General features: G+C 38.4%; 58 protein-coding genes (1 of these 58 only partly in view). 13 read left to right on the top strand and 45 right to left on the bottom strand.

The annotated features are described in order from the left end of the window. Nucleotides 1-101: 101 nt before the first annotated feature. From ushA (ACGEDC_RS20360) to ushA (ACGEDC_RS20370), 3 genes are all read right to left on the bottom strand, one after another. Complete coding sequence (gene ushA / locus ACGEDC_RS20360) at nt 102-1,778, bottom strand: bifunctional UDP-sugar hydrolase/5'-nucleotidase UshA (protein WP_394498435.1); 1,677 nt, start codon at nt 1,776-1,778, stop codon at nt 102-104. Nucleotides 1,779-2,186: 408 nt separating this feature from the next. Continuing rightward, nucleotides 2,187-2,867, bottom strand: coding sequence for an alpha/beta hydrolase (locus ACGEDC_RS20365; protein WP_055023280.1), 681 nt, complete (start codon nt 2,865-2,867; stop codon nt 2,187-2,189). A gap of 152 nt (nt 2,868-3,019) precedes the next feature. Then, nucleotides 3,020-4,732, bottom strand: coding sequence for a bifunctional UDP-sugar hydrolase/5'-nucleotidase UshA (gene ushA, locus ACGEDC_RS20370; RefSeq protein ID WP_055023281.1), 1,713 nt, complete (start codon nt 4,730-4,732; stop codon nt 3,020-3,022). Between the two features lie 477 nt (nt 4,733-5,209). Between ushA (ACGEDC_RS20370) and ACGEDC_RS20375 the strand changes: the two genes are divergently transcribed. After that, complete coding sequence (locus tag ACGEDC_RS20375; protein ID WP_394495427.1) at nt 5,210-6,238, top strand: glutathione S-transferase family protein; 1,029 nt, start codon at nt 5,210-5,212, stop codon at nt 6,236-6,238. 149 nt (nt 6,239-6,387) lie between these two features. Here ACGEDC_RS20375 and ACGEDC_RS20380 read toward each other — a convergent pair whose 3' ends face one another. The 3 genes from ACGEDC_RS20380 to ACGEDC_RS20390 form a co-directional block, all read right to left on the bottom strand. Further along, entirely contained in the window at nt 6,388-6,615 is a 228-nt protein-coding gene (locus tag ACGEDC_RS20380; RefSeq protein WP_394495429.1) for a DUF3389 family protein, read from the bottom strand. Nucleotides 6,616-6,734: 119 nt separating this feature from the next. Next, nucleotides 6,735-7,217, bottom strand: a complete 483-nt coding sequence (locus tag ACGEDC_RS20385) for an FKBP-type peptidyl-prolyl cis-trans isomerase (RefSeq protein WP_055023284.1) — start codon at nt 7,215-7,217, stop codon at nt 6,735-6,737. Between the two features lie 207 nt (nt 7,218-7,424). After that, a complete protein-coding gene (locus ACGEDC_RS20390; RefSeq protein WP_055023285.1) occupies nt 7,425-8,642 on the bottom strand; it encodes a lytic murein transglycosylase in 1,218 nt (405 codons plus the stop codon). 218 nt (nt 8,643-8,860) lie between these two features. On the opposite strand from ACGEDC_RS20390, the gene ACGEDC_RS20395 reads away from it, so the two are divergent. After that, nucleotides 8,861-9,220 (top strand): DUF2750 domain-containing protein, encoded by a 360-nt coding sequence (locus tag ACGEDC_RS20395; RefSeq protein ID WP_055023286.1) that lies wholly within the window; start codon nt 8,861-8,863, stop codon nt 9,218-9,220. Between the two features lie 105 nt (nt 9,221-9,325). Then, entirely contained in the window at nt 9,326-9,967 is a 642-nt protein-coding gene (locus ACGEDC_RS20400; protein WP_244899683.1) for a hypothetical protein, read from the top strand. 126 nt (nt 9,968-10,093) lie between these two features. On the opposite strand, the gene ACGEDC_RS20405 is transcribed toward ACGEDC_RS20400, so the two are convergent. Beyond that, a complete protein-coding gene (locus tag ACGEDC_RS20405) occupies nt 10,094-11,035 on the bottom strand; it encodes a chemotaxis protein CheV (RefSeq protein ID WP_394495433.1) in 942 nt (313 codons plus the stop codon). 245 nt (nt 11,036-11,280) lie between these two features. Here ACGEDC_RS20405 and ACGEDC_RS20410 point away from each other — a divergent pair, with 245 nt between their 5' ends. The 4 genes from ACGEDC_RS20410 to ACGEDC_RS20425 all read left to right on the top strand — a co-directional run bounded on the left by ACGEDC_RS20410 (nt 11,281) and on the right by ACGEDC_RS20425 (nt 14,027). Continuing rightward, nucleotides 11,281-11,820, top strand: a complete 540-nt coding sequence (locus ACGEDC_RS20410) for a lipocalin family protein (RefSeq protein ID WP_394495435.1) — start codon at nt 11,281-11,283, stop codon at nt 11,818-11,820. 101 nt (nt 11,821-11,921) lie between these two features. After that, complete coding sequence (locus tag ACGEDC_RS20415; RefSeq protein ID WP_055023290.1) at nt 11,922-12,470, top strand: LON peptidase substrate-binding domain-containing protein; 549 nt, start codon at nt 11,922-11,924, stop codon at nt 12,468-12,470. Nucleotides 12,471-12,658: 188 nt separating this feature from the next. Then, a complete protein-coding gene (locus ACGEDC_RS20420; RefSeq protein WP_080915916.1) occupies nt 12,659-13,339 on the top strand; it encodes a sigma-70 family RNA polymerase sigma factor in 681 nt (226 codons plus the stop codon). Beyond that, nucleotides 13,332-14,027: a ChrR family anti-sigma-E factor gene (locus ACGEDC_RS20425; protein WP_394495439.1), complete on the top strand. Its 696-nt coding sequence runs from the start codon at nt 13,332-13,334 to the stop codon at nt 14,025-14,027. The genes ACGEDC_RS20420 and ACGEDC_RS20425 overlap by 8 nt, the downstream gene beginning before the upstream one ends. A gap of 1,025 nt (nt 14,028-15,052) precedes the next feature. Here ACGEDC_RS20425 and ACGEDC_RS20430 read toward each other — a convergent pair. Continuing rightward, nucleotides 15,053-15,256, bottom strand: coding sequence for a hypothetical protein (locus ACGEDC_RS20430; protein WP_394495441.1), 204 nt, complete (start codon nt 15,254-15,256; stop codon nt 15,053-15,055). 104 nt (nt 15,257-15,360) lie between these two features. Beyond that, a complete protein-coding gene (locus ACGEDC_RS20435; protein ID WP_394495443.1) occupies nt 15,361-16,035 on the bottom strand; it encodes a pyridoxal-phosphate dependent enzyme in 675 nt (224 codons plus the stop codon). Between the two features lie 278 nt (nt 16,036-16,313). On the opposite strand from ACGEDC_RS20435, the gene ACGEDC_RS20440 reads away from it, so the two are divergent. Next, on the top strand, nt 16,314-16,727 hold the full coding sequence (locus tag ACGEDC_RS20440) for a YccF domain-containing protein (protein WP_055023294.1): 414 nt from the start codon (nt 16,314-16,316) through the stop codon (nt 16,725-16,727). Nucleotides 16,728-16,845: 118 nt separating this feature from the next. Here ACGEDC_RS20440 and ACGEDC_RS20445 read toward each other — a convergent pair whose 3' ends face one another. The 4 genes from ACGEDC_RS20445 to ACGEDC_RS20460 all read right to left on the bottom strand — a co-directional run bounded on the left by ACGEDC_RS20445 (nt 16,846) and on the right by ACGEDC_RS20460 (nt 19,785). Further along, nucleotides 16,846-17,160 (bottom strand): hypothetical protein, encoded by a 315-nt coding sequence (locus ACGEDC_RS20445; protein ID WP_372036877.1) that lies wholly within the window; start codon nt 17,158-17,160, stop codon nt 16,846-16,848. A 10-nt stretch (nt 17,161-17,170) separates the two neighbouring features. Then, on the bottom strand, nt 17,171-17,635 hold the full coding sequence (locus ACGEDC_RS20450; protein WP_055023296.1) for an EVE domain-containing protein: 465 nt from the start codon (nt 17,633-17,635) through the stop codon (nt 17,171-17,173). 54 nt (nt 17,636-17,689) lie between these two features. After that, complete coding sequence (locus tag ACGEDC_RS20455) at nt 17,690-18,601, bottom strand: sulfurtransferase (protein WP_394495447.1); 912 nt, start codon at nt 18,599-18,601, stop codon at nt 17,690-17,692. 269 nt (nt 18,602-18,870) lie between these two features. Next, nucleotides 18,871-19,785: a LysR family transcriptional regulator gene (locus ACGEDC_RS20460; RefSeq protein WP_065107891.1), complete on the bottom strand. Its 915-nt coding sequence runs from the start codon at nt 19,783-19,785 to the stop codon at nt 18,871-18,873. Nucleotides 19,786-20,060: 275 nt separating this feature from the next. Between ACGEDC_RS20460 and ACGEDC_RS20465 the strand changes: the two genes are divergently transcribed. Together ACGEDC_RS20465 and hppD are read left to right on the top strand one after the other, a co-directional pair. After that, nucleotides 20,061-21,221: a homogentisate 1,2-dioxygenase gene (locus ACGEDC_RS20465; RefSeq protein WP_055023299.1), complete on the top strand. Its 1,161-nt coding sequence runs from the start codon at nt 20,061-20,063 to the stop codon at nt 21,219-21,221. 75 nt (nt 21,222-21,296) lie between these two features. Further along, the gene (gene hppD / locus ACGEDC_RS20470; RefSeq protein WP_055023300.1) at nt 21,297-22,337 is read left to right on the top strand and encodes a 4-hydroxyphenylpyruvate dioxygenase; all 1,041 of its coding nucleotides are present in this window, start codon (nt 21,297-21,299) and stop codon (nt 22,335-22,337) included. A 202-nt stretch (nt 22,338-22,539) separates the two neighbouring features. Here hppD and ACGEDC_RS20475 read toward each other — a convergent pair whose 3' ends face one another. From ACGEDC_RS20475 to ACGEDC_RS20585, 23 genes are all read right to left on the bottom strand, one after another. After that, nucleotides 22,540-23,238, bottom strand: a complete 699-nt coding sequence (locus ACGEDC_RS20475) for an RluA family pseudouridine synthase (RefSeq protein ID WP_394495450.1) — start codon at nt 23,236-23,238, stop codon at nt 22,540-22,542. A gap of 151 nt (nt 23,239-23,389) precedes the next feature. After that, nucleotides 23,390-26,299, bottom strand: a complete 2,910-nt coding sequence (locus ACGEDC_RS20480; protein WP_394495452.1) for an ExeM/NucH family extracellular endonuclease — start codon at nt 26,297-26,299, stop codon at nt 23,390-23,392. A gap of 303 nt (nt 26,300-26,602) precedes the next feature. Continuing rightward, nucleotides 26,603-27,490: a UTP--glucose-1-phosphate uridylyltransferase GalU gene (gene galU, locus ACGEDC_RS20485; protein ID WP_055023303.1), complete on the bottom strand. Its 888-nt coding sequence runs from the start codon at nt 27,488-27,490 to the stop codon at nt 26,603-26,605. A gap of 262 nt (nt 27,491-27,752) precedes the next feature. After that, nucleotides 27,753-28,469, bottom strand: coding sequence for an O-antigen ligase family protein (locus tag ACGEDC_RS20490; protein WP_394495455.1), 717 nt, complete (start codon nt 28,467-28,469; stop codon nt 27,753-27,755). A 382-nt stretch (nt 28,470-28,851) separates the two neighbouring features. After that, nucleotides 28,852-29,481 carry a hypothetical protein gene (locus ACGEDC_RS20495; RefSeq protein ID WP_394495457.1) on the bottom strand — a complete coding sequence of 210 codons (630 nt, stop codon included), beginning with the start codon at nt 29,479-29,481 and terminating at the stop codon, nt 28,852-28,854. Nucleotides 29,482-29,570: 89 nt separating this feature from the next. Beyond that, complete coding sequence (locus tag ACGEDC_RS20500; RefSeq protein WP_394495459.1) at nt 29,571-30,302, bottom strand: tyrosine-protein phosphatase; 732 nt, start codon at nt 30,300-30,302, stop codon at nt 29,571-29,573. Then, complete coding sequence (locus ACGEDC_RS20505; RefSeq protein WP_394495461.1) at nt 30,299-30,934, bottom strand: CpsD/CapB family tyrosine-protein kinase; 636 nt, start codon at nt 30,932-30,934, stop codon at nt 30,299-30,301. Before ACGEDC_RS20505 ends, ACGEDC_RS20500 begins: the two co-directional genes overlap by 4 nt. Beyond that, nucleotides 30,934-32,514, bottom strand: coding sequence for a GumC family protein (locus ACGEDC_RS20510; protein ID WP_394495463.1), 1,581 nt, complete (start codon nt 32,512-32,514; stop codon nt 30,934-30,936). The genes ACGEDC_RS20505 and ACGEDC_RS20510 overlap by 1 nt, the downstream gene beginning before the upstream one ends. Then, nucleotides 32,514-33,035: a polysaccharide biosynthesis/export family protein gene (locus ACGEDC_RS20515; RefSeq protein ID WP_055023307.1), complete on the bottom strand. Its 522-nt coding sequence runs from the start codon at nt 33,033-33,035 to the stop codon at nt 32,514-32,516. The genes ACGEDC_RS20510 and ACGEDC_RS20515 overlap by 1 nt, the downstream gene beginning before the upstream one ends. 11 nt (nt 33,036-33,046) lie before the next feature. Further along, entirely contained in the window at nt 33,047-33,592 is a 546-nt protein-coding gene (locus ACGEDC_RS20520; RefSeq protein WP_394495466.1) for an outer membrane beta-barrel protein, read from the bottom strand. After that, nucleotides 33,589-34,245: an outer membrane beta-barrel protein gene (locus ACGEDC_RS20525; RefSeq protein WP_394495468.1), complete on the bottom strand. Its 657-nt coding sequence runs from the start codon at nt 34,243-34,245 to the stop codon at nt 33,589-33,591. The genes ACGEDC_RS20520 and ACGEDC_RS20525 overlap by 4 nt, the downstream gene beginning before the upstream one ends. A gap of 41 nt (nt 34,246-34,286) precedes the next feature. Beyond that, a complete protein-coding gene (locus tag ACGEDC_RS20530) occupies nt 34,287-35,687 on the bottom strand; it encodes an undecaprenyl-phosphate glucose phosphotransferase (RefSeq protein WP_080915927.1) in 1,401 nt (466 codons plus the stop codon). A 10-nt stretch (nt 35,688-35,697) separates the two neighbouring features. Then, nucleotides 35,698-36,831, bottom strand: coding sequence for an O-antigen ligase family protein (locus ACGEDC_RS20535; protein WP_394495471.1), 1,134 nt, complete (start codon nt 36,829-36,831; stop codon nt 35,698-35,700). A 100-nt stretch (nt 36,832-36,931) separates the two neighbouring features. After that, nucleotides 36,932-37,618, bottom strand: a complete 687-nt coding sequence (locus tag ACGEDC_RS20540; protein ID WP_394495473.1) for a heparin lyase I family protein — start codon at nt 37,616-37,618, stop codon at nt 36,932-36,934. 37 nt (nt 37,619-37,655) lie between these two features. Then, the gene (locus ACGEDC_RS20545; RefSeq protein WP_055023312.1) at nt 37,656-38,387 is read right to left on the bottom strand and encodes a WecB/TagA/CpsF family glycosyltransferase; all 732 of its coding nucleotides are present in this window, start codon (nt 38,385-38,387) and stop codon (nt 37,656-37,658) included. Continuing rightward, nucleotides 38,384-39,262 (bottom strand): glycosyltransferase, encoded by an 879-nt coding sequence (locus ACGEDC_RS20550; protein ID WP_394495476.1) that lies wholly within the window; start codon nt 39,260-39,262, stop codon nt 38,384-38,386. The genes ACGEDC_RS20545 and ACGEDC_RS20550 overlap by 4 nt, the downstream gene beginning before the upstream one ends. A 231-nt stretch (nt 39,263-39,493) precedes the next feature. Continuing rightward, a complete protein-coding gene (locus ACGEDC_RS20555) occupies nt 39,494-40,387 on the bottom strand; it encodes a glycosyltransferase family 2 protein (protein ID WP_394495478.1) in 894 nt (297 codons plus the stop codon). Next, complete coding sequence (locus ACGEDC_RS20560; RefSeq protein WP_394498437.1) at nt 40,384-41,199, bottom strand: glycosyltransferase; 816 nt, start codon at nt 41,197-41,199, stop codon at nt 40,384-40,386. Before ACGEDC_RS20560 ends, ACGEDC_RS20555 begins: the two co-directional genes overlap by 4 nt. Then, the gene (locus tag ACGEDC_RS20565; protein WP_394495480.1) at nt 41,124-41,528 is read right to left on the bottom strand and encodes a hypothetical protein; all 405 of its coding nucleotides are present in this window, start codon (nt 41,526-41,528) and stop codon (nt 41,124-41,126) included. Before ACGEDC_RS20565 ends, ACGEDC_RS20560 begins: the two co-directional genes overlap by 76 nt. Then, nucleotides 41,515-42,930 carry an oligosaccharide flippase family protein gene (locus tag ACGEDC_RS20570; protein ID WP_394495482.1) on the bottom strand — a complete coding sequence of 472 codons (1,416 nt, stop codon included), beginning with the start codon at nt 42,928-42,930 and terminating at the stop codon, nt 41,515-41,517. The genes ACGEDC_RS20565 and ACGEDC_RS20570 overlap by 14 nt, the downstream gene beginning before the upstream one ends. A gap of 17 nt (nt 42,931-42,947) precedes the next feature. Beyond that, nucleotides 42,948-43,862 (bottom strand): polysaccharide pyruvyl transferase family protein, encoded by a 915-nt coding sequence (locus tag ACGEDC_RS20575; protein ID WP_080915934.1) that lies wholly within the window; start codon nt 43,860-43,862, stop codon nt 42,948-42,950. Next, on the bottom strand, nt 43,859-44,824 hold the full coding sequence (locus tag ACGEDC_RS20580) for a glycosyltransferase family 2 protein (RefSeq protein ID WP_394495484.1): 966 nt from the start codon (nt 44,822-44,824) through the stop codon (nt 43,859-43,861). The genes ACGEDC_RS20575 and ACGEDC_RS20580 overlap by 4 nt, the downstream gene beginning before the upstream one ends. 327 nt (nt 44,825-45,151) lie before the next feature. Continuing rightward, nucleotides 45,152-45,847 (bottom strand): acyltransferase family protein, encoded by a 696-nt coding sequence (locus tag ACGEDC_RS20585; protein WP_394495486.1) that lies wholly within the window; start codon nt 45,845-45,847, stop codon nt 45,152-45,154. Nucleotides 45,848-47,056: 1,209 nt separating this feature from the next. Here ACGEDC_RS20585 and ACGEDC_RS20590 point away from each other — a divergent pair. The 3 genes from ACGEDC_RS20590 (at nt 47,057) to ACGEDC_RS20600 (ending at nt 50,192) form a co-directional block, all read left to right on the top strand. Beyond that, entirely contained in the window at nt 47,057-47,656 is a 600-nt protein-coding gene (locus ACGEDC_RS20590; protein WP_394495488.1) for a transglutaminase-like cysteine peptidase, read from the top strand. 106 nt (nt 47,657-47,762) lie between these two features. Next, the gene (locus ACGEDC_RS20595) at nt 47,763-49,727 is read left to right on the top strand and encodes an EAL domain-containing protein (RefSeq protein WP_394498439.1); all 1,965 of its coding nucleotides are present in this window, start codon (nt 47,763-47,765) and stop codon (nt 49,725-49,727) included. A gap of 21 nt (nt 49,728-49,748) precedes the next feature. After that, complete coding sequence (locus tag ACGEDC_RS20600; protein WP_055023322.1) at nt 49,749-50,192, top strand: hypothetical protein; 444 nt, start codon at nt 49,749-49,751, stop codon at nt 50,190-50,192. Between the two features lie 77 nt (nt 50,193-50,269). On the opposite strand, the gene ACGEDC_RS20605 is transcribed toward ACGEDC_RS20600, so the two are convergent. The 9 genes from ACGEDC_RS20605 to speE form a co-directional block, all read right to left on the bottom strand. Next, the gene (locus tag ACGEDC_RS20605; protein ID WP_055023323.1) at nt 50,270-51,148 is read right to left on the bottom strand and encodes a RimK/LysX family protein; all 879 of its coding nucleotides are present in this window, start codon (nt 51,146-51,148) and stop codon (nt 50,270-50,272) included. Between the two features lie 40 nt (nt 51,149-51,188). Continuing rightward, entirely contained in the window at nt 51,189-51,539 is a 351-nt protein-coding gene (locus ACGEDC_RS20610) for a DUF3802 family protein (RefSeq protein ID WP_055023324.1), read from the bottom strand. A gap of 53 nt (nt 51,540-51,592) precedes the next feature. Beyond that, nucleotides 51,593-52,183, bottom strand: coding sequence for a YceI family protein (locus ACGEDC_RS20615; RefSeq protein WP_080915940.1), 591 nt, complete (start codon nt 52,181-52,183; stop codon nt 51,593-51,595). A gap of 90 nt (nt 52,184-52,273) precedes the next feature. Beyond that, nucleotides 52,274-52,723 carry a YaiI/YqxD family protein gene (locus tag ACGEDC_RS20620; RefSeq protein ID WP_055023326.1) on the bottom strand — a complete coding sequence of 150 codons (450 nt, stop codon included), beginning with the start codon at nt 52,721-52,723 and terminating at the stop codon, nt 52,274-52,276. 53 nt (nt 52,724-52,776) lie between these two features. Beyond that, nucleotides 52,777-53,415 carry a pyridoxamine 5'-phosphate oxidase gene (gene pdxH / locus ACGEDC_RS20625; protein ID WP_065107867.1) on the bottom strand — a complete coding sequence of 213 codons (639 nt, stop codon included), beginning with the start codon at nt 53,413-53,415 and terminating at the stop codon, nt 52,777-52,779. Nucleotides 53,416-53,649: 234 nt separating this feature from the next. Continuing rightward, entirely contained in the window at nt 53,650-54,582 is a 933-nt protein-coding gene (gene speB, locus ACGEDC_RS20630) for an agmatinase (RefSeq protein WP_394495493.1), read from the bottom strand. Between the two features lie 31 nt (nt 54,583-54,613). Beyond that, on the bottom strand, nt 54,614-55,543 hold the full coding sequence (locus tag ACGEDC_RS20635; RefSeq protein WP_055023329.1) for an adenosylmethionine decarboxylase: 930 nt from the start codon (nt 55,541-55,543) through the stop codon (nt 54,614-54,616). A gap of 51 nt (nt 55,544-55,594) precedes the next feature. Beyond that, complete coding sequence (gene speA, locus ACGEDC_RS20640) at nt 55,595-57,508, bottom strand: biosynthetic arginine decarboxylase (RefSeq protein ID WP_055023330.1); 1,914 nt, start codon at nt 57,506-57,508, stop codon at nt 55,595-55,597. A gap of 27 nt (nt 57,509-57,535) precedes the next feature. Next, on the bottom strand, nt 57,536-57,671 hold the 3' end of the coding sequence (speE, locus tag ACGEDC_RS20645) for a polyamine aminopropyltransferase (protein ID WP_394495496.1). The gene runs 743 nt beyond the window's last position; only the last 136 of its 879 coding nucleotides appear in the window; its start codon lies beyond the right edge, outside the window; its stop codon occupies nt 57,536-57,538.

The raw sequence follows: 57,671 nt of genomic DNA on the forward strand, positions 1-57,671 counted from the left end.
TTATTTAATAAAAAAAGGCAACCTTACAGTTGCCTTTAACTATATTGAGTATTGGAGCGTCACTTTACAGCCATCAATAGTGGCTTAACTAAAGGTGAGTATTAATAAATACTGCACCCTAAACTGCTCTTAGACTGAACAAACTTAACTTCACCATTTGGCTCATAATCTTCAATATTAATTTGCTGTTGCGTCTTAATATAATCATAAAGCTCAATAGCATCCACGTAGCCTGCTTCTAAAATATTAATCTTAGGATAGTTATCACCGCCTGCGGCGCTAAAGCTTGGGATCGAAAAGGTATAAGTTTCGTTAATATCAAAAGGCTTGTTGTTTATGCTATGGATATCAACATCTTGATCGCGACATTTCACTGTCATATCAATACCATAAAACTGTGCATAAGCGCCGCTAGTACGCGTATTAGACGCTACTTTTGATAAGTATTTAACCAGCTTTTCACCAGTCATTTCAGCAAAACCTATGGTATTTGAAAAAGGTTGTACCGTTAATACATCACGATATGCGACCTCGCCTGCTTGAATGGATGCCCTTACACCACCTGAATTCATAATGCCAAAATCAGCACGCACTTTTTCACTGTGCACTTTTGCAATCAAACGACCAAGGTTGGTTTGCTGCGAGCGTACAACTTTACGCTCACCTTGCAATAAACCATTGACGCGACCAATAACAACATCGAGTTCAGCACTGCCTTTATCTTGGTAAGGTTTAAGCACAGCTTCAACTTCCGCGTTTCGTTCAATTGGCTCAGCAACTGGCCAAGCTAATTTTTTACCAAAAGCCATACGCTTAAGGTTAATAGGAATTAATTGATAGTCGACTAAATAAAGTTTGCCATTAATGTATTCAAAATCTGCACGGCCTACATAACGCCCCCATTCGTGAGCTTGCATTATATACGTGCCATTTTGCTTATCTGGGCGACATGAGTCCCCCGGCATAAAGCGTTTATCATACTCACTGTTGCGACCACTCATACACACAGGGTTTTGGGAGTGTCCACCGATAATCGCATCAAGCATGCCTTCTTCAAGCTCACGAGCCATAGTGACATCACCTGGTGCATTACTACCAAACTCGCCATTTTCATAATGGCCCATGTGCGTTGCAGCAAACACAAGATCGACTTTTTCATTTACCTTTATTTGTGGAATAAGCTGCTTCATTTCTGCAATAGGATTAGTGAAGGTCAGCGTTTCGGTATGTAAAGGATTGGTCAACTTGGGGGTATCATCTGTCGTCAGACCCACAACCGCAATATTCAAATCCCCCAAGGTAAACATCTTGTAAGGCTCAAAATAGCGCTCTTGAGTATCTTTATGATAAATATTTGCCGCTAACATTGGAAAGTTAGCCAGCTTTGCTTGCTCATCTAAAACAGATAAAGGGTTATCAAATTCATGGTTACCAACGGCCATGGCATCGTAACCAATCATGTTCATACCAATAAAATCAGGTACTGCTTTTTGTAAATCAGATTCTGGTACACCGGTGTTAATATCACCGCCTGATAACACCAGTGTATGACCACCTTGCGCAGCCACTTCTTTACGAATACCGTCAATCACAGTAAATCGCGCAGCCATTCCTGCTTCGCCCGCTTTATTGTGCCAAAAGCGTCCGTGATTATCATTGGTATGTAGCACAGTAAATTTAGTACAGTTGTTATCGTCACATTGTGGCCGTTGTTCACAGCCCGATAAAGCCACCAACCCACTCGTGGCAATAAGTAACGGCAGTATTGTCTTACTCATTTTGGTTTTCAAAGCGGAAGCCAAAAACGTCGGAATCGTTTTTTTCATTATTTTATCCGTAAAGAGTCAGGTCTTTAGCACTATAAAGCGCAATCATTTAAACCTTGGTATTAACAGTAAACGTATATTGATTACAAAATTCGCAGAATATAATAACAAATTACCATCAATTCATGTCAGTTTTTTTAAATCAAAACCTTAAATAACAGATATTTAGTTATATATTTTGAAGTGGATTATCTTTATTTAAGAACAACAATTAAAGTGACTATTACCCATTAAAAATAAAAAAAGCTTAAGCTAGCCAACTTATTTAAGTCGCTTCACTTAAGCCTTTTATTTAACGCTGTTTATTACTCTAACTGATACTTCCGCTATAACAGAGGCATTATCTTTTTACTGAAACAACTAGTTAATTAATCGCCCTGTGATCCATTGGCCGATTTCAGTTAATTGTTCAGGAATAACACTGTGCGGCATAGGGAACGTTTTCCAAGTCGACGCATAACCGGCTTTATTTAAGGCATCATAGGCCATCTTACCTGCAAACAAAGGGACGACCTCATCTTGCTCACCATGGTGTTGTAATAAAGGGGTTTGGCTATTTGATGGATGTAAACCTTCAGGTAACGCCTCGCCAGCAGGCAAATAACAAGACAGCGCCATAATGCCAGCTAATGTATGCTCAAAACGCAAACCAGTAAATAAACTCATCACGCCACCTTGGCTAAAGCCAGCCAAAACAATATTTTCAGCAGCAATACCCGACTCAATTTGTTCATTAATCAGCGCTTTAACCGATTTTTCTGATGCTAATACACCGTTAATATCTGCACGGTCATGTAAGTCCATACTTTTAATGTCATACCATGAGCGCATGATGTAACCACCGTTAATGGTTACGGGTTGTTCCGGAGCATGAGGAAAAACAAATCGAATACTGTGATCTTGTGGTAACCCTAATAAAGGCACCACTGGTGCAAAGCCAGCTCCCGAATCACCTAAGCCATGTAACCAAATGACACAAGCAGTGGCTGCAGTAGTAGGTTCAACTGTAATACGTTCAAGTGCAGTAGTTGCAGACGACATGATTTATTCCCTTTTAATTTTTTGCGGCTATCTTAACTTAAACAATCTAGTCCGTTAACCGCTAACTTAAGAATGAAAAACAAAAAAGGTAGCCTAAGCTACCTTTTTGATTAACTGCGTTTCTTTAAATAAAGGGCTGCTATCAACACCTATTATTCAGCACAGCTTTTAACTAGCGTACCATCACGGTAAAAGTTTAATTGACCTTCTACTGGCGCATAATCTTCTGCTGATATCTCAGGATTAGCGACAAAGTACTCACGGAATACTGCAGCATCGGTTAACTGAGTATCAATGTAGTTAGGGTGTTGATTGATGATTGGGTAATCATCACCACCAGCAGCACTGAAATGAATCACAGAGAATGTATAGTTTTCTTGTTCATCAAATGCACGGCCACCTAATGAAGCGATATCAACAGTACCTTCTGTACATTGAACATCCATAGCAACATTGTTCAATTGTGGGTAACCACCACCAGTTTTAACTGCTACGTTAGCTAAGTAATCTTTTACTTCACTGCCTGTCATTGTCACGTAAGCGACAAAGTTACCAAATGGTTGTACAGTTAATACGTCACGGTAAGAGATATCACCTTCAGCAATTGATGCGCGAATACCACCTGAGTTCATTACACCAAAATCAGCTGTAACATTGAAGTTATTCGTCACAAATTCTGAGTAAGCCGTAGTGAGTAAGTTACCTAAGTTAGTTTGCTCAACACGCACCACTTCACGGTCGCCTTCTAACTTACCGTCAGTGTATGAAATCACGACATCAAGTAACTCTTGGCCACGTTCTTGATATGGTTTTAGCATATCGTAAACCGTTTGATCTTTTTCGATTTCTTCAGTGATAAAGACTAACTCACCGTTATCATCTTCTTCTTTCAAGTTAATTGGTATCAATGAGTAGTTGGCTAACGTTAGCTCACCGTCCATATATTCAAAGTCAGCGCGGCCTACGTATTTACCCCACTCATGCGCTTGCATGATGTAAGTGCCGTTTTGCTGATCAGGTTTACATTCATCACCTGGTGCAAAATCTGCGTACTCATCCCCTTCCATACATACTGGATTTTGAGAGTGACCACCGATAATCGCATGCAACTGCCCTTCTTCTACTGAGCGAGCTAGCATCACATCGCCTGGTGCCTCTGTACCGTGGTTGCCATCAGCATAGTGACCCATGTGTGTTACAGCGAACACCATGTCGACTTCTTCGTTAGCTTCAATTTCAGCTAAGACTTTTGGCAGCTCAACTTGAGGATCTGTGAACGTTAAATCTTCAACGTTTTCAGGATTCACAATTTTAGGCGTATCTACAGTCGTAAAACCGATAATCGCAACTTTAAGGCCATTGATATCGAATACACGGTAAGGTTCAAAGTAACGCTCATCCGCATTTTTATCGTAAATGTTAGCCGCAAGCATTGGGAAGTTTGCTAAAGTAGATTGCATATCCAAAGTACTTAACGGGTTATCAAACTCATGGTTGCCGACCGCCATTGCGTCATAACCGAGTAAGTTCATCCCTACAAAGTCAGGAATCGCTTCTTGCATATCAGACTCTGGTACACCAGTGTTGATGTCACCACCTGATAATAAAATCGTTTCATCACCACGGCCTTCTACCTCTGCACGAATTTGGTCAATCACCGTTTTACGTGCTGCCATGCCATATTCGCCGTCGCTGTTTTCCCAAAAGCGACCATGGTTGTCGTTGGTATGAATAACCGTAAAGCTAGTACAAGCATCACCCGCTGCTTCACATGCTGTTTGGTCTTTATCGTCGTCGCTACTACAACCTGATAAGGCAGCAATCACTGCTGTTGCCACTAATCCTTTGTATAACGTGTTTTTCATGATCTAACCCCTAATCAATATATTGTTATATTTACGAGCTACCCAGCTCTGATTGAATGGTATCAAACACTGACAAAGTAATATGTCATCCACATGACAAAACGTGACATTTAACTCAATAATAACAATATCTTACAAAGGGCATTACATCGAACTTAGCAACAATAACAATGCCGTAAATAAAAACCAGTTCCGAATTAAGAACATTGAAAAAACAAACCCGATAAACTGCTAATTTCATGAAGGTTTATACAAAACATCTGCTTGGTTCAATTATGCATAAACAAAAACGCACGCTCCAATGACCAATTAAACGTCAAAATTAGCAGATTGACATTTCAGTAAATTACGATAGCAATGGAACCGATTAACTTAACCCTTCTACAAAATCGATAGATAGGGTTATATTTTTGCGCTTATGCTCTACTTAATCGACCATTATACTCAATGATTCACTATCAATCTTAGGTGCGTAATATGGGGTTACTACAAAACGGTCAATGGGTCGATCAATGGTATGAAACTAAAGAAAATGGTGGAACATTTGTCAGAGAAGACGCCCAACTTAGAAACTGGATCACTCAAGATGGTTCGGCTGGCCCCACTGGTAAAGCTGGGTTTAAAGCGGAATCAAATCGTTACCATTTATACGTATCCCTTGCCTGTCCGTGGGCTCATCGCACCTTAATTTTTCTGCAATTAAAACAATTGACAGATCATATCAGCGTTTCAGTGGTCGAGCCTCACATGCTCAGTAACGGATGGGAGTTTAGTGGCAAAAACCAATCACCTGAGGCAAAAAGCATTAGCGGCGCAGCTTCTGACCCATTAATGCAAAAAGACTATTTATATCAAGTTTATCAAGAAGCTAAGCCCAATTATAACGGGCGTGTCACAGTGCCGCTGCTTTGGGATAAAAAACATAAAACCATTGTCAGTAATGAATCGTCTGAAATTATTCGTATGTTTAACAGTGCGTTTGATTTGATAACTGGCAATCAAGAAGATTATTACCCGCAGCGGTTACGTAGTGAAATCGATACTATTAATGAACTGGTTTATCACAAGATTAACAATGGCGTTTATCGAGCAGGTTTTGCCACGACACAGCAAGCGTATCATGATGCCGTGTTCCCGCTGTTTGATGCTTTAGACACGTTAGAGAAACGCCTTACGACACAACGCTATTTGACTGGTTCAACAATCACCGAAGCCGACTGGCGACTATTCACCACCTTGATCCGTTTTGATAGTGTCTATGTCGGTCATTTTAAAACCAATTTGCGTACTATTGAATCCTACCCACAATTATCAGGCTATTTACGAGACTTATACCAACAACCTGGTATTGCAGCAACCGTCAATCAAGAACATATAAAGCAGCACTATTACTATAGCCACCAGCATATTAATCCCACCCAAGTTGTGCCAGCAGGGCCTATCATTGACTATATGACGCCACATTTTCGTGATGAGTTAAATAATACGCTAGAAAATAAGCGATAAAAAATACAGCAACTCAGTTGCTGCTTATGGTTTTTTCTCGTCGATTAAATGATTAAAAACCACTTATTCAGAAACAATAGATTCAGGGATTTTTATTCAAGGGATTTTATTCAAGAGCTATATTCAGAAGCCATTTATTCAGGAGCCATTTATTCAGGAGCTATGCCCAGAACCTCAATGGCTTCGTAAAACTGCTGATTATTATCAAGCTGTATACTCCAGCGCACAGCGCCAGCATCAGCGATAATAAGTAAACGTTCAGCAATGCATTTGATGTCATCAACCATAGCGGTCAATACGACCTTGCTGACATTTAAACGACATTGTATTTCAAGTGGGGTGACGACTAATTTACCTTGTGAAAACTCAATAATCATTTATACAATCCAATCTCTACCAGCAAAATACTGGAAATAAAAATCCCAAGTGATTAACTCACTTGGGATTGGCATTAATGCTCTATTAAAGCATTAGCTCGGCGTTGATATTGTGTAGATTAGTGCTGATGACCGCCTTCACCATGTGAATGGCCATGAGCAATCTCTTCATCAGTGGCTTCACGGATATCAACCACTTCAATGTCAAAAGTTAATTCACGGCCTGATAGAGGATGATTGGTATCAATCGTCGCCATAAACTTACCCACTTTAACAACTGTGACTTGGCGTTGACCTTGCTCAGTGTTTACAATCGCAGGCATGCCCGCTTTCCAGACTTTCGCACCTTGTAAATGCTTAACCGACACTCGCTGCTCAGCCGATTCCATACGTTCTCCATAGGTATCTGCTGCAGGCGGTGTCACGCTGAATTTAGCGCCAGCTTCTTTGCCAGCAATGGCATCTTCAATACCCGGCATCATGTTGTCATGGCCATGTAAATAAGCGATTGGCGAACCACCTTCGTTGGTTTCAATTACTTCGCCTTGTTCATCGCGTAATGTGTAGTTAAAGCGCACTACCATATTATCTTGAGCTGTCATCGAATATCCTTAATTCACTTCGATTTCAATAGTTGCCGCAGCTTAACAAATCGACTAACAAGCTGCCAGCAAAAAGCCGATGTTAATCGGCTTTGGTAGTGATTTAGCGATTATCTGGTAATCAAACAACACGACTCATGACTTTTTGATACCTATCTTGCTTATCGCTCACTTCGCTGCGTTACTGACCGTTACATGGACTCTGGGTTATTGGTTACCAATATCCATTCCCAATGCGGCAAAGGTTTTCTCATCAGGAAAACCATCAGCAATTAAATTTTTGCTGCGCTGAAATGCCTGTACACCAGCAATTGAATTACGCCCCAGCACACCGTCTGGTTTACCCACATCAAAACCAAGTTCATTTAATTTGGCTTGCATTACTTTAATATCACTACGATTGAACATACCATGCTCTGGCGCACTAACATGTAAAGGGGCAGCGCCATTGATACGATCTGCCAAATGACCGACTGCAATGGCATAAAACTCTGAACGATTCCAACGCATAATCACATCAAAATTGTCATACCCTAAAAACGCAGGCCCTGTATGACCAGATGGAACATACAAAGAGGCTTTCATGTCAGGAGTTGATAACGGCTTGCCGCTAGTTTGGGTGATATTCAATGCAGCCCACTGGGTTAAAGGCTGTGAGTGTTTTCGGCCAAGATATTGATAATCATAATTCTCGGGCAAGGTCACTTCTCGACCCCAGCGCTCGTTGGCTTTCCAACCTAATTGCTGTAAAAAATTCGCCGCTGACGTTAGTGCATCTGCGGTGCTGTTCCATAAATCTACTTTGCCATCGCCATCACCGTCTACAGCATATTTGGCATAGTTTGTCGGCATAAATTGGGTATGCCCCATAGCGCCAGCCCATGATCCAACCATGGTCGCATCGTCAAAGTTATACTTTTCTTTTAACTTTAATGCTTGCATTAATTCATTAGTAAAGTAGTCACTACGTCGAGGATCGCACGCTAATGTTGCTAGCGAATTGAGCACCGACATTTTACCTTTATAGCCGCCAAAGTTAGTTTCTAACCCCCAGAACGAAATAATGTATTGCCCAGGAACACCATACTCTTTAGTTAACTTGTTAAGTAATTCACGGTTTTCAGCCAGTAACCGACGACCTTCTTTTACACGCCAATCAGTTACGCGTTTATTAAAGTAATTACCAAAGGTTTGGCTAAATTCTGGTTGCTGGTTATCAAGCTCAATAACACGAGGAATAAACTTCAGGTTAGCCACGCTAGTATTGATAGTTTGCTCAGACAAACCCTCACTGCGTGCTGTTACTTTGAGTTTATCGACACATTGGGAAAAATCGTCAACAGCTGCAATAGATTGAAGACTAACAAAACAGCTAGAAAAGAATAACGCTGACTTTAAAACGGAAGAATACTGTGAACTCACCATAAATGAATACTTCTACAAATAATGACTGTCCACATCGTGACTGATAGCGATACAGGAAACAAGAGCCTATACGGCTTAAATATCGAAATTATGTGTTTATCTGGTTAATTAAGCTTCATGTTTCATCAGCTTTTGTCACATTAGATTAATAGTGTTTTGTATTGAATAGAGTTACCGTATAATCGACACGTTAATTGAATTCATCAAAGAGACTAATCATGATTGAACAAACCCCTGCTGTTGCAAGCTTTATTGAGAACGTTAAAGAACACCAAGTCCTTTGGGGCTTAGCCGATGAAACGGGCGAAGGTTGGGTTGTCTGTGACTCTTCTGAATTTGAAGAAACTGATGTGATGCCATTATGGTCAACTGAAGCACAAGCTGCTGGCCACTGTACTGAAGAATGGGCAGACTATAAAGCGGTACAAATCAGTTTAAATGAGTTTTTAGAGTATTGGGTTGGTGACTTAAATGAAGACGGCGTATTAGTCGGTATTGATTGGGTTGCTAACGAAGATTGTGTAGAAGTTGACCCTATCGTCCTTGCTAAAGAGCTTGTAGACGTAGAAGCGGAATAAGCACTGCGCTGTTAACAGCCACATAATACAAAGCTGCTAGATGTCATCGCAAACCTGTGATGCTTGGCAGCTTTTTTATATAACGTCATGTCATATAGGCCAGTAGTGAATCATTTACCTCCTTTAGTCGACATTCCTTTTGATCTCAGACATCAATGTTGGTTTTGTGCAGAGCCATGCAATGATGTGTTCAGCTATTATGCAAAACCAAGCACGCCACATCCTTCGCTAACGCTACCCGCATGCACTGAATGCAGTCGGCTTGCTAAAAAGCACCTCTTAACGTCGATCTGGGATTGCCGTGATGCCGTTAAAGACGATTTAATGAAGATTTACCACAAAGACTTGGCCATTGGTATTAATTGGACTGAAGAAGAGCTTGCAGAATCTGGGTTTGACTGCCGTATTTTATCAGGCTTTAAAGAAAGTGCGTGGATGATGTATCAAATAGCCAAAGGACGCATCAACGCCAAAGGTTGGCCGTTAGTACTTAATGGTATTGATATTGAGCAAGGCTACCAACCCCAGTTTGAATTTGACGGACTTAGTTTTAATTCATTAAATAAAGCCATTACTCATTACTGCGACACACTGTCATTGAATAAGCATTTACTTTGCGAACTCCTCAACATTGTCGGCAAAGAGAAATTTGCTTACGCTATCAGGTTATGCCGCATGAACATTGGTATTACCCGTGAGCATCAAAAGCTATTGTTACAACAAGTTAAAGAAGAGTTTGAACAATAATCTTGCTTGAATCCAGTGGCAAAAATAAAGGCTAATCAACTATGATTAGCCTTTATTTTTTAATAGTTTGCGTTTTAAATCGTTAACTCTCTCATTGTTACTTTAATTATCTAATTCCGATAATCATTAACCCAATAAGGTCTTTAATCGTTTTTGCACAACATCAACCAATAAATCAGGTTGGAATTTTGAAATAAACTCATCACAGCCCACTTTTTCAACCATTGCATGGTTAAAGCTACCACTTAGAGAAGTGTTTAAAGTGATATATAAGGCGCTCATTTTCTCATCAGCGCGAATTTCTGAGGTAAGCTTATAACCGTCCATTTCAGGCATTTCCGCATCAGTTATCATCATCAAAAACTCAGTAGTGACATCAATGCCTTCTGCAGTTAACTTTTGTAAATAGTGTAACGCTTGCAAGCCATCCGACGCTTCAATAATTTCAATACCTAACTGACTTAATGTGTCTCTGACTTGTTTTCTTGCCGTAGAGGAGTCATCAACAATAAGCACTTTTTTACCCGGCATATGCTCTGCAAGTTGTTCATCTAATACGCCATCTGACAAACTAATATCGTAATCAATAATTTCAGCAAGCACCTTTTCGACATCAATAATAGACACCAATCGCTCAACATCATTCTCGGTTAGCTTGGTTATTGCAGTGAGGTAGTTGTTCGCGCCCGCTGACTTTGGCGGCGGCATAATGTCGCTCCAGGTCATGTTAACGATATGCTCAACTTTGCCTACTAAAAAGCCCTGCACACTGCGATTATATTCAGTAATAATTAGGTTACAATCTTCAGATACAGACATCGGGCTAAACCCAATCGCTCCTCGCAGATTTATCACAGGTATCGACATACCACGTATGTTGGCTACGCCACTAATATTGCTGTTACTACCTGGTAAGGCACTGAGTGCTGGTAACTTAACAACTTCTTTGACTTTAAAGACATTAATAGCGAATAATTGAGTTGCGCTTATTTTGAACAGTAGTAATTCCAACCGGTTCTCACCCACTAGCTGGGTGCGTTGATCTACAGTATCAAGAACTTTCTTCATTATTATTTCTCAGTTAACTCAACATCGGCTTCACGTAAATTATAAAATGATTTACATCAAAAAACTGCTGAGTTCATCGTAATTACTCAGTGTTTTGCAGAAAAACTTACCAATTTGCATGTAAATTAAACAATCACATTTTGAATAAGATCTTATCGGCCAAAATCGACGTATCATTAGTTTAAATTACTGAAGTCTTTGGCTGACATCAGAAAAAGCCCCCTTGCTACAGACATAAAGGAAATATGATGCGTAAACAATTCATTAAAACTATCGCCTCTGCTGTATTACTTTTATCTACCAGTGCTTGCACCATGCTCGACACTAAAGTTGACGTTGTGGATGATTTTCAGCTAACCAATTACTTAGGTACATGGCACGAAATAGCGAGACTCGACCACTCCTTTGAGCGAGGTATGAGCCAAGTCACCGCTAATTACAGTGTAGAAGGCGACAAAGTCATAGTGATCAATAAAGGGTACTTAACAGACGCACAAAAATGGAAAGAAGCAGAAGGTAAAGCCTACTTCATTGAATCTGACAAAATAGGTCGCTTAAAAGTCTCTTTCTTCGGCCCGTTTTATGGTGCATATCAAATCCACGATTTAGTTAAAGACGAAAACGGAGACTATCAAGCATCATTAGTCATTGGTCCCAATAACGAATATGCTTGGATTTTAGCCCGTGACACCGTGATTTCTGATGATGTTAAGCAACGTTTTGTGTCCAAAATGCGCACATTGGGCATTAACGAACAAGACCTTATATGGGTAAGCCAAAACTAACCAATAAATAATGATCATAGTGTTATTCGTATGCGTATATATAGTTGATTTAAAAATAAACCTCACTCGACAAATAACACTTTCATCATATAGGTGCTGTTATGATACTACCTTTGTTTCCGCTTTCGATTTGCTTACTACCTCAGGGGTTTACGCAACTTAGAATTTTTGAACAACGCTACAAACGTCTAGTGACTGAGTCATTAAAGTCTGGCGAAGGTTTTGGACTGTGCATGCTAAACAGCAAAAACGAACTGATGCCAATCGGTACTTGGGTACACATTATTGATTTTGAAACGTTAGATGATGGTTTACTCGGGATCAGTATCCAAGGACAGCAGCGATTCAAAATCAATGATTTCAACATCGAAGATGATGGCCTTAAACGTGGCAACGTAAGCCTGTTACCTGATTGGCCAAATTCTGACATCGTGCCCAATCAGAAGTTCTTAAGCGAAACCTTGCAGCAAATACTTGAACAATACCCAGCTCAGCTGTCCCATTACAATAAACAAGATTTCGATAACATGTCCTGGGTATGCCAGCGTTGGTTAGAAATAATGCCGATTACCGCTGAAGAAAAATATCAATGCATTAATAGTCATAACCATAAAATGACCGAAGAATTACTTACAAGCATCATTAAGTAACCCAAGCTAATACCACAAACACTGACGTTATACTCTTTCTAGAAATTTTTTGATCCATTCCTGCCGTCTCACGTAATGGTAAATAACAAGTGCATGATTGATTGGTAAAACAAATGCTAATACAGCTAATACAAAACCTTTCGTCATTTATGTACATCACCAACGTCAGAATATGCGAGCGAAAATAAATGGAAAATTTTCAATCACAAACTGTTCAAAGTCGTTATGATAAAGGCATGTTATCTAAAAATAATAATGCCATGACGACAAATGATTCCAGTGACAATAACGCAATTGATAATCAAGCCAGCAACGATGAAGCCAAGTACCTTGCAGATTTGATGATGCAAGTGGCCAACCAGCGTAGTAAAGCTGCTTTCGCCAAGTTATTTGCTCATTTTTCTCCCAAAATTCGTGCCTTTGGGGTTCAGCGTTTAAGCCAACAAGGTTTAGCAATGGATCTCGTTCAAGAAACCATGACACGAGTGTGGACCAAAGCGCATTTATACAACGCCGATAAAGCCGCTGTGAGTACCTGGGTGTTTACCGTTATGCGAAATCAATGCTTCGACATGCTTCGTAAAGTACAAAATAATCGTGAAGATGCATACGGTGATGACATTTGGCCACTATTTGAATCTGATGAAAGTGATGAAACCGATAACGACTTCAAATTATCAGCCACATTACTAAAACACGTCGATGACTTACCTCCGTTGCAAAAGCAAGTGGTTCAAGGCATCTACATGCAAGAATTAACGCAGCAAGAGCTCGCTGACAAATTAAAAGTGCCCATTGGTACAGTCAAATCAAGATTACGTTTAGGTTTAGAAAAGTTAAAAGGCTTCATGGAGAAACATTATGATTAAGTACCACCCAAATCAGGAATTGTTATCGCTCCATGCGAAGGGTCAATTACCGTTATCTTTATCTATCGCGGTATCAGCACATTGTGAGCTGTGCCCCCAATGCACTGAGCAATTAATGGCGTTAACTTTAAAAGCCTCAGACGAGAGCTTTTCACTCGCACCGATGTCCTCTATCGACAATGATAGTTCTGATTTAGACGCAGACTTAGATGCCCTACTCGCTGACATGATGCAAGATGACGTACTTGAAGCAAAAGAAGTTGAAGCAAGTAATCAAACTCATGTTGCTAGCCATGTTAACGTATCGATTAAAGGACATGAATACACCTTACCTCGAGCATTTAGCCAGCAAATTAACAACAACTGGCAAGGTATCGGTAAGGTCAACCGGATACGATTAGACACAGGTGAAAAGCAAGTGAGAGCGAGCCTGCTGCACATTGCTGAAAATGGTGAAATCCCACAGCACAGCCACAAAGGTCAAGAGCTAACCTTGTTACTCGCTGGTGAATTTAGTGATGAGTACAATACCTATACAGCCGGTGATTTTATCATGCTCGATTCTGAGCATGAACATAGTCCTAAAACCATTGATGGTTGTTTATGTTATACCGTCGTCGATGCACCTTTATACTTTACTAAAGGTATCAGTAAATTGCTCAATCCAATCGGTGAACTAATTTACTAAATAGCCTATCAAAATGTTCATAAACAGCCTGTATTTCAGGCTGTTCTATTTTGATAATTAGCGAATTAATACTAGGTAATCAGCTTTAAAGTAGGCTTCTTAATAACAATGCTCAAACCTTATGTTTAAACGATCGTAAACTCGATACGAAATGACATAATTGAGGGATACCATTTAACAAAATAGCGAAGTTAACCACTCATTAGCACACTGAATTAGTGTAACTTTATCAACACCCTTTCAGTTTTAGCTTGGTTTTTATACGACAAAAAGACGTATCGCTCACCTTTTAGTCTTAAACTGTTCTATTTTGTAAAATATGTATTGCTATATTAAAAATATACGCATATTATCCACAATGTTATTAAGTTAACTTGTATTTAACTGTTTACCCTTCTGTTATTCATAACTGCACTCGTAAACCCACACTACAAGTCACGCCTTTTGGTTAAACATTGTCATTTGTTTGTCATATGCCTGTGTTCAACTAGACAAAGCAAGTAAGTTGGCGATTAAAATAAATAATCAACACGACTTGTCAGTGTAATAAGCACAGTTAACTTAAGCACACACATTAGCTTCAATAAGCCCAAACTTACGCAACACAACTGCTTAAGGATATTTATTGTTATTACTTACTCACCAGATAGGTGAAAATTAAAAAAGGAGTGTGGCATATGTCATACAACATTAATGGTCACGAAATTACAGTCAATTTCCCTGTAAATTCAATATCATCAAACAAAAACTCAATAGCTTTTACTGACAGCCAAGGTAAAACTAAAACAACTTTTTCAAAGCGCACTGAAGCGTTAAAATTTATGAAATGGTTGATAACGGCTAACAAGTAACACCTTCCATAACGCTTGCGTTATTCATTTGCTCAGTTACTCAATAAACATCGCTTCTCGGTATTTCCTCTCACACTTTACCGGACGTTTATTAGAACTGAGCAACATGAAACAACCCCATTCGCTTCACTTCCAGCACTAATACTTAAACAACTTTCTTTAGCTACAGTTAACTTACTGACCATATTTACGTATATACCTAGCGAGCATACTTGGATTACCCAATAAACCACCTTGGTGTAAATACATAACAGGCCAAGTATTATCGACAGTTTCCGCTTTATAATCTTTATTTAAAAAATGCTCCAGCATGATAAATCCAACTGGATCATAAAGTAACTCAAACTCAATGCCAGAATCACGCACACGACGCCACATGTCATAACACTGTCGATTAAGCTTTCCAAAGTGATACTTAGTGCCATTTGATACAATATGCGGGTGAAACTCACTCTGTGATGTTAACTGACTAAACTGATGCGTTAGGTAATTGTCTCCCCCACGCAACTGCAGGTTATGACATTGACTGTTACAGTTGGCTGACTCGCCTGCGGAAGGTAGCGCTTAAAAAATCGTTGCAAGAATAATGCTGTTGTGCCCGTACCTGAAGGCAAAAACAGATTTAATCTAGTCATATTCTGCTGATGCATCCAACTCAAAATTTGCAGGCCTAATGTTTCAAGCCCTTCTGCAGCATACTCACATCGTCCACCTTCAGGAATATAGATCTCATTCGCAGATGCTTGTTTCGCTAAATCAGACACATAGCTATCAAGATTGCCGCTTACATGTTTAGGTTTCTCGACAATATTGGCGCCATTATTAAGCGCTGCTAGGTAGTTCCCCTGTGGGTTTTGTTTAAGATAATCAGCGATATGATCCACATGATAATCTAACTGCCATCCGCGCAACTTAGCCAGCACTGCAAGTGAATGTAATGAATTAGCTTGAGGTGAACCGTATCCAATAACCTTATTGATATGAGGAAAGTCCTGGGTCAAGAAGAATTGAAACTTACGGGCTTTGTTTCCGCTAAAATCAGGATGAATCAAGTCATCTCGCTTAACAAAAACCTCACGATCAGCAAATCTCATTTTATCAACGGGCGTGTCGATTGAGATATCCGCAAGAGATACATTAGAGCCAGCCGCAAACATAAGTAACGTCGCTTAAATAAAGAGTTATAGTCTGTAGTGGTATTTTAACTAACTATTAGCGATTTTCGCTATCATCAATTGTCGACAGCCCAAACTAAGTCAAGTAATGTCTTCTAACCTTCTAAACAAATCAAAATAAAATCAATAATTATCAACCACTTAAAAGAAACAAAAAGCTAATAAAAATATTGGCATAGTTTTGGCTTTCTAGTGATTATTATCACCAATGGAATATTGGTCATTTCATTAACCAGTTTTGTATGACTTAGGGAGCACCAATGTCAGTCTTGAGATTAATTTTTAATATCGCATGGTTCATCATGGGCGGATTTGTAATGGGTCTAGCATGGTGGCTAGCAGGCTTATTGTGTTTTATCAGTATTATTGGTATTCCATTTGGCCGTGCTTGCTTCGTGATTGGTGAAATGGCGTTCTGGCCATTTGGACAAGAAAACGTTAACCGTAAACATTTAAAAGGATTTGAAGATATTGGTACTGGTCCATTGGGCATGATTGGCAACGTTATTTGGTTCTTATTCTGTGGTATTTGGCTCGCGATTGGTCACTTAACCCATGCTGTAGCTTGCTTTGTTACCATTATCGGTATTCCGTTTGCAATACAACACGTAAAACTCGCACTACTGAGCTTAACACCAATTGGCCAAACCGTTGTGGCAAAAGAAAGCTACTAACAGGTCACTTATGACTGAAAGCAAAGATATTGGACAGTAGCGTTAAAACAAAAACACCTTATATTCAGCTAGCAGATTATGAGGTGTTTCTGTTCAGTTTTAAATAGAGTAAACCATTCTAAATTTCGTTATTTTTGTGGTTAAAACCAGCAATAAAAAACTCTACTTTGCCACAAGATTTACAGGCAAACATATCAAAATCTTCTTTATTAACAAACAGCTCGCCAAGTTCACCTAAAACGCCCCAGCGCGTACCTTCATGAAAACTTTTAGTACCAATAAATGTAAGGCTACTCTTGCATCGAATACAATCAATACTCGCTTTGTTAGGTGAAGCGACTGGCGCTGGTTGACCTTTTTCACAGTTACAATTCCAACAAACTTGAAAGCCATCATCAATGACGGTATTACAATTTTCGCATGTCCACGACATCCACTTTCTCCTATGACGCTAACACACTAACAATATGCTGAAATTCTGCTTCAGTCACAGGTTGAACACTCAACCTTGCCCCTTTACTCACTAATACCATATCAGCAAGTTGAGGATCAGCTTTAAGCGCTTTTAAGGTAATAATCTGCTTAAAGGTTTGCCGATAAGTTAAATCCACAGCAACCCAGCGCGGATTTTCAATATCTGATTTAGGATCATAATAACTTGACTCATTATCAAAAGCACTCTGGTCGGGATAAGGCTCAGATGATACTGTCGCCAAGCCAACAATACCCGGCACTTTGCAACTGGAATGATAAAACAATACCGTATCGCCCACTTTTACCGCATCGCGTAAAAAGTTACGCGCTTGGTAATTACGGATCCCTTCCCAAGGTTCAGTTTGGTTTTCACATTGCTGTAAATCGTCAATACTGAACTCGTCTGGCTCAGACTTCATTAACCAATATGCCATTTTGCAATCCTATTGTTTAAACTACTTTTGATGAGTGTTGTAGTAAGTTTCTTTTTATATCTTTGATTTTGCAATCGGCAGAGATGCATCACTGCCCCACTCACTCCACGAACCATCATATAAGGCAGCATCATATAAGCTTGTATCTGTACCACTTGATATAAGCGCTACCAAGCCAATACAAGCAGTAATTCCTGAGCCACAGCTAAATACAACCCGCTTACTATCTTCAGGTAATATACTGGAAAATAAATGGCGCAATTCAGCAGGACGCTTGTATGTATTACCATTTAGCACATTGGCAAAAGGGAGATTTATTGAGTCAGGAATATGGCCGCTTCTCACGCCTTGTCTTGGTTCATCAACCAAGCCATTAAAACGTGCAGTAGCTCGAACATCAATCACACTAAATTGTTTATCAGTGAGGTTGAGTAACACTTCTTGCTTTGACACAAGCTGACGAGCATCGAAACAAGAGTCCATAAATGAGATAACATCACTGCCTACATTAACTAGGCTTTCTACGTTTTTCGTATCAATAGTTAGATATTCAGATGAAGTTGGATAGCCCTGTTTAATCCATTCAGGCAGACCGCCATCTAAAATAAACACATTACTCAGACCAAACGTATGAAATATCCACCACGCACGTGGAGACGAATATATTCCCTGATTATCATATAAAACAAGTGTTGAATGTTCTGAAATACCCAGTTTATTGATAACCTTATTCACTTGGCTTTGGCTCGGAAATGAGTGCACACCAGCACTGTCGGTATCGACTAAATCTACGTTAATATCAACAAAATGACTATTAGGTATCGTCACTAATTCATCATAAATAATTGGTTCTTTGCCAATCACCTTATCCATACTGACATCAATAATCATCACAGCGTCATCATTGCATTTTTCATACAAGCAGCTAACGGACATTAACGGGTAATTAATTGGTTTTCGATTCATGTATTTTCAACCATGCTTTAATTAGCTAATTGCTACTCATTGTTTTTGATACATTAACACAATGAAAAGGTGAGGTTTAAGCTGGCTTGCAAAAGAATTTTTAATTGGGATATGCCGTTGCTTCCCTATCAATATGCTTCACAAAAGATGGTAACAAAACGCCACGACTTCGGCCTTTCAGCTCCCTAACGTCATTGGATACAAAAACACGATAAAGACGTGCAATTCACAAGCTTTTATTGAGTGACAGTAGATACTTGAATGCTAAGTTAAACGACTGTCGATTGATGTTGTTTACTATCAAACAATGCGAACTCTTCTAAAATAAGATCGGTAAATAATTGCCCCGCTCGCCCTAACGGCCGCTCCAGTGTAGACACCAATTGTGGGGTAAATCGAAAGCGGTGGCCACCAACAAAATCGACAATGGCTAATTGCTGAGTTTCAATTAACTCACTAATTAAAAACTCTGGCATCCAACCAAAACCTAAACCTTTTAATAAGGCGTTTTTCTTCATGATAAAGCCAGATAGGTAAAACACTTTATCACCGCCAAATTGCAGTTCGTCTCGCTGCTTTGTTGGTGATGAATCTTCAATGGTTAATTCAACATGTTGCTGCAGCTCTGATAAGCTCACATTACTTTTATTAGCTAGCGCATGTTGGGTTGAACACACCAATAAACTGGTGACAGTGGGCAATGTGGTGGCAGAAAAATACGGCGCTGCGATATAGTCTTTCACTAGCATTAAATCGGCTTTATCTTGCTCAAATCTATGTTGCACCCCGCCTAAAAATTCCATATTAAGTTGCACTTTCGTCGGCACATTATTCTCTGACATGCGTTTTAGGGCAGTCATGATTGGCTCCATTGGTAATGCGCCATCAATAACGAGCTCAAGTTTCGGCTCCCAACCTTCGCTAAAACGGCTGGCTAAATGCTCGATATTGGATAAATGCTGCAACAAACGCTGGCCTTCGGCCAAAATCACGCGTCCTTCTGGTGTGAGCTCTGCACGATACTGATCTCGATTAAATAATTCGACGCCTAAATGCTGCTCGAGCTTTTTAACTTGATAGCTCACTGCAGATTGCGCCTTGTGTAGTTTTTCGGATGCTTTAGCAAAACTTCCTTCTTCAACAAGTACTTGCAGTACATTAAACGCTTCAACATCAATTTTCATCGTACACCCCAAGCTCAGTTGCTGTTCAGTAGCCGTGACACTCTTGTAAACAAAACAATACCATCTAAAAATTTGATGGAGTTACACGCTTTATTATTCTTTTTTTGTTCATACTAGCAACTAAATTGATAACTAGATCACAAAGTGATTGATTTAATTGCGCTAGAAAACCCATGTTGCAGATGCGTAAAGTATGTATTTAGCACATACAAATAACAAAAAAGAATGCGCCAATGACGATATCGATCGCTTATATTTGAATTTAAGGAGTCAGTATGCCGGTTTATGTTCAGCAAGGTCAGATACCTGCTAAACGCCATATCGCTTTTGAAAAAGAATCAGGCGAGCTTTACCGTGAGGAGCTTTTTTCAACTCATGGTTTTTCAAATATTTACTCCAATAAGTATCACCACAACATGCCAACCAAAGCCTTGGCTGTTGCGCCTTATGCATTAGATCACGGTGAAGCTTGGCAAGATTCGTTAATCCAAAACTACAAATTAGATTCGCGCCAAGCAGATTGTGACGGTAACTTCTTTAGTGCCCGTAACAAAATTTTTTATAACGCTGACGTGGCGATGTATACCGCTAAGGTAACCCAAGATACTCACGAGTTTTACCGCAATGCTTACGCTGACGAAATTGTATTTGTGCACAATGGCGAAGGCACACTCCTAAGTGAATACGGCGAGTTAGCCGTTAAACAATGGGACTATTTAGTCATTCCTCGTGGTACCACCTATCAGCTTAAATTTAATGATTTAACGAATGTCCGTTTGTTTGTCATTGAAGCTTACTCGATGGTGGAAGTACCGAAGCATTTTAGAAATGAATACGGCCAAATGCTTGAGTCTGCTCCTTATTGTGAGCGAGATATTCGCACTCCACTACTCAAAGATGCCATAGTTGAACAAGGCGAATTCCCATTAGTCAGTAAGTTTGGTGATAAATACCAAGTCACCACTTTAGAGTGGCACCCATTTGATTTAGTGGGCTGGGATGGCTGTGTCTACCCTTGGGCATTCAACATCACCGAATATGCACCTAAGGTTGGTAAAATTCATTTACCGCCGTCTGATCACATCGTTTTTACTGCTAATAACTTTGTCGTATGTAACTTTGTACCACGCCTGTATGACTTTCATCCGCAATCGATTCCTGCACCTTATTACCACAACAACATCGATAGCGACGAAGTGTTGTATTACGTCGACGGTGACTTTATGAGCCGCACAGGCATTGAAGCGGGTTATATGACTTTACATCAAAAAGGTGTCCCCCACGGACCGCAACCAGGTAAAACCGAAGCCTCCATAGGTAAAACTGAGACTTATGAGTACGCCGTTATGGTCGACACTTTTGCACCACTGAATTTAACCGCCCATGTAAAAAACTGCATGAGCGACGATTACAACCGTTCTTGGATTGAATCATAAACACTGATTCACCTTTACATAATCAAACGTCACCAAAGAGTGGCGCTAAAAGCAAAATAAATTAAGGAAAACACAATGGCGAGCGAAACAAACCCACTTGGTCTTTTAGGCATTGAATTTACAGAATTTGCCAGCCCTGACACTGATTTTATGCATCAAGTGTTTATTGACTTTGGTTTTTCTATGCTTAAAAAAGCAAAAGCGAACGATATTGTTTACTACAAGCAAAATGATATTAACTTTTTACTGAACAAGTCTAAGCAAGGCTTCTCAGCGGACTTTGCTAAGTCACATGGCCCTGCTATTTGTTCTATGGGTTGGCGCGTTGAAGATGCTGAATTTGCTTTTAACGAAGCTGTTGCACGTGGTGCAAAACCAGCTGACGATGCAGCAAAAGATATGGCTTACCCAGCTATTTACGGTATTGGCGACAGCTTAATTTACTTTATTGATGTGTTTGGTGAAGCGCAAAACATATACAAAAATGATTTTGAAGATTTAGCCGAGCCAATGATTGTTGAAGAAAAAGGCTTCATGGAAGTCGACCACTTAACCAACAATGTTTATAAAGGCACCATGGAAAAATGGGCAAACTTTTATAAAGACATTTTTGCTTTCACTGAAGTTCGTTACTTTGACATTAGCGGCGCACAAACGGCATTGGTGTCTTATGCTTTGCGTTCACCAGACGGTAGCTTCTGTATTCCAATCAACGAAGGTAAAGGCAACAACAATAACCAGATTGATGAATACTTAGGTGAGTACAATGGCCCAGGTGTGCAGCATTTAGCATTCAGAAGCCGTGATATTGTTGGCTCACTTGATGCGATGGAAGGCACTGCGATTAAAACGCTAGATATTATTCCAGAGTATTACGACACGATTTTTGATAAGTTGCCACAAGTGACTGAAGATCGTGATCGCATTAAACATCACCAAATTTTAGTTGATGGCGATGATGAAGGTTATTTACTGCAAATCTTCACCAAAAACTTATTTGGCCCTATCTTCATTGAGATCATTCAACGTAAGAACAATCTAGGCTTTGGTGAAGGTAACTTTAAAGCTTTGTTTGAATCTATCGAGCGAGATCAAATGAAACGTGGTGTGCTTTAACCTATTTGTCATGCGAATTAAGGCTTAATCCTCTCCCCGAATTACGCCCTTAAGCGCATGTTAAGGCTAAAGCAAAAGCCCGCTGTTATTAACAGCGGGCTTTTTACATTAAAGGGGTCAGGAAATATTTATCAAAGATTAACTGATGTGCAAAGGAGGTGACTAAAGTTTTCATCGACACAAGCGGCTGGCTTTTACCAAATTAAAACGGCACTTCACATTCAATATTCATCAATTGTTTGGTTACTGGATGGGTAAAGCTTAAATAGCTAGCATGCAATAGTAACCTTGACGCAAGAGCATGTGACTCACTATTGCAATATAAGTCACACCCTAAAATGGGATGGCGTATATATTGGCTATGAATTCTTAATTGATGAGTACGCCCTGTTATTGGAGTGAACTTCACTTTTGTGATTGGTATTTGTTGAGTGCAGGCGCTATCTACTATTGTCAGCATAGTTCGCTCAAGTACTTCAAACTCTGATTTCGCTTGTTTGCCAGAATCAGGGCAAATCTTCATATAAGGAAAGTTTTCAGTATCTTTCGCAATTGCGGCATTAATCTCTCCATATTGAGCGAGCGCACTCGATACGTGACCATGCAAGGTTGCATGGTATGTTTTATCAATGGTTTTATCTTGAAACTGTTTCGTCAGTAGTCCATTGATGGATTTATTTAATGCCACCAGCATAATGCCAGATGTACCAAAATCTAACCTATGCACTAAGGTTGCACTTGGAAAGTCTTGCACAAGCCGATAATGAACCGAGTCTTTATTCAATGGGTTCTTGCCAGATAAACTCAATAAACCACTGGGCTTATTGATTAGCAGTAAATGTTCGTCTTGATACAGAATTGAGATTTGCTCAGCGCAAGGTGGGGCAATAAATTCAGTCATGGTTACCTAAACCGTCAATCAAGGTTGCATAGTAATAAAAAGGTGGCCAATTGGCCACCTTTTGTACTTAACTTGCATTAAGCCAACCGTGAAATTACAACATAAAACCCACTCTTATTGAGAGTCAGCTAACTTAAATCGAATCAACTCACTAAAAAGCAGTTGATTGACTGTCAGTAGCACCTTGGTTATCAGTTACCGTTAGCTGCACACTATTCGCTGTTCCTGCACGCCTTAAAACCAAGCGACGATTAACCATATGGCCATCATTAAATAGCCACTGCTGAGATGTGATATAGCCATCCTCGTCGGTACTAAATGAAATGAACAGATCAACGAACCAAAGGTCGATATGACGAATATTCGCAACTGGTGGAATATTCTCGATAAGATCTACCACCTCGACAACTTGGCTTTTGCTGCTAAGTACCCCTTGAGAATCTGTCACTGTCAACGTGATGGTATACGTGCCATTACTGCTGTACTCATAACCAGCCACATTACCTGAAGATGTCGCTCCATCCCCCCATGACCATTCATGCGTTAGTTGCTCATCATTATCGTCAGTTGATGTAGAAACAACATTGACAACACCACCTATCTGAGCCCAAGTAAAATCAGCTATTGGCGCTTGATTGCTGGGTAAAAACTGTAACTCAACAATCATAGGATCATGATCCGAAGAGCGATATGCATCAGCTTGATAATAATCACTTAGTTGCGCGTGCGATTTGTTCTCTTCATTGTAATCAATCACAACAGGTTCATCGGCATTTATGTGCCACTCTGACACATTTAGCACATGTTCAATCAATGCACTATTTGCTAATGCATGATCTAATTGCCCTGCTTTACCATTATATAGATACGAATAAGCGTTTGATTGGCCAGTGTGTTCAAACAACTCAATATAACCAGCTTGCTTCAATGCCGTAATAGGATCTTCTTTAGCGTAAGCATTTAAATCGCCTATCACTAATGCCTTTAACTCTTCACCATTGTCCGTAAACTCTTGTGCTAACCAAATAGCTAAACCTTGAGCGGCACGAGTACGAGTTACATTGCAATTGCCTTGACCGTCATTCATATCTGGATCGCCAATACTACTGCAGCTGCCCCCTTTAGATTTTAAATGATTCACCGCAACCACAAACGCTTCGCCTGATGCATCATCAACAAATACTTGCGCTAACATTGGGCGGTTTTTGCTACTATCAAAAAATACAGCGCCATTTTCATCTAATGGCGAATTAGCACTTAAAAGGATTTTCGCCTCCCCAACAGGGCTTACCTTGTCCGCTTGATACAACAGCCCTACTGCAATTTGATCAGTACCAATAATAGAGTTAGTTGCGCTAATGAATTGATATTTTGCTTCCCCCACTGCAGCATTAAGCTCAGCGACTAAGGTAGAGATAGCTGAGTTTGTGCCAAAGCCATCATTTTCAATTTCCATTAAACCAACAATATCTGCATCAATATTTAATAATGCACTGACAATTTTAGCTTGCTGACGCTCAAACTCGCTGACGCTATCAGCGCCACGGCTGGTTGGAAATCCTTGGCCTGCGCCATCACCATTAAAATAATTCAATACGTTGTAACTGGCTATCGTGACATCCGCTGCCAAAGAGCGCTCAGGCGATACTGTGCGAGGGTTGGTCGACACGACATTGACCATTTCGGTCGGCATCACTCGGTATTCATTAAAACCATAATGAAGTACACCCGTTAAGCTCGATACAGAATCACCTGCACGCAGTGTATTTGTTGCGGATAATTGCGGTGCAGGATAAGGGACAACATCAGGGTTTGAAGCCGTTATTCCATCGTCAAGTATCACCCGGTCATATTGGTAGCTAGCTTCTAGTGCAAGCGCATCAGCGCCAGGACTCATTATTTGTGTCCCAATAAAATGCCTGCTGCTACCTAATTGAGCTTCACCATATTTACCTAAATTACTGACTGAATTAACCACTAAGGTCTGCTCAAAACTCACTCGCATACCTTCGTACGGTTCCAGTCCCACACCTTCTAATGTGGGTAATGTCACCATTGCTGGCGTCGGTAAATTTTGTTGGGTTTGACAAATTGTCCATGCTGAGACATCCGCGAGCTCAGTTAGGTTATTATACTCTTTCACTTCTGCCTGAAGGCGGACACGGTCACCTGCATTCACCGCAATCGATGCATTTTCGGTATAAACAAATATGCCTTCTGACGTCATCGGATCGGCATCAGATTCAGCATCTGCCATTTGTAAGTAAAAGCCTTTTAAACCAGCTTGCATATCAGCCGTAACAATTGCCTCAACCACGACAGTCTCACCCAGTAGTGGGCTAATATCGGTTGCACCTTGAATCGCATGAATAGCTGTTGCTGTCTCGCCGCAAATGAGCTCCACGGGATCAACAGGGTCTGTTGGATCTGTTGGGTCAGTAACTGAGCCATTAAAGTTCCCTAAATCTGAAAAGTCATTTTGAGCAAAACCGAACCAATTGGCTAACGTCACCTCGTCGTCTACAACAACATCAGCCACTACGCCATCATGATCACGTCTTAACGTATTGTCTTTAGTTGATAATTCACCTTCTCCCCATTGCGAACCGGGATCAACCCCAACCTGACCGAGCGAGTCAATAATCTCTGATTGATTAAGTAATACAATGGCATCATCGCCATTAAAAAAACTACTCGTTGACGTTTGCTGTGCCTTGTCTAGTATTTCGCTGCTAGCATCATTATCAGCAAGAACAAACGTCGCCCCTGCTTGCACTTGGCCGACTAAGTCGATACTAGTGCCACTGGTTGTATTTCCATTAAAGTAAAACTGTAACTGATAACCCGTTAAATCAATGTCGCTTTCTGTCGGGTTATAAAGCTCAATTGCTTTATTGTTACTGCTACCTTCAATATATTCAGAAATAATAAGATCATCTGCAAAGGATGCTGAAGTTATCGCCGTACAAGATAATAGCCCCAGCGATAATGCGACTTGGCTTGGCTTAATGTACTGCTTAATGTATTGCTTAACGTCATTTGGTTTAGCACTTAAAAACATGTCGAGACCCCTAGATTTTTTCTTTCGTTATGTATTCGCCTTTTGGCGTTTTGGTAAATCTAAAAACCAATCGACTATAATGAGTATCGGTTGCAAAAATGTTAAATTCAGATTTCAATTATCTGAATTAATTGAAAATAACACTTTCGACTTATAAAACTTGATAGGTAGTTTGCCAGTCTTAAAAACCTGCTTTAGGTTAAATGCCAGACACAAAAAAACCGCTCATAGAGCGGCTTTTTTAGCTTGATGTACGCCTAACAACTAAAATATTACACGACGTTTAAGCGCTAAAGTTTTAGGTTAAAATTCTGACAGCGTCTTTTTAATTTCTTTTAAGAAGTCTGCGCCAAGTTTTGGATCTCTTAAACCGTACTCAACAAACGCCTTCATATAGCCCAACTTATCACCACAATCATGAGATTTACCCGACATATTAAAGGCTTCAACCGTGTCTGACTCAATCAACATATCAATAGCATCTGTTAATTGAATTTCATCGCCTGCACCTGGTGGTGTTTTAGCCAGTAAATCCCAAATTTTTTCAGAAAGTACGTAACGACCTACAACAGCTAAGTTAGATGGCGCTTCTTCTACTTTCGGTTTTTCAACCATTTTAACGATCGGAGATGACTGGCCCGGTAAAATTGCTTCGCCATTACAATCAGCAATACCGTATTTGTTAACTTCTTTCTCATCAACTGGCGCTACCATAATCTGACTAGCCGTTGTTTCGTTATAGCGACTGATCATCGTAGACAAGTTTTCAGTACGTTGATCAGCACTGTAACCATCAAGAATCACATCAGGAAGCACAACGGCAAATGGGTTTTCGCCAATACACGGTTTCGCACATAAAATCGCATGTCCTAGTCCCTTTGCCTCACCTTGACGAACATGCATAATCGTCACGTTTTTAGGGCAGATAGACTGAACTTCGTGTAATAATTGGCGCTTAACACGCTTCTCTAACGTAGATTCAAGCTCGTAAGATTTATCAAAGTGGTTCTCGATAGCGTTTTTACTCGCATGAGTCACTAAAACAATTTCAGTGACACCAGCGCTAACACATTCATCAACAATGTATTGAATCAATGGTTTATCGACAATAGGTAGCATTTCTTTTGGGATCGCTTTGGTAGCGGGCAACATACGTGTTCCAAGCCCTGCGACTGGTATTACAACTTTCATATCAATGTCCTTGTTAAAGATTAAGATTTTTGTCGATGAGATTTTTTGTCTGATGGCAGATAACGAACTTGCCAACACAACGTAATAATGGTGAGAAATAGCAATGTATTTGCAGGTGACTGAAGGTTAAAGTCGACCGAAATATGAATCAGCATAAACACGATGGCCATTGCACAACCAAAGGCGATACCCTTATATAGTTTATTGTTTCTTAGATACATAGTTCGGCACGCTAACCACAGTGCATACAATACCCAAAGCCCTAAAAAACCAGTGATAATGACACCATACTCAATTGAGAACTGAATATATTCATTATGAGCATGGTCATAAAAACCACTGTAAAACTGGGGCTGATAAGCCGGAAAAACCGTATAAAAGCTCCCCCACCTGTGCCTGTTAAAAGGTGTTCTTTAATGATAGGTAAACTGTCTATAACAACTTGGTCTCGAGTCTCAGAAGCAAAGCTTGTATCTTGAATTCGTTGTTTAACTTTATCGACGCCAAACATCGAACCTATGATAATTAAATCAAGGATAAAGATACTCATCACTAAAGGTTTAAAGAACCTAGGCTGGCGTTTATAAATAAAAATCGCGATTAATGACGTCAAACCTAAGGCAGTAAAAAAACCTGCATTACCCATTCTAGAGCGGCTTAGCACTATGCCTATCACCATGATGACTATGGATAAGCGCAATATTAACTTGCGGCTAAATAAAGTGGATAAGACAGAAACAACAAACTCTCTAACATCAAATTTAGCACTTGATGTTTTTAACTCAGACACTAACCAACCAAATGCTATACATAGGCACAGACCAAGATAATTAGCGAAATGATTTTGATATACAAATGATCCTCTTGCTTGTGAGCCATCATTAAAACCAAATACCGGTGAAGCATCTAAGTTTACCAAGCTTAAACCTGTACCATAAGTTGCCTGAAAACATCCAGAAATAACAATAGCAATCAACAATAACTTGAGTGTTTTTGGGGTTTGAAAATACTCCGATAACAGCACAATATAAATGACAAAACAGCACGTTTTTATCAGTTGTTGAATTGATTGATAACTGTCAACTGTTGATATACTAGGTATCCATCCCACAATTTGAAGGCATTGATAGGCAACAAAAAAACCAACAGGTAATAGCAGTTTTTTTGCCACTTAAACGTCAGAAATAATCGATCATGCTTAACACAGTTCAGTAAGTGGGTTAACCCTAATATGACAATAAATATTTCAAGTAAGGACAGTGCCCAAATACGATTACTACCTAGAGGAATGGGTGCCCAGATCACTAGAGCGCAAAGGCACCAAGTCATCAGCATCGAAAAGAAAGTGGTTTTCGCCATTATTAATGCACTTCTTTAATTAGGTTTTCAGAACAAAGCGCACGATTTAGCCAATCAATATTTTCTTCTGATAAAGGTTTTTGTTGATAACGAAAAAAAGAACAAAGAGTGTTCTGCCTGTTATATTTTGTTGATAAGTATTCTAATTTTTTGCGTAAACGCCAATTTGAATTAACCGCTAAAAGTGATAAATCAAAAATACGACTCTTTTGCGTTGCAGATAGATTTGGCCAATAAGCCAGTCCAATCGCCAAGGCTTGTTCAATATTTTCAGTAATATAAGGTCCGTATTCAAAACTTTGCTCACTGTATTGCCAAGCTTTTGGAAAATCATGCTGAATAAAAGCTAAGTTGTAGGCGTAATCAGCATAAGCATTTGGCCAGGTGGGACGGTTATCTATTGCACGCATGTATAAATGATTGAACAACTCATTATTGGCAACGGAGTAACCTTCAAACACTCCCCACTCCATCACTTTGGCAAATGTTAGCAAATAATGAGGGTTGGCAGGTTCAATGTTAGCGGCAAACTCAGCAGCAAGATAAGCATTGGAATATTGTTCTTGATTAATGGGCTCATTTTGCCATTTATCAACATAAAACGATGACTTAAAATGATATGCACTCGCCAATATTTTTTGCCCTAAAAGCGGCAATGAAACCAGCATTGATATAATTAAAATGCAATATATGCCATTTCTGATAGTTAGATTAAATTTCATCATGATTTTAAAAATAATGACTCAGAAATGGCTCTAGGATTATCAAGCACCAATGCATCAGCGCGATGTTGACCTACGAGTTTTTCAGCGACTTGATATGCCTGTTTTAATTTTGGCGGACGACGGTTTATCGAATGAGAGTCAGAAGCAATAATAGTATAAAGATTTTGTTCCAAAAATAACTGACTTAATTGCAGCGGCTTATCTCCCATATCACCAAGAAGTGAAGATGCAGTTAATTGAAATAAACACCCCAACCTTTGAAACATTTGAATTCGTTCAGGGTGAGTTTGAAGTTCCCTATTTCTTTCAGGATGAGCAATCATAGGAGTAATATTGCGAGTAACTAACCAGCGAACTAATTTATCAGCACCAGGCGGTATATGACTACTTGGAAGCTCTAACAATAACACGTCTTTATCTTGGTATTTTCCGAGAAAAGGAATTTGACTGTTTTCAATAAATGGGATTATTTCTGGGCAAATTCTCACTTCTGCAGCTGTATTAAGGGCAAGGTTTAACTGGCTAAACCGAGTGTCATTCACCAGCAATTCGTATGCTGCATTGATGGACGCCAACGTATTATCGAAAATTCCCAAATGGATATGTGGCGTAGCAACAACATGGGTTATACCTTGCTCTGCTGCAAGCTGCAGCAGAGCAATCGATTCATCTAGTGACTTAGCCCCATCATCAATACCAGGCAAAATGTGACAATGCAGATCTATCATGATGCTTTTTCGTTATCTTGTTTAATGGCATAGTCTTGGCCATATGCTTGATAATAACCATAATCACCGTTGTAATGCTTCGCTTCTTTAGTATTAAACTGATTAAGCACAACACCCACCACTTTTCCACGTGCTTGATTGATTTTCGCTAAGGTCATTTTTATAGCATCAATCCGTGTATTAGCAGATTTTACAACGACAACTACCGCATCACATTTCGAAGATATAACCAATGCGTCACTGACGGCATGCACAGGTGGTGTATCGATGATGATTTTTGTATAAGACTTTTTCAGCTCAGCTAATAGAGCAGCAAACGTTTCAGAAGATAAAAGTTCTTGTGGATTTAGCGGAATAGCACCAGCTGGCATGATGTCTACATTTGGCTTAATATCGCTAATAATACAATTTTCAACTGTGTCCGTTTTAGCCAGTAAATTAGCCAAACCCGGTTGATATGTTGGTAAACCAAATCGCACACCCAAACTTGATTTACGTAAATCCGCATCTATAAGCAGAACCTTCTCCATCGTCGAATAAGCAAATGCTAAATTCATTGAGACATTTGTCTTGCCTTCGTTGGGCACAGAAGAAGTGACTTCAATGGTATTTAAATCACTACCAATGCTCATCAAAGAGATAGAAGTTCTAATTGTACGTACAGCTTCTGAATGTAAGGGAGGTTCTTGTCATAGAATGCAAAATTAATATCTTCGAAAGAGGCTTTTTTATTTGCTTTCGGAATGTAACCTAATGCACGTTGAGCCAATAGCTTTTCTACATCTTCATTACTCTTTACCGTGTCATTTAAGGCCTCAAGTAAAAGCACCACAACGCCACCAAAAACTAAACTTGCAAAGAAGGTTAATAAAACCAGCACTTTCTTTTTAGGTTTAACCGGTAATAACGGGACAACAGCTCTATCGGTAAACCTTGCAATCGGCGAGTCAAAATCCCCTGTCACTTCGGTTTCTTTTTGACGAGCAAGAAAGCTTTCAAACAATTGCTGATTTGTATCAATTTCACGGACCAAACGGCGATAGTCAGTGTCAATACTACTCAAATTTTGATAAGAGCCTTTTGAATCATTGAACTGTGCTTGTAGATCTTGTAGCTTTTGCGCGGCAGTTTTTGCTTCATCCTCAATACCTTGAACAAGGCGTGTAATTTGTCGATGTAGGTTTTTCTCAACGGTAGCGAGTTCTGCATAAGCGGCAATCATTTTAGGGTGTTTAGGGCCGTAAACTTGCTCTAATTCAGACACTTTTCTTTCGACTAAAACGACTTCCCGTTTCACATTTTGAATTGATTGATGTGACGTCACTTCTGGCAAGCTTTCGAGCCTACTGATATCAGTTGCACCATATCGTTGTACCACAGACATGAAACTATCAGCTTGGGCTTTTCGTGACCGTGCTAGCGTTATTTCGTCTCGCAGGCTTTCGAGTTCTTTAGCATCTAGTGCTGTAACACCTTCAACGTCAATAAGTCCATTATTGATTTTAAACTCTTCAAGGCGATTTTCAGATTCATCGAGCTTAAGCCTCAACTCTTCTAAACGACCACCTAACCAGACGTTCGCTTTATGAGTCATGCCAGATTTAGCTTCGAGTTGACTTAATATATAGGTATCACCAATGGCATTCGAAACCAGTGCAGCAAGATTAGCATCAGGGCTTTCGTAACTGATTTTAACTAATTGCGTATTTCTGACAGGTGAAACTGAAATATTCTTTGAAAAGCCTTCTATCAAACGTTGTTTTACCGCATTTTCATCGACATTAAACTCCCCAGCTTGTTCTTTGGGGACAAACTTTAAGTTCGATTTTAGCTGAGAAAGTAAACTAGGCGGTTGATTAAAAGTGGGATGATTAATTAAATCTAAATCATTAAAAACTCTTTCTGCGATAGTGCGAGATTTTATTATTTCAAATTGGGTTAAATAATACTCTTGTTGACCAGAGTTTATACCATACACTTCGTCAATTTTAATCGCTTTCGCTTGCTCTGATTCTATTAATAACGTTGAAGTCGCACTGAAAATCGGTGTCATACTTAATAGAAAAAACGAAACTAATACAGATACCAAAACTGAGAACGTCAGTATTCGCCATTTATATCGAAAAAGTGGCTTAAACATTTTCTTAAAATCAACAATCTGATCCATAGGTTGCTGAAGAAAAGAAGTTGCTTGATTATCGTTTTGAATCATTAAAAGAATCTCTGTTCAATTGTAATAGTATCGCCAGCATTTATTTTGCTGTTAATTGACCCTTTTTCAGAGTCGATTTTACTGTTTTCTCGAGATATGAATATTTTATCTCTCGATGCTCTTTCCGTTAATCCACCAGCTAGCGCAATAGCTTGGTTAATTGTCATTCCAGGATTGTAAGGATAACCACCAGGTTTATTAACTTCACCATGAATATAAAATGGACGATACTCAATCATGCCAACATATACATTTGGTTTAACGAAATAGTCGCCTTTAAGGCCGTTGTAAACTAAGTGTTCAACTTCTTTAATCGTTAACCCTTTGACATTTAAAGAACCTAAAAAAGGGTAATTAATTTTACCGCTATTTGTTATTTGTGTTTCTAACGTTAATGCTTCTTCACCGTAAACTTGAATAATAATGGTATCGCCAGATCCTAAACGATAACTTTCATTGGCATAAACATTTCCAGTTATGGCAAATAAAAAAATAACAAGTGAACAAATTATAGTTTTCAACGACCTCTCCTTTACATTGTCATTTCAGCACGGATGAAATAAACATTGCGATCATAATCGAATCTATCTTCAGTTGAAGAATTTTGATTAAAGTCGACTCCTGGTTTTATCAATAACCAACGAGTAACTGCGTACTCTAATGCAACTCTTACTGAGCTAGTGTCATCTTCTCGAGCAACCCCTGTGTATTCTTCATTTGTGAATGTATACGCTACTGTACTTGCTAAAAAGTCAGACCATTCATGTTTCCATTTTACCCCATAGTTGGTTTCTTTAACGTAGTCACCAAAGCTATTAGGATCTTTACTATCACGGCCTGTTGTGAAATCAAATTGGCTGTATGTTAATGGTTTCCACGTTAATTTCGCATCCCATGCAATACCACTAAAATCTTCTCTGTCACTATTATCAAACGATTTATTTTGATAACCAACCTTAACGTGACCTTCTGTCGTTGATGTAGCTTCCCAGCTCATACCAAGTTTGGCATTTTGAGTTTGACTATCGCGATCCCCAGTAGGGTCAAGTTCATCATAACTCGTGTCGATGTTCTTCAATTCAAGGAAAAAGCTACTTGATGATTGAGTATCATAAAAAATGTCGCCCCTAAAATGACATCATTATAATTACGGTACTGTGTCACTGACTTAAAGTTGGTATATTGTTTCTCAAAATACTTAGCGTTAAGTTGAACACGTGCTGGCGTCCCACGAGCACCATATTCGTAGTAACCCCCTACCGAATACAGTTCATATGTATTAGGCTCATCTTGTACACCACCAGCACCAGCAAAAATCCCCGTACCTCGATCGTCATGACCATTAATATACATAGCATTAAGGTTAAATTTATTAGATTGATTTATCTCAACATCGCCATTAGCTTTTAATAAGAAATCAAGATAATTATCATCTGAACTATCAAAATATTCAGCATACTCTAGACCCGCTTCTACTGAATAAGCATTATTACCATCAAGTAATTCGGCTTTAACAGCAGGGGTAACAGTTAGTATCCAACTGTCTTGTTTATTATCATTTGAACTAGCAATGTTATCATCGTATTTCAGAGCCGTATTTAAACCTGGTGTGATATCAACGCCAGATTCCGTTCTAATAACACTCGCATTTTCATTCGCAGAAAAAGCAGAATGACTCATAAAACTTGTAACAACCAATGCTAATGCTTTTACTTTAAACTTAGGATTCATTTCCTTTGACCTTAATAATTAATCATTAATTAAATAAACTGTTAGTAAGCGTTTTTTCCAACAAAACCTTTAAAAATAGTCATAAATACAATTTTGAAGTCCCACATTAAGGACCAATTTCGTATGTACGCTAAATCGAACTCAACTCTTTTTTCCATCTTATCTAGGGTATCTGTTTCACCACGCCAACCATTGATTTGAGCCCATCCTGTAATACCTGGCACGACTTTATGGCGGAGCATATAATACGAAACAAGGCTTCTATATTCTTCATTGTGGGCTACAGCATGAGGACGAGGGCCAACAACTGACATATCACCAAATAACACATTAAAAAACTGAGGTAATTCATCCAAAGATGTTCTTCTTAAAAACCTGCCAACACTGGTGATACGAGCATCGCCTTTTGTTGCTTGCGTGACCACTGATGCGTTTTCCACCACAGTCATGGAACGAAACTTCCATACTTTAATCTTGCGACCATCTAAGCCGTATCTGTCTTGTTTAAATATCACAGCCCCTTTCGAATTCAGCATAATAGCGATGCTAATCGCGATTAATAATGGAGAAAGCGCAATAATAGCAACGGCACTGAAAATAATGTCAAACGTACGTTTATAAAAATGTTTCATTCCATTTAGCGGCGACTCAAATACACTAATAGTATCGATTGAGCCCACACTGCCAATCCTTGCTTGCATCAAGTTTTTAAGCATGAAGTCAGGGATAATGAAAACGTCCACTGTGGTGTCACCGGTTTTTTTAATGATTTCGGCAATTCTTTTTTCAGCCACCATAGGTAAGCAAATATACAATTTTTGAATCCGACCAGCTTTGGCTAGATCAATCGCTTTATCGATATTTCCTTCTAACAAATTAATTGGCAGACCAGTCATTCTATCCGGCTGTCTGTCATCGTAAAAACCTGCAAAACGAAAACCTAATTCAAAGTGCTGCTCGATTTCATCGTAAAGTTGATGCCCACTTTTTGTTAAGCCAATGATGGCAATATCTTGATTGTTCCGACCACTTTTACGTCTGTTACTTTTAATAACTTTCGTAACGACTCGCCAACTGATTAATAAAATAAATGCAGAGAAAAACCAACCAACAATAACAACCCTAGAAAATGAATCACCAAGTTTAAAAATAAAAAGAATTGCCGATAAGCACATAAAAGTAAGCGACACAATACAGCTTAATAATAAAATCATTTTCGAGAACTTACCTACTCGCCAAGAGCGATATAATTGCATTGACTCTGACAAGTAAGCGTAAATTAATAGTGTACTTATGATTAAAGTAAAATAGTCCTGCGAAAATTCAATACCATATGATAATGCTGCTATAACAAATGTTGTAATAATTATAAATATATCTACCAAACGATATAGAAAACTATATCCATCAGTTTCTAATGAGAAAGAGTTATTAGCTAACATTATAAAAACCTTAATGTTGATTTAGTTGATTACGACTAAATGAGGTATTCGAACTTAAAAATAAAAATATAATGAAAGTAAGCCAAATAAAGCCAACTCCCATAAATGCACCACTTTCAGAAAATCCAAAACACAAAATAGTGACAATTCCTGAAGCGGAAAGCACTCTATTTGCTGATGCATAATGACTAAATGGAAACTTGAATATGTTAGTTAAAACAAGCGATAGAAAGGCAAATAAACCGACAAATCCTATCCCTAGAAAAACATCTAAAAACGAATTATGTGCAGACTTTGCTTCCCAACCAAAGTCCAGTGAAAACTGATGCATAATCTCTGGTCTTGAAAATAGGCCTAGGCCATGACCAAATAAAGGTTTATCCATACCGACATAAAACAGTATTTCCCACAACTCCGTTCTGCCAGTTAACGTAGGGTCTTTACCTAAAGCATAGGTAATTTGCTCAAAGTACACTGAAAAAGTGAACGTACTAACAAACACAATGACGAGAAATAAATAGTAAAGAATGACTCTGACTTTAGGGTTGGACAAACTTAGAATAAATGTAAAAAAGACAAAACAAATCAATCCTAAACCAAATAAAACTAAAGACGTTGTAGATTGTGACTTTGCAACACCGATAAAGCTTAAAAAATAAATAAATGCATATAATTTATTATTACTCGCATTTTTTGAAATTATATAATACAAACAAAATAGTGAGGTTAATACGCAAAAGAAGCCAAATACATTTTTATGTAAAAAAAGCCCTCTTAACGCCCCAGCATGATTTGCAGCCATAATGCCATATTGTGGAAGAAGCAAAGCATAAATAAAGCTGCAGATTAATACCAAAAAAACAAAAACGGAGAAATTATGTACCATTGCATTTATACCAAATCGTGCACGGTAAAAACATAACGGCAAAATCACCACAACAAAAGACAATAAATATCTTACCGAAAGCCCTTTGTAATGCGACAGCACAATAGATAAGACTATAGCTAGACCAAGCAGCATTAATGAAACTGAGTTAAAACGCAGAGCCTGCAAACATTTAGGGTAAATATAAACATATACAATGATTAGCCCCAAAATTAACGCCTGAGCAAGTTTTTGAGGTAGATAACTTGCTGATCCCAATTGAGACTCAACATTTGGATAACCAATGCCGATTCCTGAAGTTCTAAAAAAACTAGGAAAAGCATCGTACTAAGCAAAATGTATTCTAATCTATCCCTAGTTAATCCCAAGATATTGCCTCAAATGTGTAATCCGAATATGAATAGTTAAATCGATCACCTAAGCGCCATGAAGTAGGTTTATAGATACCTAATTTAATAAATGGGCCCTTGTTGTCATTAAACGTATTCGGCCCCTTCAAAGAAGCAATTTGCTCACCATTAATGTTAACTGTTAGCCATGCTGAATCGGATATTGATAATATTCCTTCTAATTCGAACTTATAGATTTTGTCAGGTTCAATGTCGTAATCAGCAAAAAATAACCGAGAAGAAATAGTATTTCCAGAGTTTGAACAATGACCAGAGTCAGTAATTGATAGCAGACTTTTATCCCAACGATTAAACATACGTAATTGACCGTTTAACACTTCTAATGCCATGACAGGGCAACGCCAGTCCTCACCCATTTTTTTATCTGGAAATGAATGTATTTGGAAAATACTGTGCCACTGACTATCTGTTTTATTTACGCTGCTCGTTGAGAAACTGAATGAAAGACTAAAAGGTTTATCTAGCACTAAATCTGCCTGATTAGTTATTTCACAACGTTTCTTACTTCTTTCTCGGTAACCTAAAGACGAGTAAAAATTATCGGTGTTTATTTGATGCTCGCTTGAACTGCATTCGCGTCCCCATTCGTTAAAATTCTGCGATGTTTGCGATTGTGCAGCGCTCGTTAAAGTCATTAACAGGCAGCAAGCGAAAAATAGGGCTAGGTATATATTACGCATGTAAAGTTGAGTATAAAAATTTAACATTACCAATTACATAGCGCTTGAACATCCGCTTTGGCTCTATTAGAAGTCTGTAAAGCCACTCAAGCCCCATATTTCTGATAAATGAAGGGGCGCGTTTCACTTTACCACCAAGAAAATCAACTATTGCCCCACCACATATAATTAATCCTTTATCTAACTCTGTGGTTAACTGCATTGCCACCATTTCTTGTTTTGGCATTCCCATCGCAAGCAAATAAATATCAGCTTGCACAGATTTCGACAGTGAAACGTAATCTTCGGCGCTTGCAAAACCATTCTTTACAGCAACAACTTCTAGGCCTAGTTTTTCAAAAGCGGGTTTAGCTGATTGAAGGATTTCATCGCTAGTACCAAAGATTGCAAGTTTCAGCGGTGTGGAGCTTTGCGATGATTTGTTAGCCAAATGGCTTAATAATTGAGGAATGAAATCAGTGCCATTTAAATTAAAACCAAAATCCATGTTTAAATTTTTAAATAACAATTTGACCCCTATTCCATCTCGAAAGACAAAATCACTATTCAAAAGGTGCTGATAAAAATCTTTATTTTGTTTTGCTAAGTTGAAACCGTGAGCATTAGCAAACGCAACAGTCACCGTTTTTTTGGCTTCTAATGCATTTTGAATGGATTGAATAGCTTGTTCTGGTTGAGAATAAATAGTTAATTTCTCAGCTAAAGTTTTAAAAGTTGAACTCACGTAAAAGCCTTTAGTTTTTGAATGACGAAATCAGCGCGGTTATCCCAGCAATTATTTTTCGCAAAATTGATGCGAAAGTGTTTTTTCGCTACTGTGTTTGTCGTTAATTCATATGAAATTTTTTGAATAAATTCATCTACCGAAGAAGTAACAGACAGGTAACCCTTTGTATTCTCATCTACATCGCAATTGGTACAAACGACAGGTAGACCATACGAGAAAAACTCATATACCTTTAACGGGTTGCGATATGTGTTAAATGTGTCGAATGAATATGGACAAATGCCAATATCAAAAGTAGAGATTAACTCGCTTAATTCTTCATAAGGCACATAACCTTTCTCGATAATATTTGAATGGCTATCAATAACCTCTTGCGCCTTAGCATTCGATACCGGACCAACAAGCACTATCTGATATTGAGGGTACTGTGTGGCAATTGATTCAAGTATTTCACTGCTAAAACTGTTATCAATTTGACCAATAAATCCAATAGTGACGCTATCTTTAACCACTATATTATTAGGTACATTCTGGTTAATTAAGCTTCGAGATATTGCATTTGGATAGTAGAAAGAATGACTGCGTTTAACATTTTCCTGTTGAAGTAACCTATTACTGGTAAATAAGCTTACTAAGCTGGTATTTATACATTGTTCGACAGTCTCATCAAATCGCTCATTCCGGCCGTAAAAATATCCTTTATCATCTTTATAGTTATCGTATTGTAAATACACTAAATTGTCGGTTGGAAGGTACAAAAATTGATCTGGTTTATATATCCAGTGAAATAATGAGGATTGTGAAATATCATTCTTCATTCGATATAGCGTTAGCTGACATAAGATTGGCAACTTAACAAATAAAAACAGCAAAAGACTATGCTTAAAAGCGATAGACAGAGGCAATAATGTATATAACTCTTGTTCAGTTACCTTAGATGAGCTTTTAGCGAGCGCGTTTTTATTGTTACGAGAGCCTAAAAAAACCTTGGTCGATTAAAGAACGTACAACCACCATCCAACTTTTCTGAAATTGCCTCGACTTCGCGTTTTCTATGATAACTTGAGAAATCTTCAGAAGTTGAAAAGAAAAATATGTGCATTTTATCGCCCTGAAGCTATTCCATCATTCACAATCAAGCCGCGATAGAATCCGAGCATCCAATAAAAACCGCAAACATACATAAATGGGCTGTAAATAAGTAAGTTCGGAACACTAAAGGCATACTTTAATTGACGAACGTTAATACGAGTCACTTTAGCTAACATCAATAATGGCAAGATCATCGCCATCAAAATTTTCCATAACACTTTTTCTGAGTGATTACCGTAACGAATGAAATATAGGTTATTACCCGTTATTGAAATCTTTTTAAGTACTTTTTTTAATGGAGAGTCTTGAATTTGATAACCAATAACATCAGGGGCTAGATATAACGTTTCACCATTAGAAACTAAACGTTCTGTTAACTCAGTGTCTTGCATTCTAGGTATATCTTTAAATCCACCGTAATTAAGAAACACTGACTTATCGAAGATCATAAATGCTGAGCTTAAATTACTGCGCTTTTTAACTTTTCGTGTAGATTGAGATTCATGATTGAAATAAAAGTGCTCTACGTTAGCTGAAAAGTCATTATTGATATCACGATTTAACTCTAAAGCACCGCCAAAATTATTGAATCCGTTAGTAATATTTCGGCGTATGTTAGCAATGGCATTTTGCTCCAAAACAACATCAGCATCAATAAATATTAAATGACTGCCTTTACTTGCTTTAGCACCGATATTGCGGCCTTCACCAGGGTTAAACCGAACCTCTGACTTGATAAAGGTAACAAACTGATATTTTTCACAAATACTTTTAACTTCATCGTGTGGAGAGCAATCAACCACGATGACTTCTACATTTTCATCCTTTTGACTATCTATTGATTGCAAGCAAGGATCTAGGTTCTTTTCTGCACAATAAGAAGGAATGACAACTGACAACATCATGTTTTTTGTACTCCAATGACTTCGTTATAAATTTTTTCTAACTTTACTATTTGTTTATTAAAGCAATGTCTTGTCTTAACTTGCTCAATCGCTGCAGTACTAAATGCCTCTCTAATTGATGGGTTATCAATTAAATAAATCAGTTTTTCGGCAAGTAATTGCGTATTTTTGGGTTCGACCACATATCCTGATTGATTATTGATAATGGCTTCGGGCATTCCGCCAGAGTCAAAAACAACTGCAGGGACCCCCATAGATTGCGCTTCTACAATGGTGAGAGCCAATGCTTCCTCTTGACCATTTTCGAGTTGGATACTAGGCTGACAATAAAGACTTGCTGTACTTAATTCTTGCTTCACCTCATAGCTTGAAAGACGCCCTTTCAATTTAATTTGAGGAGAAATGGCATTTGCTTGTTTTTTTAATGAATCATGTAAAATACCATCGCCGATAATGACTAATTCCCAATCAGGGTGATACTTTAATATGATTGCCATAGCATCAATTAAAAATTTCAGTCCTTTACACTCCACATTTCGTGCGACACATAATATCTTTTTCTCTTTATCAGCATTATTATTTGAAAAGTATGTTGTATCTACTCCAATATAATTGGTGATGATTTTATGTTCTGGAAATCCCTTTTTTATCAATTTTTGTTTTATAAAATTTGATACTGCAATAAATACATCACCATTATCAGCAAGTTTGCCCATATCCTTATGAAATTTATTTATCAGTTTTCCATGTTTTTTTGAATCAACGTGATCAAGAGAAATATCCACCCCATGAAAAGTTGTAATATGCGGAATACTATTTTTTTTGTTATACCAATTGAAGCATAGCCATTGTGCCCGAAATGACTATGAACAAGTCTGACATTATTATCTTTAAAAAAGCGACTAATAGATGGAAGCTTGATACCAAGCTTATAAATAATATCTTTTATTTTCCCGAATAAATTAGTATTTAAAACTAGCTCATTGTCACACCTTACCGATAATCCATCTGATAATTTTTCACTGACCAATACAACAGCGTTAAATTGCTGTAGGCCCTCGATGTGATTTTTTATAAATGTTTCAGAGTAAGGCAGGTACTTATTAGTATTAATAGCCACTGTTAACTTATTTGCTTTCATTAGAACGCCTTAAAAACGTGGTTAAGAAGCTCTTTTCAAGCAACATAATGAACGAACTATAAATCAATACACCTATAGCAATTGATGCCATTAACATGTAGAAATTATTTAGCACAAAGTTATCTTGTGCCACTAACACCAGTAATGACATAAAAAACAATGAAATAAACGTTTTAGTATGTATAGTGAACTGTTTTAAAACAGGTATATTTAATCGAACACTCATCTGATAAGTCGTAAATGGTAAATTAAACAAAGACCTAAACAAAATTGACATTACAACAGCATATAAACCTAAATATGGAATTAATAAGTAGCACAGTAATAGCGAAATAACGCTTGATAAAATATCAACTTTTAGCGTTGTTTTTGGTGTTAACAGCGCAGTCAAGACTGTTGGAATATACATCGTCGTTAATGACACAACAGTACAAATAGCTAATCCTATGATGATAGGAACTGCATCAATCCATTTTTCGCCAAATATCGTTAAAATTAAAGGTTCAGCAACCAACGCTAAGCCGACAAATAATGGGGCAAAAATTAACATCGACACTTTTGAAAACTTTATAAAATCAGCAAGTAGACAAGTCGATGTTTTATGTGCAGAAAAAGTTGGTAGTGCATAAGAAATTGCACCACTCATTAATGCAGTCCTTGGCATGTCCACAATTCGCCATGCAAAAGCAAATACACCAACGGCTCCTGCTCCGAGGGTTGCACCAATTAGTAATGGTAACCCTTTGATATACCCTTCCCAGCTTAATTTACGCAGTGCTACAGAGACACCTAAATGGGTAATGTTAATAAGCTCTTTGAAGTCCATCCGACCTGACAAAGTAATCTTTTGAGCATTAATTAAAAAGATAAGCCCGAAAAACTCAATTAAAATAGCTTGGATTACCATGGACATGGCGCCAAACCCTAACGTCACCCCTATTATACCTAAAGACGCTCCCAGTAATTTACCAATCAATAAGCGCTGAGATAATGACTTAAATGCATGTCTTCTGCGTAACAGCGCTGTATAAATAGCATTAAGAAACAATATTGGAATAAGCACAGATGAAGTAAGGGCTAATTGCTGATAATCAACACTCTCTGTCACCCAAAAGCTAACAAGAACGAGAAGCAAAGCAGTCAATAAGGATAACGTTAGTCCTCCGATAAAAACGGTATTAATTGCTTGCTCTTCGAGTTTCTTAACACACACCATTGGATCTTGAAATAAAGTACCAACAACCTGCCCCAAGCCCATAGATGCGGCTAAGACCATAGTTGCGATACCAATTTCAGTTGGCGTTAGAAAATATGCGTAAATAAAAAACGAGGTCATTGAAATAAATGACGCGCCGAGTTTTTCCGATATTATCCAAATGATAGAATAGAAACTTTTAGACAACTTAATCTCCAACTATATTAAGCGTACCAACGCTTAATATATCGCTCTAATTTTTTATATTTATTATCTAAAGCTTCACAATTCATTTGTAGCAACTGGCTTAAAATCAACCCATGTAATCTATCCGTTTTGATTGTTTTAAACCCAATAAAATAGCTATAGGCTTTATGTACCAATTTTGTATGCAAATTATTTACAAGAAATCCAGTTAAACCGCGAATATTAAGTCTATTGTTTTTCTTAATGATAAACTTGCTTATTTCAAATAGCCTATTGAGATGCTTTGGAATAATGTCTATCCAGTCAACAGATATTGCAGTTTCTGTATTGGGTGCCGCTTCAACATCTTTTCTTAGAAAATATAGCTTAGAATCTATAGCGGCTTCTGATGGGTTAAACGTTCCAAAAAGAACAGTCGCGATATCAGGACAAAGTGTTACTTGACTGACATTTTCAGACACAAACTGCTCAAAAGAGTGTTCATCTCTGACAAAAATGCTGAAGTTTCTACATGCTCTGTATAAGTCACAATCATCTTTAAACGTATTTAAGTTACTATAATGTATAGACTGCGGCATCAAAACAAATTGATTGTTAGGGAATTTAGACAGAGCTAAATGTCTAAAATTTTGATGTAAGGAGTAAATATCTCCGAAATTACCTCCACCTTGCAATACGCAAACAACATCTTCCTCAATTTGTAGTTTATCTAATCTCGCCGGTTCATAAGCTGAAATAGAATCAATGACTGTCACATTTAATAGTTTGAACAGTTCCAGTGTTCCTAGATATAGTAGGCTATCACCAACATTTAAATTTACAGGAACATCAAGAAACAAGACTTTTTTATTTTCAAGAAGTGGCTTAAAAACCGTCAGTAACTCTTCTTTTTGCTCTAGCAGCTTACTAACGCTGCAACTCACTTCAATCACTTTATAATTCCCTTAATCCGTCTTAAAATCCTTGTTGGTACACTGCCATCTGCACCAGGGGTATACTTCCTGTAATACTCTTCTGAATCAGGGTTAAATGCACATTCAGCAAGGTTAAAATAAAACTTATTTTTTTGATACATTTTAAAACCAGCATACGTTGCCTTTAATGTATCGATAGGCATCCCTTTTTTTAAGCCATCTATTTGCAATAGAAATGAATGAAACACGACGCTCAGCATTGGAGATTTCAGCTTTAAAGATAAATATGTTTTATTTCTAGCATGATAAGTCCAACGACCCGCATTCCATGCAACCCTGTGCTCAGCAGAGACCTTGTGACCAACGCCAATATTATGTAAATACTCTATTTCATAACCTAAATTGATGAACCGTCTCGATAAGTCAACTTCTTCATGGAGGAAAAATAATGAATTATCATAGCCATTAACTTGTTCAAAAGCAGATCTTCTGATTGCGTGACCAGCACCAACAAAACGCGTAGTAAAGAAATCCCTATTGGACCAATCAACGCTTGATAAACCATAAGACCAACTTGACTCATCATTACTTTCTGTACCAAACCTTTTTATATTAAAGGCAATAACAGCAGTTTTTGGCCTAGTATCATACGCTTTTACTACTTTTTCTAATTCAAAAGGCGTTAGAAATTCAGCATCATTATCAAGTGATACAATATAATCCCCGTTACCTAATTCCGAAGCTTGATTACGCCCTTCTGGTACCCCTGTATTCGTTATATTCTTTTGTAAATGAACATTTGGATATTCATTTACAAGCGTCTCAATATCTTGAACACATTCAATCTTGGAACCTTGATCGACTACATAAACATTTAAATCTATATTTTGTTGTTCTACTGCACTAATAATGGCTTTCTTAGTATCTTCTGCACGATCCCAGGAAAGAATAATCACATCAACTTTTTTATCAATTGTCATTTAAGGGTCCAGCTTATCCAAGTAAAAACTAATTTGAACTTAATTTATTCCCGAAGAAAATAAAGTCAGAATACTTATTTTTATTAAAAACAAACTCAATAATTATTGGTCCAAGAATACCGCTAAATAAGCTTGTAAAAATGATGAGTGATGTATTTTCTATACCAAGTTTATGGCTAACGATTCTCGTAGCAGCTGTAAAAAAAACATGAAACAGGAAAATGCTATATGAAAAGCGACCTATGGCACTAAATGTTTTTGATTTAAAATTAAACACATACAATAGAATACAAACAAGCAGGCTTATAAACACTCTATTCGCTCTTTCTAGCATTTCTGCAAACTCACTAAAAAAAGATGAGAAGCTATCAGCGAACAAAAACAAGTCAGCGTAATTTTGATTAACAGACTAAAATCAATACGAAAACGAGAGAATAAACAACCTATTAAAAAAAATGGCAATAAATAGAAAGCCCCCTCTATCGAAAAGTATTTTATGTTTACACCTAAAATGTATATAGAAGTCATGATGACTAATAATATAAGCCAGTAGGGTTTGACATTATTACTGATAGAAAAGAATAGCTTTTCAATTAACACTACAAACAAAAAAATGAGAAATAACGACTCAATGAACCAGTAATGCCCTACAGGTAAAATATGGATAAGGAACAGGTTTTCTTCACTATTATTACCAGGAATTAACCATTGAGTGATCGCAAATAACGTACCGACCGACAACATGGGCAGTAAAAGCCTTCTTGCCTTTTTAATTACAAAGTTATGATAATTTGCCGAAACAGGCCTTAATCCATAAACAAAACCAGCCAACAAACCAAAAAGTGGCATTCTTACATAGATAAAAATATCATTCAGTTCTCTTAAGAAACCGTTTTCAATTTTTAAACCATACTCTGGTGTTGATCCAATGACGTGATACAAGACCAACAAAAAACATGCTAACCCTCTTAGACAGCCAATGTTACTTTGAAATCTAGAATTGATTGTAATGGCCGCTGTCATTTTACACACCTTGCAAGGTTATTTGGCCACGCTACCGCCCCTGAATTTATAGCTTCCAGTGCGCTAGGAGTTCCAAATTTTGGTTATGCTACTTAAGAACAATCTTCTGATATCGAAAATTCTACTTAGTTAGTCGTTACTTAGCATGGCGATAAACTCTGAAAACCAACGCCAAATCACAACAAAACAGCAACAAAGAAACACAAAAAAAGATCTTGATGTAACACTTTGTCGCATACCGTTATATTTTAACGACTTAGCTATAATTTACTTTCTTGGCTTCAAAAAAGCGCTCATTATAGTCAAGTTTTTGACACAGGTGAAAGGTTATTTTTATTTTTTTGCCAATTAATCCTGTTTAGCTACAAACGATTATATTTTTTGTTTATTACGACTAGATTAAATTGCACTACAATGAGGCGCCAAAGCACCAATATTTTCTGCACCCTGTCCCACAAAAATAAAACACTAACTTTTTCAACAAGATAAATAGTTCAAAAAACTTTCTATTACTCAAAACCCTGTAAACGGTTATGCAATCAATACTTATGCCAACTCGCGAAATTATGGGGTTGAACAAAAAAATTATTATTATTGCTTATTAAATCCCAAAAGTTGGTATCATGCCCGATGACTTTTGCACATAATTCCGTCAATTTTTCGCCAAATACAAGGCACAACAAAGCGCAACATCAGTTAATTTTATGTGTTCAAAAATTTCTTTTACGTTATTTAATTACATAAAAGCGGCTACTAAAGAGTGGTTTAATTTAACATTTAGATGATAAATTCACCTCGACCAGAGGAAAAAGTGACAGATAACGCGGGTCTAATGTAGCAGACTGACTTAACAACAAGGTAAACACCTTGTTGTTAATTCTATGAATTCTGATGGGTTATATTGATGAGATAGCAATAAAACAGAAATATTTGTAACCAATACTAAAGTTTAAAATAACGAGAACTAGCTCAATAAAACAACCAGACACACTTGGCATGGCTGTGTAATATATTGATTCAATTACTATAAGTATGGTTTTTATTCTAATGCCGTTACGTTATGATTGTTTAGACATTCACTCAGTTAAGCCATCAATGATAAAAGTGGACAATCGTAAATTTGCTAATTAGTCGCAATATAAATCAACTTAGGCATTTTATTCAGTTGAAAATCAAAGCGCTTAGTGTTGTAAGTCTTATTAGTTTGACTTGCATGGCTACGGTTGCCGATTACTTTTTACCGACAATTTTTATCAAGACATTGAAACCCGTTATGGCATTAACAGTGTTCAAGATTTTAAAGACTGGCAACAATTGATTGAAGATGGTGAGAATTTAGATGACTTTAGCCGTCTCAATCTGGTAAATCAATTTGCTAATAGAAAGATAAGGTATCGATTAGATATTGATCACTGGGGTAAAAATGATTACTGGGCAACACCTATCGAGTCTTTAGGTACCCGAGGTGGGGACTGTGAAGATTATGCCATTTTTAAATTTTTTACTTTAAAGGCAATGGGGGTTGATGAGTCCAAACTGCGTTTAATGTACGTTAGAGCATTAACGATAAACGAGCCCCATATGGTTTTAGTCTATTTCGAAAACTTGAGAGACATGCCATTAGTATTAGATAACCTTAAAACTAAAATTTTACCAGCCAATAAAAGAACTGATCTGAAGCCGATATATTCATTTAATGGCCAAGGGCTATGGCTAGCAAAGGCTCAAGGTCTTGGTAATGCTAAACCGACTAGTACCGGTAATAAAAATTGGACCGAGTTACTCAAACGAATAGAACAAGGCGATTAAGAGGTATAACTTGAATTTTTCAAATGGACTTTCACTCAGAGCACAACTTTATATCTTGGTTTCAAGTTTATGCATTTTTACCTTGAGCGCGTCTTTATATAATAATGTGTCAAACATGCAAGATTATCTGAATGATCAGCTGGCCTCTCACGCACAAGGGGCTGCGTATAATCTAGGGTTATCTATTTCACCATACATGGATGAAGAAGGCTTAGTGACAGCAGAGATAATGACTAATGCCATTTTCGATTCAGGTTACTATCAATTTATCCGATTCACTGATTTTGATGACAATATTCTATTTGAGCGAACTAACCCAACGTTAGCTCACCGAGTACCACAATGGTTTATGAACTGGTTCACATTACAACCTCCTATCATGCAAAGTGAAGTGAGTGACGGTTGGCGATTGGCTGGGATATTAAAAGTACAATCTAATGCAGGGACATCCTACACAGCACTTTATGATCATAGTATCAGCGCATTAAAATCGACACTTTTACAGTTATTCATTGCCCTAATCTTTTCATACTTCATCTTAAAATCGGTGCTTATCCCGCTGCTTTCTATTGAAAAGCAAGCAAAAGAAGTGACTCAAAAACAATTTAATTTTAACCCTTCGAAGCCTTTTACAACTGAGTTACGTACTGTTGTCAATGCTATGAATACCATGGTTGCCAATATTCAGCGTTCCTTTTCTGAACAAACAGCACTTGCAGAACAGCTATCACAAGAAGTATATGTTGATTCGTTAACTCATCTCCCTAACCGTCGAGCACTGCTAAAAAGATTTGATTCGTTACAAGCTGAAGCCCAGATACAAGGGGATCGTTTTTTTGTCAGTTTAGTATCAATGCCCTCACTCCAATCAATTAATAGTAATGAGGGCTATGGCAGCGGTGATAGCTATATTAGTGAAGGATCGGAGCTGCTTTTATCTCTAAGTCATAATATAGAAGGTATCGATGTATACCGAATTTCAGGTTCTGAATTTGCAATTCTGGCTTATGTCACTGAAGAGATAGCAAATGAATTTAGCCAAAATATGCTAGATGCCTTCAACATTGCCAATTCCTCTCGTTTCGAAGAGGGTTTTGCTAACCAAGTTATTACTAAAGTGTCGTTAACCGATTCTTTTACCGACGTTACAAAGCGTTTAGATACATTACTCACACACGACAATTATTTAGCTTCTCCGATGACGTCCAATATTGCGACTCCCAACGAAGCACGTTCGCGCTCCGAATGGGTCAATATTATTTCTGAGTTCACTGACTATTATCAAAATGAAATAGCAAATGCGAGTAGTGCTGATTTCAGTATTAAATGCATCCCATTGGAAAAATTATTTGATCTCACTATGCAACCTGTAGTCGATAAAGATAATAATATTTTATATGTTGAGTCTTTTGTTCGCTTTAAGCATAACGGTAAAGAGCTTCCCACTGTTGATGTTTTCGCCATGGCAGAACGCCTTGGATTACTCGATAACTTAGAGCGTGCTGTAGTAAGCTTTATTTTTCTTAAACTACAACAAATTAAGCAAACTACTGTTGCCATCAACATCAGTAATACAGCCCTCCATGATGCTAACTTTCATCAATGGTTATTTACTTTATATCGCCAATTGCAACACCGCTTACCGCCAATTTTATTTGAATTTAATGAAACAGCAGCTATGGTATCGCTAAATTCCACGAAGCAATTTATCTCTCAGGCCAAAAGCGCAGGTATTGGGATTACGATCGAAAGATTTGGCTCTAGTTTGACCTCTTTCCAATATATAAAGAATATGGACATCGATTTTGTCAAATTAGATGGCAGCTATATCCGAGACATAGAGCAGGCAGATACGCAATTTTTCATTCAAACGGTGACACAGATTTGTCACGGCATTGGAATCGATGTTATTGCACCACAAATCGAAACAGAACAAGTATCACAGCACTGTTTACACATGAATATTGATGGCCTTCAGGGCAACGGTTTATTCGCTGTAAAGAATTTTAATCATATTGATGGACTAACAATCAATACTGCAACCATGCTAGACTTAGCAGACTTTAATTAATCTATTTATCGAGGAACGATAATGTTAAAGCAAAAATTATTAGCATTAGCTATATCTTCACTATGTATATCTGGAGCATATGCAGAAGTGAACCAAGAAGAATTCACTGCTGGTTTGGTCACTGCCTCTGCTGAAGGGAATTCCCCTGCACAGTACGCTCTGGCTCAAATGCAAAATAATCCTGCTGATAGTGCCGACATACTTGGTTTTGCTTTAATTGCTGCTGATAGCGATATGGCAATCGTTAAAAGTGTCCTAGCTGCAGCCCTTGAAAGTGGAATGGATCCAGATGAAATTCTAGCTATCGCGCTAGCCAATGGCATTGACCCTTCTATCGTTTCTGAGGTTATCGAAGAAACTCAAACTGCAGCAGGTGCATTTGCACTGGGCGCAGCCCCAACACCAGGTGCACTAGGATTAGGTGGCGGTTCTGGCGGTGGTGGCGGAACAATTTCGGGTAACTAATCGCCTTCCACAAAAAAACCTGCATTATGCAGGTTTTTTTGTACCATTTTAATATATAACTATCAAAACTGAATTAACTACATGTCCACATCGACAATGTAATGCCCCTGAAGCCAATTGCGACCAATAAGTAATTTGTAGGTCATTTTGCTTCGGTCCCTTAAGTTAACATCAACTTTGAATTCTTGACCTGGTTCACCAATGGTTAACGTCACCATATATCTAATTTCACTACCCTGAGCATTACGAATAAGTGACGTGCTATGAATTCTTGCAGTAACGTCTACTGTTTCATTTTTCTCATTCATGGTTGTAAATGTCACATCTTTACCGACATTGTTTTCCATGTTTTCTTTATCTTCATCTTTAATTCTTAAGTTTGTTGCATGAAGTGAATTCTCGACCGCACCAGTATCAATACGAGTATCAAACATCAAACCAGACTCAACAATGCTAATGCCCGCTGTTGGACCGATAAATTTCTTTTCTGAAACATCAACCACATACTTTCCTTTAAGCCAATTACGACCAATAAGTAGTTTGTAATCCATGGTTGTTCTATCTCGTAAATTAACCTTAACTTTACGAGTGTTATCACCAAACTTAATCGGTAACTTTACTGCATAACGTGTTTCTGTACCTTGAGAGTTACTTACCGTAGATGTACCAACAATTTCAGCAGTAACAACTTGCTTCTCGCCTTTTTCATTAAACGTAGTGAAAGTAACGTCTTTACCCACATTATCTTTCATTTTTGTTGCGCTGCCACCAGCAACAGAAATATCTAATGCATGTAATGATGAGTTCACTGCACCGGTATCCATTCTTGCCTCAAACACGATGCCATCAGCACTAACTGACATCATCTCAGTTTGTCCTAAGACTTGTTTGTCTACAGCAAAACTTGAAAAAGAAACTCCACCTATTAATAGTGCGGCAATGACAGATTTAAGCATTTGGATTCCTAATTATGACTTTTAAAAACAAGGTGCGGGTTTATCGTAAAATTTGTTCGATTTCTTTATCAAAAAGGTTTTTGATTAAACCAGAAAACTCTGTAATAAAAACTGATTGCTCTGGCGTGGCATTATGGCTAGCTACACTTGCTAAAATTTCTTCAAGATCATAAACAATAGCGTCGATTTCTCGAATCACTTTATTACGTTGCGCGAAAGATAAATTAGGGTTTTGGCCACAAACCATGATGATTTGTGCAGAGAGTTGATCTTCAAATAATTCCATCACCGTTTGATTATTGATGCTGGTATCTTCTGAAGCTTCAAATAAACCAAGGTGTTCTGTTAAATATTGAATTAAGTGAATATAGCCGTCTTTATCAGTGACCATTAAATGCCCTATTAACGTGGCTTAAGCTGTTAACTATAAGCCACATTGTATAATTATTGAGACAGAGTGAGTACAAACGATACGGGAACAGCTAAGCTTATACTGCTTAATCCAGCTATTTCACGTAATTTGTTAACCCCTTCTACTAAATCGAAATCATTCGCCTGTACAATTACTGGCGCTAAACTGCTTACTACCATTTTGGTATCAGAAAGCTTTGCCACCAATACATCAAACGACATTTGGCGGGTTTTACCATGCAAATCAATAGTGCCATCAATTTGTGTCATTAACGTTGAGCCGACACTCAAATCTGCCAGCAATTTCGGGTTAATCACTGAATTTAATTTCACTTGTGGGTATTTAGCCACTTCGAATAACATGGTTTGCATTCTTTCATCACGTATTTCAATCCCTGTATCTACACTGACTAATTCAATCGTTAAATTGAATGCTCCTTCAGGGGTTAAGCTGCCACTGACCTGTTTAAAGTCATGTACTTCTGCAATGTCGCCTTTTTTAACAGAAATAAAACTGACCTTTGAATGCCCTTGCTTGACCTGCCAGTCTGCGGCGAACGCCGATGCAGATAATAGCGCTGTTGACACTAATGCCACTGGTAACGCTGTTAGCCATTTTTTCATCATTAATCCCTTTTGTGAATAAAAACAGTTAAATTATAGATTAAAATTTATTAACTCGACTGGAATCAGCCAAGCTATTATTTTCTGAACTTATAAACGGCTCAGCCATTTATCTAACGCCTGTGCAAATGCATGTTTATCTGCCTGAGAAAAGCTATTTGGCCCCGTTGTATGGACACCACTGCTGCGAAGCTCTTCCATAAAATCTCGCATAGTTAATCTTTGTTTTATATTGTCAACAGTGTATATATCACCTCTTGGATTAAACACGACTGCGCCTTTGTCTATCGCATCAGCAGCCAAAGGAATATCACCAGTGATCACCAAATCACCCGCGTTAAGCTGCTCAACAATGTAGTTGTCTGCTTCATCAAATCCAGAGCTCACTCTAACAACAGAAATATTAGGTGAAGCAGGTACTCGAATTAACTGATTAGCAACAAGTACGAGAGGAATCGTTTTACGGTCTGCCGCTCTAAATAACATGTCTTTTACTGGGTTTGGGCATGCATCTGCATCAACCCATATTTTATGGCTCATTTTTTCTTCTTTAAAGTAAAGTCTGGCTCATTAATCTGGCTTCCCTAAGAAAATTAAGGCGCTAATCTATCGATATTCCAACCGGATGGTAACTTTTGATATATAAATCGATCATGTAATCGTTTTTCACCGCCTTGCCAAAACTCGATACTTTGCGGCTTAACTCTATAGCCTCCCCAAAACTTGGGAAGTGGCACATCGCCTTTTGCAAACTTGGCTTTCATTTCGTTAAATTTGGTTTCTAATGCTTGGCGTGCACTAATTTTACTTGATTGATTTGATACCCATGCAGCAACTTGGCTATCTTTTGGCCTTGTCATAAAGTACTTAGTCACTTCCATCATCGATAATGGCTCGGCTTCTCCGGTAATAGCCACTTGGCGCTCTAGAGGATGCCATGGGAACAATAAGCTGGTTTTTGCATTATTCGCTAAATGGGTGGCTTTTCGGCTTTCAAGGTTGGTGAAAAATACAAAACCATCATTATCAAATTTTTTTAATAACACAATGCGCTGAAAGGGTTGACCATCAGCATCCACTGTCGCAACACACATCGCAGTGGGATCTGTTAACTCAGCATGTTTAGCCTGCTCAATCCACTTTTCAAATAACACAAGTGGGTTTTCAGGTAAGTCTTTGCGGCGTAATCCACCTTGAGTATACTCTCGGCGGATATCAGTTAAATCATTCATTAATATCCCTCTTTTATTCTCATCATTATACTCAAAGATACTGATATATGATCATTACATACTGGATAAATTCAGGGAAACATTAAGCTCGACGATTCAAGTCATTTCAAAAGGCTTCACTCTGAATATAGCCACAACACGGCGTCTGCATACGACGCTAAATAAGGTTCAACCTCTTAAATATAAAAAAGCCAGCAATAATCGCTGGCTTTAATTTAGCTATAAACCTTGGTGCTACTTTTTCACCAAACCTTTACCTTCAGCCCATACGTGCAGCATTTCTAGTCCCAGTGTTGCGCCTGCTAGTGCGGTAATATCAGCAGAATCATATGCTGGAGCAACTTCGACTACGTCCATTCCGACAATGTTCATGCCACGTAATCCACGAATGATTTTCATTGCTTTATCACTTGTTAGGCCACCACACACTGGCGTACCAGTACCTGGCGCATAAGCAGGGTCTAAACAGTCAATATCAAATGTGACATACAAAGGCATATCACCTACCCGCTGTTTAATTTGCGCGACGATTTGATCTGCAGTTAACTCATTCGCTTGTGCTGCATCAATAACATCAAACAAGTGCTCCGCTTTGTTGTACTCGGTTCTGATCCCCACTTGAATTGAGTTTTCAGGCGCAATCAAGCCTTCATTAGGGGCATGATAAAACATTGTGCCATGATCATACTTACTACCTTGGCTATAGGTATCGGTATGAGCATCAAAATGCAGCAATGCCATTTTTCCGTACTTTTTGTGATGAGCACGTAGCAAAGGCAATGTCACAAAATGGTCACCACCAAAACTTAGTAAGGCTTTGTCACTCTCTAAAATGCGCGTTGCAAATGCTTCTAGACGAGTCGTGAAGTCTTCTTGATCGCCACAATCAAAAACTAAATCACCTGCATCAACGACATTAATGGTTTCGCTAATAGAAAAATCCCAAGGCCAGCGAGTCTCCTCCCAAGCAAGGTTAACAGATGCACGGCGGATGGCATCAGGTCCCATTCTGCCACCAGAGCGGCCTGTCGTTGCCATATCAAAAGGTAAACCGATGACAACAACATCAGCATCGGTTTCTGTTGGTTTAAAATTTAATGGCTGACGTAAATATCCAAATGCATTGGAATACAGTGAATAATCTGCTTTTTCAGCAAAAGTGCTCATATAACTCTCCGTAAAGGCAATAAGCCAATAACTACAAATATTCTGGGATCAGTACTTCATGACAAAGTTGCTGATAATGACTGAAATCAATGTTGTAACCTTGTTCGGTTGCCAAAGAGCAACTGCCTAAACAAAGGTGAGCAGGAAATCCTTGGGTATTCTTAGGTGAATTAAACCCAATCACATCCCAACTGCCAGGGTTCAAAATTGACAGTAAACGAGCATAAATATCGACACTGTGATTGGCCAAATTAACATTGGTTTCAAGGCTTACATAAGAGCTTTTCTCTTGAGGTGTGATATGAATAGTAAAATATTCATTGCCTTTAATGCCGTTAATTGAATAACCAAATGGCTCAAATAAAAAGTCATCAACAGCGAAATCAGGAAACAGCTCAGATAACGCTAATAAATCCCGTATACCTTGTTTACTCTGATTTACGCCACGTAAATAATCCGCAGCCTTACCGTTAATGTGGTACATCAGTAATTCATTGGTTACGTCTGAATCAGGTGCAATAAATGGCCGCTTAGTACTAAACATATAGTGGTGATGCGAATCTAAGTGGCCAATTCGGTATGCATTTCCTGCAATTGTTTTGCGTATTTTTTTCAAGTCATCTTGAAAAGAGCTTGATTGTAAGTGAGACAAATATTCATTTTTACGTTGGTAACTGGCAAATGCAATAGACTCTTCACCAACATGTTCGATGAATGACATCACAGCATCAGCCAGTGTTGTAGTGCCGCAGGTTAACATCACAAAACGGTCTTGCCAGACAAATAAACTAGACTCACTGAGTAAATAGGCATCGCAGTCTTCATTACTGATCGATGACAGAATTTCTGCATTAGCGCAGGCGACAATATCAGCCCAGAATGCTTGTCCAAATTCACGTATATTCAAAGATGAGTCAGCAATAATGACTTCAATCTTTTTCTCTGAACCTTCAAAAAACATATTAAAACCTACAAAAGCAGAGCCGTTTTATCGGCTCTGCGGGTACTCGTATTACGAAAAATCTTCTAAATAGGTATAACCTTTAAGACCTAACTGTAACTCTTCTAGTATTGATGTTCTTTCATCCTCAGCAATATGCTGATTGACCAATTCTTCATAAGTTCGCATAAACGCAACGGCGTCTAAGTTCACATAGCGAAGTACATCAGCAACTGTATCACCAGCAAGAACTGACTCAATATTTGGAATACCGCTTTCTTCAACCCTAACGACAGCAGAGTTGGTATCACCAAATAAATTGTGCATATCACCTAAAATCTCTTGGTAAGCACCAACCATGAAAAAGCCGATCAAATAAGGGCTTTCAGGTGTCCAAGCAGGAACAGGTAACGTAGTCTCAATACCTTGACCGTCTACATATTGATCAACAATACCATCCGAGTCACAGGTAATATCTAACATCACAGCCCGTCTTTCTGGTGGCTTATCAAGCCCGCTCAATGGCAGAACAGGGAATACTTGATCAATCCCCCATGCATCTGGAATAGATTGAAATAAGGAGAAGTTAACAAAGAACTTATCCGCTAACTTTTCATTCAACTCATCAATAATGGGTCTGTGATAACGGTTATTATTACTCAACAAACTCTTAAGAGCATGACAAACACGCAAGTTAGTTTGCTCAGCCCAAGCACGTTGCATTAATGTCAGTTGCCCGACAGAAAATAACGAGTGCGCTTCAGCAATATCGCTTTGAGTATCATGATAAATCTCAATAATAGCCCGATTATCAGGACGCTCACTCATATCAGTCCAAGACATCCACATATTATGAAGTAGCTGCGGCGCATCTTCCTCGGGCGGTTGAATGTCCTCAGGCTTGTATGATTCAGTGCCAATAACGTCAGTGATTAACACCGCGTGATGCGCTGTTAAGTGACGACCTGACTCAGAAATAATACGTGGCATTGGCTGCTCATATTCATTACAAATATCAGTTAACACATTGACGATATTATTGGCGTATTCAGTCAAACCATAATTCATCGAGTTATTACTTTGACTTCGAGTACCGTCATAATCTACAGCTAAGCCGCCGCCCACATCAAAGGTATCGATAAGTGCGCCCATTTTACGCAACTCACAGTAAAAGCGGCCAGCTTCACTTACACCTTGGCGAATATCTCGAATATTGGCGATTTGCGAACCCAAGTGGAAATGAATTAATTGCAGCGAACTCATCATATTGAGCTCTTCTAATTCATTAAGCACCTTAAGCACTTGCGCTGCAGATAAACCAAACTTTGATTTTTCTCCACCGCTGGCTTGCCACTTACCTTTGCCTTGAAAAGCAAGTCTAGTGCGGATACCCAGTCTTGGCGTCACTCCCAAATTTTTAGACTCTTCAAGAATCAACTTAAGCTCAGAGATTTTCTCGATGACGATGTAAACTTTATGGCCAAGCTTTTCACCGATGAGTGCTAAACGCACATACTCTTTATCTTTGTAACCGTTACAAACGATAACTGAGCTGGCTTTTTGCGCCATAGCAAGTACGGCCATTAACTCAGGCTTACTACCTGCTTCCAGCCCTAGTTGTGGCACTTCCTTTGACTTTTGGCTAGCCAAAATCTCTTCAACAACGGTTTGCTGTTGGTTTACTTTAATCGGATACACTAACAAGTAATCATTTTGATACTCGTATTTTTGAATCGCCGCATTAAAGGCATCACATAAGTTTTCAACTCTGCGATGTAAAATTTGTGGGAAACGCACTAAAACCGGTAAAGCAACCCCTGCTTTAACCATATCTTTAGCCAGCTCATTTAATCCGATAGTGCATTCTGGTTTATTCGGATCAGGGGTTACTGTCACCTCGCCACTATCATCAATACCAAAATACTGTTGACTCCAATGTGTTACGTTATAACTTGCACGAGCATTTTCGATAGACCAATCTTTCATATTATCCATTCCGTCTATTCAAGCAGATTATGCAGTTACCGACTGTGCGGACTTCACTGCAGTTTCAACAAAAGCGGGCAAAGCAAAGCTCGCCATGTGTAGAGCTGGCGTATAATACTGAGTGCTAATATTCGCCACTTCAAAACGTTGCTTGAGGCTAGTC

Origin of the sequence: Shewanella sp. ENK2 (genome assembly GCF_043568515.1) — a bacterium.
In the GTDB taxonomy this organism is placed as follows: Bacteria; Pseudomonadota; Gammaproteobacteria; order Enterobacterales; family Shewanellaceae; genus Shewanella; species Shewanella japonica.

What these genes read in the sequence shown, in the direction of transcription:
- ACGEDC_RS20425 (WP_394495439.1), top strand. Translation starts at nt 13,332, where the DNA reads ATGATTAAGTACCACCCAAATCAGGAATTGTTATCGCTCCATGCGAAG.
- ACGEDC_RS20365 (WP_055023280.1), bottom strand. Translation starts at nt 2,867, where the DNA reads ATGTCGTCTGCAACTACTGCACTTGAACGTATTACAGTTGAACCTACT.
- ACGEDC_RS20450 (WP_055023296.1), bottom strand. Translation starts at nt 17,635, where the DNA reads ATGGCATATTGGTTAATGAAGTCTGAGCCAGACGAGTTCAGTATTGAC.
- ACGEDC_RS20530 (WP_080915927.1), bottom strand. Translation starts at nt 35,687, where the DNA reads ATGTTAGCTAATAACTCTTTCTCATTAGAAACTGATGGATATAGTTTT.
- ACGEDC_RS20415 (WP_055023290.1), top strand. Translation starts at nt 11,922, where the DNA reads ATGATACTACCTTTGTTTCCGCTTTCGATTTGCTTACTACCTCAGGGG.
- ACGEDC_RS20395 (WP_055023286.1), top strand. Translation starts at nt 8,861, where the DNA reads ATGATTGAACAAACCCCTGCTGTTGCAAGCTTTATTGAGAACGTTAAA.
- speA (WP_055023330.1), bottom strand. Translation starts at nt 57,508, where the DNA reads ATGAAAGATTGGTCTATCGAAAATGCTCGTGCAAGTTATAACGTAACA.
- ACGEDC_RS20410 (WP_394495435.1), top strand. Translation starts at nt 11,281, where the DNA reads ATGATGCGTAAACAATTCATTAAAACTATCGCCTCTGCTGTATTACTT.
- ushA (WP_394498435.1), bottom strand. Translation starts at nt 1,778, where the DNA reads ATGAGTAAGACAATACTGCCGTTACTTATTGCCACGAGTGGGTTGGTG.
- ACGEDC_RS20525 (WP_394495468.1), bottom strand. Translation starts at nt 34,245, where the DNA reads ATGAATCCTAAGTTTAAAGTAAAAGCATTAGCATTGGTTGTTACAAGT.
- ACGEDC_RS20510 (WP_394495463.1), bottom strand. Translation starts at nt 32,514, where the DNA reads ATGATTCAAAACGATAATCAAGCAACTTCTTTTCTTCAGCAACCTATG.
- ACGEDC_RS20455 (WP_394495447.1), bottom strand. Translation starts at nt 18,601, where the DNA reads ATGAATCGAAAACCAATTAATTACCCGTTAATGTCCGTTAGCTGCTTG.
- ACGEDC_RS20635 (WP_055023329.1), bottom strand. Translation starts at nt 55,543, where the DNA reads ATGTTTTTTGAAGGTTCAGAGAAAAAGATTGAAGTCATTATTGCTGAC.
- ACGEDC_RS20445 (WP_372036877.1), bottom strand. Translation starts at nt 17,160, where the DNA reads ATGTCGTGGACATGCGAAAATTGTAATACCGTCATTGATGATGGCTTT.
- ACGEDC_RS20405 (WP_394495433.1), bottom strand. Translation starts at nt 11,035, where the DNA reads ATGAAGAAAGTTCTTGATACTGTAGATCAACGCACCCAGCTAGTGGGT.
- ACGEDC_RS20390 (WP_055023285.1), bottom strand. Translation starts at nt 8,642, where the DNA reads ATGGTGAGTTCACAGTATTCTTCCGTTTTAAAGTCAGCGTTATTCTTT.
- ACGEDC_RS20375 (WP_394495427.1), top strand. Translation starts at nt 5,210, where the DNA reads ATGGGGTTACTACAAAACGGTCAATGGGTCGATCAATGGTATGAAACT.
- speB (WP_394495493.1), bottom strand. Translation starts at nt 54,582, where the DNA reads ATGAGCACTTTTGCTGAAAAAGCAGATTATTCACTGTATTCCAATGCA.
- ACGEDC_RS20480 (WP_394495452.1), bottom strand. Translation starts at nt 26,299, where the DNA reads ATGTTTTTAAGTGCTAAACCAAATGACGTTAAGCAATACATTAAGCAG.
- ACGEDC_RS20505 (WP_394495461.1), bottom strand. Translation starts at nt 30,934, where the DNA reads ATGAGCATTGGTAGTGATTTAAATACCATTGAAGTCACTTCTTCTGTG.
- ACGEDC_RS20610 (WP_055023324.1), bottom strand. Translation starts at nt 51,539, where the DNA reads ATGGTCACTGATAAAGACGGCTATATTCACTTAATTCAATATTTAACA.
- ACGEDC_RS20475 (WP_394495450.1), bottom strand. Translation starts at nt 23,238, where the DNA reads ATGACTGAATTTATTGCCCCACCTTGCGCTGAGCAAATCTCAATTCTG.
- ushA (WP_055023281.1), bottom strand. Translation starts at nt 4,732, where the DNA reads ATGAAAAACACGTTATACAAAGGATTAGTGGCAACAGCAGTGATTGCT.
- ACGEDC_RS20565 (WP_394495480.1), bottom strand. Translation starts at nt 41,528, where the DNA reads ATGAAAGCAAATAAGTTAACAGTGGCTATTAATACTAATAAGTACCTG.
- ACGEDC_RS20420 (WP_080915916.1), top strand. Translation starts at nt 12,659, where the DNA reads ATGGAAAATTTTCAATCACAAACTGTTCAAAGTCGTTATGATAAAGGC.
- ACGEDC_RS20580 (WP_394495484.1), bottom strand. Translation starts at nt 44,824, where the DNA reads ATGACAATTGATAAAAAAGTTGATGTGATTATTCTTTCCTGGGATCGT.
- ACGEDC_RS20430 (WP_394495441.1), bottom strand. Translation starts at nt 15,256, where the DNA reads ATGTGGCGTCGTGTGCGTGATTCTGGCATTGAGTTTGAGTTACTTTAT.
- hppD (WP_055023300.1), top strand. Translation starts at nt 21,297, where the DNA reads ATGGCGAGCGAAACAAACCCACTTGGTCTTTTAGGCATTGAATTTACA.
- ACGEDC_RS20540 (WP_394495473.1), bottom strand. Translation starts at nt 37,618, where the DNA reads ATGACTTTAACGAGCGCTGCACAATCGCAAACATCGCAGAATTTTAAC.
- ACGEDC_RS20440 (WP_055023294.1), top strand. Translation starts at nt 16,314, where the DNA reads ATGTCAGTCTTGAGATTAATTTTTAATATCGCATGGTTCATCATGGGC.
- ACGEDC_RS20385 (WP_055023284.1), bottom strand. Translation starts at nt 7,217, where the DNA reads ATGACAGCTCAAGATAATATGGTAGTGCGCTTTAACTACACATTACGC.
- pdxH (WP_065107867.1), bottom strand. Translation starts at nt 53,415, where the DNA reads ATGAATGATTTAACTGATATCCGCCGAGAGTATACTCAAGGTGGATTA.
- ACGEDC_RS20600 (WP_055023322.1), top strand. Translation starts at nt 49,749, where the DNA reads ATGTTAAAGCAAAAATTATTAGCATTAGCTATATCTTCACTATGTATA.
- galU (WP_055023303.1), bottom strand. Translation starts at nt 27,490, where the DNA reads ATGAAAGTTGTAATACCAGTCGCAGGGCTTGGAACACGTATGTTGCCC.
- ACGEDC_RS20615 (WP_080915940.1), bottom strand. Translation starts at nt 52,183, where the DNA reads ATGAAAAAATGGCTAACAGCGTTACCAGTGGCATTAGTGTCAACAGCG.
- ACGEDC_RS20605 (WP_055023323.1), bottom strand. Translation starts at nt 51,148, where the DNA reads ATGCTTAAATCTGTCATTGCCGCACTATTAATAGGTGGAGTTTCTTTT.
- ACGEDC_RS20435 (WP_394495443.1), bottom strand. Translation starts at nt 16,035, where the DNA reads ATGTTTGCGGCTGGCTCTAATGTATCTCTTGCGGATATCTCAATCGAC.
- ACGEDC_RS20620 (WP_055023326.1), bottom strand. Translation starts at nt 52,723, where the DNA reads ATGAGCCATAAAATATGGGTTGATGCAGATGCATGCCCAAACCCAGTA.
- ACGEDC_RS20500 (WP_394495459.1), bottom strand. Translation starts at nt 30,302, where the DNA reads ATGATAGATCTGCATTGTCACATTTTGCCTGGTATTGATGATGGGGCT.
- ACGEDC_RS20465 (WP_055023299.1), top strand. Translation starts at nt 20,061, where the DNA reads ATGCCGGTTTATGTTCAGCAAGGTCAGATACCTGCTAAACGCCATATC.
- ACGEDC_RS20460 (WP_065107891.1), bottom strand. Translation starts at nt 19,785, where the DNA reads ATGAAAATTGATGTTGAAGCGTTTAATGTACTGCAAGTACTTGTTGAA.
- ACGEDC_RS20555 (WP_394495478.1), bottom strand. Translation starts at nt 40,387, where the DNA reads ATGATGTTGTCAGTTGTCATTCCTTCTTATTGTGCAGAAAAGAACCTA.
- ACGEDC_RS20585 (WP_394495486.1), bottom strand. Translation starts at nt 45,847, where the DNA reads ATGACAGCGGCCATTACAATCAATTCTAGATTTCAAAGTAACATTGGC.
- ACGEDC_RS20380 (WP_394495429.1), bottom strand. Translation starts at nt 6,615, where the DNA reads ATGATTATTGAGTTTTCACAAGGTAAATTAGTCGTCACCCCACTTGAA.